Below are 55206 nucleotides of genomic sequence, written 5' to 3'. Positions count from 1 at the left end.
CAGCGCCTCGCGATCGGCGCGATCCTTCACGCGCATCTCACGGAAGCTGCCGCCACGCGCCTCGGCCGCCGACCGCAGCGCCTCGCGTTCATCATGTGACAAGGCCGCGCTCAGCGCCCCGATATTCACATCCCCGATCCGGGGTTGCGGGTGGCGTTCATGGCCGACGATGCCCCCGATCACCACACCCGCAATCAGCAGGTTCAGCGTGACCGAGCCGATCAGCAGCGCCTTGGTCCAGCCCCCGAGCTTCGCCTTGCCGTTTTGCGTCTCAGCCATCTCAGTAACCCTCCCCAAGCGCCAGTGTCACAAGGTCTTCACCCGGCATCAGCTCCAGCGTGCCGATATCCGCCGTCGTCCCCGGCCAGTAGCTGGCCAGATTATCCGCCCCGGCGAACCCGATCCAGAGCCCGGCCAGCGCGGCCGTCGCCATGCCGCCCAGACCGATCGAGCCTCCGAACAGGCCCGAGATCGTCGCCCAAAGGCCATCCCGGCCCGCAGGCGCCCGTACCGGCGGCGCCGTCAAGCCCGCCTGCGTGGCTTCGGCCTCGGCCAGAACCCGCGCCATGAAATCGCCCGAGGGCATCGGCGCCTCGGCCTTCGCTGCCGCGAAGAAACGCTCCAACTCGTTCTCGTGCTCAGTCATCGCCAAACCCCAATTCCTCGCGCTGTCCCGCCAGGAGCTTCGCCAGCCCCCGCTTTCCACGCGCCGTCAAACTTTCTACGGCCTCGACCCCGATTTCCATCGCTTCGGCGATCTCCGGGTTCGACATTCCTTCGATATGCCGCAAAATCACCGCCTGCCGTTGCCGTTCCGGCAGGGCCTGAAGCGCCGCCTGCAGCGCCGCCGCGCGGCCGGTCTCGATCATCTCATCGAGCACCGAGGCGCGCCCGTCCTCGATCTCGGGCGCCTCGTCCAGCCCCACGCCGCGCCGCTTGCGCAGCCGGTCGGTGGCGAGGTTGCTGACCACCCGATAAAGCCAGGTCGAGACCTTGGCCTCGCCGTTGCGCCAGTCGGGGGCGATCTTCCAGAGCCGGAGCATCGCCTCCTGCGCCAGATCCTCGGCCTCGGCGCGATCACCCAGCATCCGCAGCGCCACGCGAAACGCCAAGGGGGCGAAGCGCAGCGTCAGCGAACGCGCCGCCGCCCGGTCCCCATTGCCATAGAGAACCAGCAGCGCCTCATCCGAGACATCCGATAACGCGTCGAAAGCCATGCTCATAATGCCCCTTGGCTAGCGCGATCGCGGGCCCTTGGCAATTTGCCGCGAAGGGCAGGCCCGCAGCCCGGCCCGGGTGGTCCCGGGCCGGAGCGGTTTCAGATCAGTTCTGCGCCGGCGCGTTGCGCTGGAAGAACGGACGCCAGCCGTCCTGATCGCCCATCATGCGCTGGCCACCCATCTGGCCATGGTCATGCATCATCCGGCCGCCTTTCATGCCCTGACGGTCGTGGTCGCAATCGCGCCCGCCACGCTGATGGTCGCCCTTGCCACCTTTGCCGCGCATGTCATGATCGCCCATGCGGCCCTGCATGCGCTCGCCCAGCATCTTGCGGGCGGCCTGCGCTTCGGCGGCGCTCACCGCGCCATCGCCGTCACGGTCAAGGCGTTTGAACATGTCCGCAGGCATCCGCTCGCGGCTGGCCAGTTCCTCGGCCGAGAGCATCCCGTCACCATCGACATCCTGCGCGGCGATGCGAGCCTTCACGCGCTCCTCGATCCGGGTCTGCGCCTGTTTCATCTCTTGCGCGACGAATTCCTCAGCCGAAATCTTGCCATCGCCATTCGCGTCGAGCCCGGTCACGCGCGCCTTGCGGGCGGCGTCGAATTCCTCGGCGGTGATCTTGCCATCCTTGTCGGTGTCGAACTGCTCGAAGATCGGCATCGCGCCGTCATCCATGCCCGTCGGCATGCGCGGCATCTGACCGCCCATCATCGGGCCATTGCCCGCACCCGAGCCGTCGCGCGCCTGCATCTGTTGCTGCTGTTGCTGCTGCGCGAAGACAGGGGCGGTCGCGACCAAGCCGGTGCTTGCCACCAGAGCCGCCAGAACAAAAGCTTTACCCATCGGTTTCATCTCGATCTCCTGAAAAACCAGGCGGCGTCTTGGTGCCGCAGATACCCCCAATACGCCCCCCGCCCCGCTTTCCGTCGCCTTCGGGCGCCGGCACACGCATCCGTGACATGGCGTGAAGGCGGGCGCGGGCTTCCCCCCGGCGCGAAAACCTGTCTTAGTGGCGCCAGGGAGAGACCAGATGACCGAATATACCGAGATGCCCGAGGACGACCGCCCCGTCGGCCAAGCGATCTGGCGGGGGCTGACCTGCCGCTGCCCGGCCTGTGGCGAGGGCACGCTGCTCGAAGGCTACGCCCGCGTGCGCGCCGCCTGCCCGGCCTGTGGCGAGGCTCTGCACCACCAGCGCGCCGATGACGGCCCGGCCTATCTGACCATCCTCGTGGTGGGGCACCTGCTCGCACCGGCGATCATGGCTGTCTATTTCGCCTTCCGCCCCGAACCTTGGATGATGATCGCGCTGTTCGTGCCGAGCTGCGTCGCGCTCAGCGTCTATCTGCTGCCGCGCTTCAAGGGGATGCTGGTTGGCATCCAGTGGTCGCGCCGGATGCATGGCTTCGGCGCCGGAGAGATCGTGCATGACTGAAGCCCCCACCGCCCCGCCGATCGACAAGACCCAGTTGCGCGACGCCGCAAGCCTGATCATTCTGCGCCATGACGCGCCGCAGGGCCCTGCCGTGCTGATGGGCCAGCGCGGCGCGGGCGCGGCCTTCATGCCGTCGAAATACGTGTTCCCGGGCGGCGCGCTCGATGCCGCCGACTGGCATGTGCCGCTGGCCGAGCCGCTGTCGCAGACCTGCGCACGCAGGCTTGCGGTCGAGGCCCCCGACGGCATCGGCCCGGCGCTGGCCGTGGCGGCGATCCGCGAGCTTTGGGAGGAAACCGGGCTGATCCTCGGCGCGCCCGGCGATTGGCCCGAACCGCCCGCCGAAGACTGGGCGGCGATGGCGGCACTGGGGTATCGCCCCTCGGCCACGCCGCTGCGCTTTGTGTTCCGCGCGATCACGCCAAAGGGCCGCCCGCGCCGCTTCGACGCGCGCTTCTTCCTCGCCGATGTCAACGAGATCGCCGGCGACCCCGATGATTTCTCGCGCGCCTGCGACGAGCTTTCGCATCTGCATTGGGTGCCGCTGACCGAGGCGCGTCAGCTCAACCTGCCCTTCATCACCGAAGTGGTGCTGGCCGAGGTGCAGGCGATGCTGGCGGGTGGCCGTTTGTGCGACCCCGAGAGCCTGCCCTTCTTCGACAACCGCACCGAGCGCGCGACCTTCCGCCGGATCGCCTGAGCTAGCCGCGCCCGGCCAGGACCAGCGCGACCAGCGAGGCGACGACCAGCGCGATGCCCGCGCCCTCGCGCCGGTGCAAGCGCTCGCCAAAGAACCAGACCGAAGCGAGCAGCGTGAACACCATCTCGATCTGCCCGAAAGCGCGGACATAGGCCGCGTTCTGCAGCGCGAAAGCGGCGAACCAGCCCGCCGACCCGCCAACCCCGGTCACGCCGACCCAGATCGTGCGCCGCCAGGCGGCGACCACGCGGCTTAGCTCGCCGGGTTCGAACACCCGCAGGTAAAGCGCCATGCCCAGCGTCTGCGAGCTCGTCGCCGCCGCCAGCGCCACCATCGCGCGGATCAGGAAAGGCAAGGGTTCAAGCTCGACCGTGGCGCCGCGATAGCCGATCGCAGCCACGGCAAATCCCGCCCCCGCCAAAAGGCCATAGACCATCGGGCGGCCCAGCATCCGGCCACCCTCAGGCGGGCGCGACATCAACATCACGCCGCCAAAGCCGATCACGATCGCCAGCCAGCCCAGGGGCGCCACCGGCTCGGACAGGATCAGCGCCGAAAACAGCGCGACCTGAAACGTTTCGGTCTTGGTGAAGGCGACGCCGACCGCGAAATTGCGTAGCTTGAACAGCGCGACCGTCAGGAACGTGGCAAAGATCTGCGCCGCCCCGCCCGCCAGCACGAATGCCCAGAAGCGTGGCGTCAGGTTCGGCAATGCCTCGCCCGTGCCGAGCAACAGCGCCGTGGCCGCCACCAGCGCGATCGGCGCTCCGAAGAGGAACCGCGAAAAGGTCGCGCCCCCCACCGAGAGGCCCGAGCCCGAGAGCACCTTTTGCAGAACGAACCGCGCGGTCTGCAGCGCCGAGGCCACAATCACCAGCGCCGCCCAGAGCACCCCGCTCATGGCCCGATCTGCGCCAGATCGTAGCCGTTGAAGGCCAGCACCTCGCGCGCCGCCGCGATCAGGTCGCCACGCGCCGCCATGCCGGGTCGTGCGAGGATCATCCCAAAGCCGCCCTCGGGCGTGCCCAGCACCGCGACGCGGTAATCCTGATCGGCCCACAAGAGCCAGACCGGCGCGCCGCCAAAGGCCCGCCCGCTGGCCGCCATCCGCGCGCCCGGCCCGGTGACGGACATCCGCGCGTCAAGTGCCATGGGCGCCGCCCCCGCGCAATCAATCCCCGAAATCCGATAGCCGCCGCCCTCCGCGGCCCAGTCCTGCCGCGCGCCCGCGCAGCCCGGCGTTCCCGAGGCGACAACCTGCCACCCCCCGGCCATCCGCACGGGCTCAAAGAGCGCCAGCGACGACATCCGCCCCGGCTCGGAGAGCAAAGGGCCGCCGGGCTCCGGCGCGCCGAGGCATCCGGCAAGCGCCCCGGCAAGCGCCATCGCCCCGGCCAGACGGATCAATCCACGCATAGCGTCGCCCTCGTGCCGGCATCTGTCAGCACCTCGTTACAACCAAGCAAGGGCCGGACCGGCGCACAGGTCATCGACCGCGCAAGGCACACGCCCTCGCAATCGCTTTCCTTGCGGCAGGATTGATTGGCATCCTTGGTCCGACGCGCACAAATTGAGCCAAAAGCCCCGCTCGACCAGATCCCGCCGTCAGCCTCGCAGGCCTTGCGCTCGGCCTCGACGCGGGCGGCGCCGACGGGCTCAAGGCGCGGGGGCCCCGGCTCGGGTTTGCAGGCCACGAGGGCCAGAGCCATCAGGGCCGACAGGGCAAGCGCGCGCATGGTCCCCTCCTCAGAACGGCATCGGCAGATCGCGGTGGATCTGCTTGATCGCGTCATGGACCTCTTTCGGCAGGGTGATCCGCGCCGCGTCGATCGCCGCTGCAATCTGCGCAACCGAGGTGCCGCCGATGATCGGGATGATCGAGCCGGGGCGTTCCATCACCCAGCGAATGGCCATCGTCACCGGGTCAAGCCCCGCCTCGCGCGCGACGCCGACATAGACATCGGCAATGTCAAAGGCGCGCGGGCTGGAGCGCCCGCCCAGATCCGCCACGATCGCACGGCGCGAACCCTCGGGCGTGGTATCGCCCGAATACTTGCCGCTCAGGATCCCCGCCGCGAGCGGCGAATAGGCCAGCAGCGTCACGTCTTCGTGGTGACACAGCTCCGCCAGATCGGTATCGAAATAGCGGCACATCAGCGAGTATTCGTTCTGGATCGTGGCCATGCGCGGCCCTTTGCTCGCCTCGGCCAGCCGCAGCCATTCCGAGGTGCCCCAGGTCGTCTCGTTCGACAGCCCCAGATGCCGGATCTTGCCCGCCTTGACCATCTCGTCGAGGGTCTCAAGACAGGCCGCCATGTCGTCTTGCACCCGCGCGGTGTTCTGCGTCGTCGGGTCATAGCGCCAAAGCGCCCGGAAATGGTACGAGCCACGGTTGGGCCAGTGCAGCTGATAGAGGTCGATGTAATCGGTCTGCAGCCGACGCAGCGAATTCTCGACCGCCTCGCGGATCCGCTCCGGGCTGATCGGCGGCCCGCCCTTGATCGCGACCGAGCCAGTGCCGACGATCTTGGTGGCGATCACCACATCGTCGCGCCGCCCCCGCGCCTTGAGCCAGGTGCCTATAATCTCTTCGGTGCGCCCGGTGGTTTCGAGCCGCACCGGGTTGACCGGGTAAAGCTCGGCCGTGTCGATGAAATCAACGCCCTGATCGAGCGCATAATCGAGCTGCGCATGGCCCTCGGCCTCGGTATTCTGCGTCCCCCAGGTCATTGACCCCAGACAGATTTCGGACACTTCCAGCCCGGTGCGACCCAGTTCGATCCGGCGCATTCCTCTTCTCCTGTTGGTGGTTTCGGCGCGACCTTGGCACAGGGCCCGCGCGATGGAAAGGGGGGCTCAGCCGACCAGCGGGATCAGCGCGCCGTAGCCCTCGGCCTCCATCTCCTCAAGCGGCACGAAACGCAGCGCCGCCGAGTTGATGCAATAGCGCAGCCCGCCGGTCTCGCGCGGCCCGTCGGGAAAGACATGGCCCAGATGGCTGTCGCCATGGGCCGATCGCACCTCGGTGCGGAGCATCCCATGCGATGTGTCGCGCAGCTCCTGCACGTGCTCGTCAAGGATCGGGCGCGTGAACGAGGGCCAGCCGCAACCCGATTCATACTTGTCCGACGAAGCAAACAGAGGCTCGCCCGAGACCACGTCGACAAAGATCCCGCGGCGCTTTTCTTCCAGGTATTCGCCCGTAAAGGGCCGCTCGGTGCCGCTTTCCTGCGTCACGCGGTATTGCTCGGGGGTCAGGCGGGCCAGCGCCTCGGCGGTCTTGGCATAGCGGGTCATCGGTATCTCCCTGTTCTGCCCGAGAGATAGCGGGGCAATCGGAAAAGGAAAGGGCCGCGCGCGGTCAGGCGGCAAGGCGCGGCACCAGCGCGGCCATGACCGCACGCAACAGGGCCTCGGCAGCCTCGGGCGTGGCGGCCTCTGTATAGACGCGAAACTCGGGCGCGTTGCCCGAGGCGCGCAGATGCACGATGCGCCCGTCCGCAAGCGTGACGCGCAGCCCGTCGGTCTGGTCAAGGCACTGCTCCGGGCCGAAGGGGGCGAAAAATGCCGCACGCGCCTCGGGCGATGTGGCAAAGCTGTCGAGCAGGCCGTGCGCAATCTCCGGCGGGACATCCCGCAGGCGGTCGGCGGAGGTCGCGCGAGCAGGCAGCGTCGCAAGCAGCGCCGCCATGCCGCCCGCGCGGCGCGCCTCGGCCAAAACCGTCGCAAGCGGCAGCACCGCATCGCGCGTCATCAGCGGCGCGATCGGCCCGGCGGGGGCTGCGGCCTCGAAGCCCAGCAGGAAGCCTCCATTCGGCTCGAACCCGGCCACGCGTGCCTGCGGGTCAGCGGCCTGTTCGGCCAGCATCTCGGCAATCACGTAGGGCGAGCCGATGCGGCGGCGACGGGTCGCGCGAAAGGCGCCCATGCCTTCGATCATGGAATTGGCCGAGACCGGCGTGCAGACTACCTCGGCCCCAAGCGCGCGCGCCGTGAGGACGCCTAGGATGTCGCCCGCAACCAAATGCCCCGCCCCGCCCATCAGCAAGGGCCGGTCGCCATCGGCATCGGTCGAAACCAGCGCATCCAGCCGATACTCCGCGCACCAGCGCGCCAGATCGGCGCGGGTCTCGGGCGACACCGCCTCGGTATCGACCGGATAGAAATGCCCGGCGCGGGCCAGTTCGATCACCTCTGCACCGAGCGCGCGCAACAGCGCGGGCAACAGATCGCGCGCGACCGAGGATTGCGCCCAGACGCCGATGCGCATCCCTGCCAAAGCCTCGGCCCCGAAGGCCCCGGCATAGCGCGCCAGATAGGCCTGCGCGGCATCCGTCCGGCGCTCCAGAACGCCCGGCCCGTCCAGCAGCGCCCGCGCGCCCACGTCATGGGCCGCGCGCATCGCCGCCTCGCTGGCCTTGTCGATCTCGCCATCGGGGCGGTAGAACTTGAGCCCGTTGCGGTCCGCCGGGATATGGCTGCCTGTCACCATGATCGCCCCCGCGCCCTCGGCCATCGCCAGAAGCGCCAGCGCGGGCGTCGGCAAGGCACCCAGATCAACCACCTTCCGCCCCGCCGCGATCAGCGCCGCGCGCACCGCCCCCGCGATCATCGGCGAGCTTGCCCGCAGATCCCGCGCCAGAAACACCTGCGCGCCGATCCGGCAGGCCGCAAGATAGGCATCGACCCAGCGCGCCACCCGCTCGGGCGTGAAATCCCGCGCCAGCCCGCGAAGCCCACTCGTGCCGAACTGCAATGGCATGATCTCTCTCAAAGGTTGTTCGTCGCAGCCTTAGCACCCGAAAAAACCCGCCGCAATCACAGCAGGCTTGCCCTGTGGATAAAGCCGTGCTCTACATGGCAAATACAACCTTGAGATGTATTTGTTTTCCTAGCGGAGACCCGGATGCAGACGATCACGCCTATCCTGCTCTGCGGCGGCTCGGGCACGCGGCTCTGGCCCTTGTCACGGCAGGGCTACCCCAAGCAGTTCGTCCCGCTCGCCGGAACCGGGTCGCTGTTCCAGCAAAGCGCCGAGCGGCTGAGCGGGCGGGGCCGCGGGGTTTGCTTTGCGCCGCCGGTGGTGGTGACCGGGGCCGATTTCCGCTTTGTCGCGACCGAGCAGCTGGCCGAGATCGGGATCGAACCCGGCGCCGTACTGCTGGAACCCGAGGGCCGCAATACCGCCCCCGCCGTGCTGGCCGCCGCGCTGCATCTGGCGGCGCGCGACCCCGAGGCGCTGATGCTGATCGCGCCGGCCGATCACCTCCTGCCCGACCGTAACGCCTTTCGTGCCACCGTCGCGCGCGCCCTGCCCGCCGCGCTCGCGGGCCAGATCCTGCTGTTCGGGATCAAACCCGACCGTCCCGAAACCGGCTATGGCTATCTTGAGCTTTCCTCCCCCACCTCGCCCGCTGGCAGCGCCACGCCGCTGTCGCGCTTTGTCGAGAAACCCGATGTGGCCGAGGCCGCGCGGATGCTCGCCAGCGGGCGGTTCCTTTGGAACTCGGGGCTGTTTCTGTTTCGCGCCTGCGACATCCTCGCGGCCTTCCTGACCTGCGCCCCCGAGCTGCTGGCGCCGGTGCGCGCGGCGCTGGCAGGCGCCCGTGCCGACCTGGGGTTTTTGCGGCTCGATCCCGAGCCCTGGGCCTGCCTGCCCGATATCTCGATCGACTATGCGGTGATGGAAAAGGCCGACAATCTGGCCGTGGTTCGCTATTGCGGGAAATGGTCGGATCTGGGCGGCTGGGACGCGGTCTGGCGCGCGGCGCTGCACGATCCCGAGGGCAATGCGACCTCGGGCCCGGCGATCGGCATCGACTGCACCGGATCGCTGCTGCGCTCGGAAAGCGAGGGGCTGGAGCTGGTCGGCATCGGGCTGCGCGACATGATCGCCATCGCCATGCCCGACGCCGTTCTGGTCGCGCCCAAGGACCGCGCGCAAGAGGTGAAACAGGCGGTGCTGAACCTGCGCCAGCGGCAGGCACCACAGGCCGACCGTTTCGCGAAAGAGCACCGCCCCTGGGGCTCGTTCGAATGCCTGTCGCGCGGCGAGAGGTTTCAGGTCAAGCGCATCCATGTCAGGCCGGGCGGCGCGCTGTCGCTGCAAAGCCATGCACATCGGGCCGAGCATTGGGTCGTGGTCGAAGGCCGCGCTCAGGTCACGCTGGGCGGCGACACCCGCATCCTTGAACCCAACGAGTCGATCTATGTGCCGCAGGGCGCGCGGCATCGGCTGGAAAACCCCGGCGCGGACCCGGTGATCCTGATCGAGGTGCAGACCGGCGATTACCTCGGCGAGGATGACATCATCCGCTATGACGATGTCTATGCGCGCTAGGCCTTAACCGACGATCAACCCCGGCGCCTGCGCCCCGGTCTCGACACGGCCGATCACGCAGGCCTCGGCGAAGCCATGCGCAGCAAAGATTGCCAGCACCTCATCGGCCGCCTCGGGCGCGCAGGCCACCATCAGCCCGCCGCTGGTCTGCGGATCGCTCAGCAAAGCGCGCTCCGCCTCGGGGAAGCCTTCGGGCAGGGTGACCTCGGCGCCGTAGCTCGCCCAGTTGCGCCCCGACGCGCCGGTGATGAACCCCGCCGCCGCCAGCTCACGCACGCCCGGCAAGACCGGCACCGCGCCCCAATCAAGGCGCAGCGCGTGGCCCGAACCGCGCGCCATCTCCATCGCGTGGCCCCCAAGGCCGAAGCCCGTGACATCGGTCATCGCATGCACACCCGGCAGGCGCGCAAGCTCCGGCCCCGGCGTGTTCAGACGCGTCGTCGCCGCGATCATCGCGGCATACCCCTCGGGCGAAAGTTCCTCTTTCTTCAGCGCCGCCGACATCACGCCCACCCCGATCGGCTTGCCCAAAATCAGCACGTCTCCGGGCTGCGCCGCGCAATTCGCCTTGACGTTGGCGGGGTCCACCAGCCCCAGCGCGACCAGCCCGTAGATCGGCTCGACCGAGTCGATCGTGTGCCCGCCCGCGATCGGAATCCCTGCGTCCCGGCAGGCTGCCGCGCCGCCTTCGAGGATCTTGCCGATGTTCTCGACCGAGAGCTTGCCGATCGGCATCCCCACAAGCGCCAGCGCAAAGATCGGCTGACCACCCATCGCGTAGACATCGCTGATCGCATTGGTCGCGGCGATGCGGCCGAAATCCTCGGGATCGTCGACGATCGGCATGAAGAAATCGGTGGTGGCAACCAACGCCTGCCGATCGTTGATCTGGTAGACGGCGGCGTCATCCGAGGTCTCGATACCGACCAGAAGCGCCTCGGGGATCGTCATCTGCGCAGTGCCGCGCAAAATCCCCGACAGCACGCCGGGCGCGATCTTGCAGCCGCAGCCCCCGCCATGCGCCAGCGAGGTCAGGCGCGGTTCGGTCGGGGTCGCGGGATCAGCTTGCGTCATCGGGGCCTCCTTGGGGCGGGGTATCGGACAGGGCAGCAGGCAGCGCCTGCGCCAGGCTCTCGGCCAATGCGGGCAGGTCCGCCGCGGCAAGGCTCGGCGCGGCGATCTCGGCCACCGGCACCTGCATCCGCGCGCGATGCTTGGCGTAGCGCGGGTCGTAATGATCGGCCATCAGCCCCTCGGCCAGCGCGGCGAACTCGCCCGCGCGCGCCTCGGCCTGCCACGCGGCGATGCGCTTGGCGGGATGCATCGCCGCGAGCCGGGCAATGATCGAAACGATCCGCTCGGGGTCGTCGAGCAGGTCGGCATAGGCGCGGGTCAGATAGGCCGCGCGCTCGGACAGAGGCGCCATGATTTCCAGCCGCGGCGCATCGCAGATCGCGCGCCAGACCGCAGGTGGCACGCGGCACTCGCCGACCTTGGCGCTTTCGGCCTCGATCACCACCGGACGCGCCGGGTCCAGCGCCGCCATGGCCAGCGCAAGCCGCCCCTCAAACGCGCGCTGGCTCGGTTGCGGGCCGACCGCGCCGAACAGCGAGCCGCGATGATTAGCGAGGCCCTCGAGGTCCAGCACCTGCACGCCCTGCCCCGCCATCAGCTGCAAAAGCTCGGTCTTGGCCGAGCCGGTATTGCCATCAAGCACCACCGCGCGCGCCGGGAAAGGCCGGTCATAAAGCGCCTCGACGACCAGCTTGCGCCAGGCCTTGTAGCCGCCCTCGATGGTTTCGGCGCGCCAGCCGATCTGGCGCAGGATCGTGGTGAACGACCCCGATCTCTGCCCGCCGCGCCAGCAATAGACCAGGGGCCGCCAGCCGCCCGGACGGTCGGCCAAAGGCCCCTCAAGATGGGCGGCGGCATTGCGCGACACCAGCGCCGCGCCGATCTTGCGCGCGTCAAAGGGCGAGACCTGTTTGTAAATCGTGCCGACGCGGGCGCGTTCCTCATCGCTCAGCACCGGCAGGCTGATCGCGCCGGGGATGTGATCCTCGGCATATTCCGAGGACGCGCGCACGTCGATGATCTCATCGAAGCCGAGCGCGGCGAGATCCGACAGGGAGGAAAGCGTCACAGGCATGGGGCAGAGATAGCCCAAGGCGCGCGCCACCGGAAGAGGCCTCGCAGGGCGCAATTTCCCGCGATTGCGGCCGGGGCGAGCCCGCCCCTGTCGTGCAAAGCCTTGAAACTCGCGCCAGAAAGGCCCTATCTCAGGGAACCAGCGGCCGCGGCGCCGCATAGCGAAAGGAAAGACCCATGCGCAACGCAGCCCTGATGCTGGGAATCATCGGCGGCCTGATCGCCATGGTCGTGGGCTTTTTCGGCTATGGCTACACCGAGGTCGTGCGCAATCACGCCGAGGTCGGCGAGATCTTTGGCCAGGTCAACAACGAGCAACTGATCCGGATTTCGAGCTTCCTCTCGCCGCTGCTGGCGATTGCGGGCGGCGCGATGGCCAAGATCCGCGCGCTCTGGGGCGGGGTCCTGATGCTGCTGGGCGGTGCGCTGATGTATCACGCCTTCGGCTTCGGCGTCTTTACCATGTTCCCGATCGGCTTCTGCCTCGTCGGCGGCATCCTCGCGCTGGCCGCAGGCAAGCCCGACGAACCCAAGGCGCATTTCTGATCCTGATAGCGGCGCGCGGCGGTTTTGTGGGGGCCTCTGACTACCCCGCCTTGCCGATCGAACGCAGATAGCCGTCGGCCATGCGCTGCGCGGTATAGGCGAAGCTTGGATCGCGCGTATGCTGTGCAGCGACAATGGCCCCGTCGATCAGCACGGCAAAGCTGCGCGCGGTGTCGATGATATCGGGCGCCTTCATCTCGATCGCCTGCGCCTTGAGCCAGGTCACGAGATGTTCCTTATGGGCCTCCGCCGCACGGCGCACGGCATCATTACCGGTATCGAACTCCGCGACCGCGTTGATGAAGGGGCACCCATAGAAGCCCGGGTCCGAGAACCATTCATGCAGCACATCGAACACCGCCAGAAGGCGCGTGCGCGCGGGGCCTTGAACCTCCGCGAGACGGCCAAAGAACCAGGCGCGCCAGGTTTCACCTTCGGCCTGTAGAACGGCCGCGATCAGCTCTTCCTTGGACGAGAAGTGGTGGTAGAGCGTCGCTTTCGCCGTCTCTGCGCGCGCGATGATCGTGTCGACCCCGGTCGCGGCAAAACCGTGATTGCAGAAAAGGTAGGACGCCGCGCTCATGATCCGGTCGCGTGCATTCTTGGGGGGCTTGGCGGCAAAGCTCCAACCATGCGGCCCGTTCGGGCAGAAATCATGCACCGTATCTTCCATCACCCTCACTCCGCCTCGTCACGACTGCGACACTTTGTCATGACCTTTCACATATCCCGCCAAAAATCAAGACAACTCTGTCTGGTCCCGTGACTCCGCCGGAATTCTCCGCAAAGTAGTATCCGACACAGACCGGAAGGCTTCTGGCGCCACCTGAAAGCCGCCAAAATGCGGCCTTTAGCGCCAAAAAAAAGCCCAAATACGGTCAGTCTACCTCATTTTTCGCTCATATTTTCCGCATCTTTGCAACCGCAGCATTTTTTCGATCATCCCAGTCCAGGGCAGATTGACGATTCGAGGACCCTCCCACCTCATTAGACAGACCTGTTCGTCTATTTCCGGAGAAACCCATGGCCGTGACCCAACTGATGCCCGGAGCCAGCACCCCCGCCACGGCGGTTTCGGGCACTGACCTCCCCGCGTCCAGCCCCGCCACTCGCAGCCCGGCAGCCCCGCGCCGCGCCGCGACGAAGGGCGCCCATGTCGCGGTCAAGAGCCTCAGCCATGCCTATCGCCGCAATGACGGCAAGGTGCTCGATGGCATCGACTTCGAGATCGGCCAGGGCGAGATCGTTGCGCTGCTCGGTCGCTCGGGCTGCGGGAAGTCGACGCTGCTGCATATGCTCGCCGGTCTCACCCAGCCGTCGGAAGGGGAGGTCGTGATTAACGGCAATGGCGTGCGCGAGCCCTCCCACAAGTGGGTCATGATGTTTCAGGCCCCCTCGCTGTTCCCCTGGCTCAGCGTCGCGCAGAATGCCGCGCTCGGGCTGAAATTCACCCGCCGGGGCCATGAGATCGACGCGCGCATCCCGGAAATTCTCGATCTGGTCGATCTCGGCGCCTTCGCTGATCGCAACGCGCAGGAGCTTTCGGGCGGGCAGCAACAGCGCGTGGCCCTTGCCCGCTCGCTCGCCCCCCAGCCCGAGATGCTTCTGCTGGACGAACCGTTTTCCGCGCTCGACGCCTTTACCCGCCGCAACCTGCAACGGGACGTGCGCGCCATCGCGCGCAATCTCGGCCTGACGCTGGTGATCGTGACCCATGACGTGGGCGAGGCGGTGCGCATGGCCGACCGGGTCATCGTGCTGCAGGCCAACCCCGGCCGCGTCGCAGAGGACACGGCGATCGACCTCTCGGAAGAGGAGCGCGCCGGAGGCGCCGAAGGGTTCCAGCGCGAACACAGCCGACTGATGGGCGTCTATTCCCGCATCGCCGAAGCGGCGGATGCGCAGGACGACATCGCCAATGACTTCACCCAGCTCTGACGGAAAGGCCACCATGACCAAGTTCTCCAAGACCTGCTCCCATCCCCATCACCTCCACGGCGCGTGCTGCGGCGGCGAGGGCGACTTCGATCCGGGCCGTCGTCAGACGCTCGACATGCTCGCCAAGGGCGGCCTGGCCGCGATGCTTGGGTCGCTTGGCGCGAGCCTGCCGCAGATGGCGCGCGCCGCGGGCGACGACGTGCTCCGCATCGGCTACCTGCCGATCACCGACGCGACGCCGCTGCTGGTCGCCCATGCCAAGGGCTTCTTTGAGGAAGAAGGGATCAAGGCCGAGAAGCCGACGCTGATCCGCAGCTGGCCGGCGCTGATCGAAGGCTTCGTCGCCGGCAAGTTCAACCTCGTCCACTTCCTCAAGCCGATCCCGGTCTGGATGCGCTACAACAACAAGGTCCCGGTCAAGATCATGAGCTGGGCGCATACCAACGGCTCGGCGCTGGTGGTCGGCAAGCACACCGACGTCACCGATTTCGCGGGCCTCGGGGGCAAACAGGTCGCGGTACCGTTCTGGTATTCGATGCACAACATCGTGCTTCAATACGCGCTGCGTGCCGCCGGGATCACCCCGGTCATCAAGGAGCAGGGCGCCGAGATCGCCCCCGATGAATGCAACCTCCAGGTCCTGCCGCCGCCCGACATGCCGCCCGCGCTGGCCGCCAAGAAGATCGACGCCTACATCGTCGCCGAGCCCTTCAACGCCCTTGGCGAGCTGATGGCGGGTGCGCGGATGCTGCGCTTCACCGGCGATATCTGGAAGAACCACCCGTGCTGCGTCGTCTGCATGCATGAACAAGATACCACCGAGCGCGCAGAATGGACGCAGAAGGTGATGAACGCGGTGGTGCGCGCGGCGATCTACGCCAGCCAGAACAAGGCCGAGGTCGCCGAACTCTTGTCCAAGGATGGCGCGGGCTACCTGCCCGCTCCGGCCCCGGTCGTGACCCGTGCGATGACGCTTTATGCCGATAACCCCGACTATATCGCCTCGGGTGCGATCAAGAACGAGGGCGAGTATCACAACGGCCGGATCGATTTTCAGCCCTGGCCCTACCCCTCGGCGACCAAGCTGATCATCGAAGCTATGAACTCGACGGTCGTTGCGGGCGAAACCACCTTCCTCGAAGGGCTCGACCCGGAATTCGTTGCGCAGGACCTGGTGAACTACGACTTCGTGAAATCCGCGCTCGAGAAATACCCTGAGTGGAAGAACGATCCCTCAGTCGCGACCGGCGCCGATCCCTACACCCGTGAAGAGATCATGAAGCTATGAGCGACGCCGCCCAAATCCCCCAATTCGCGTTTCGGCTGTGGTCTCTTGGCCGGGCGCGAGGCCTGGTGAACGGCCTGATCGGCATCGCCTTGCTGCTGGGCCTTTGGTGGCTGGGCGGGCTGATCGTCGCGAACGACCCCGACCTCTATGCCTTCGCCAATTTCGCCCCCGAACCGACGCTGAAGCGGCTGTGGTCGATGGTGCTCTCGGGCGAGGTGATCTCGATGTCGGGGCCGTCGCTTGAACGGGTGGGGCTGGGCCTGATCTATGCCGCGGCTTTCGGGGTGCCGGTGGGCATCCTGATCGGGCGCGCGCCGCGGATCCACGAACTGACCAACGTGCCGTTCCAGTTCATGCGGATGATCTCGCCGCTCAGCTGGATGCCGATCGCGGTGATGGCCTTCGACACCTGGGATGGCGCAATCGTCTTCCTGATCGCCATGGCCGCTGTCTGGCCGATCCTGTTCTCCACCGCCGCAGGCGTGCGCCGGATTGATCCGGCCTGGCTCAAGGTGGCTCGCAACCTGGGCGCCGGCCCGCTGCACATGCTCGGTTCGGTCATCCTGCCCGCCATCGCGGTCGACATCCTGCAAGGCGTTCGCCTCGCACTGGGTGTGGCCTGGGTGGTGCTGGTGCCCGCCGAATACCTCGGCGTCACCTCTGGTCTCGGCTTCGCGATCAACGATGCCCGCGACACCCTCGATTACGACCGCCTCGCCGCAACTGTCGTGGTGATCGGGATCATCGGCTTTGCCCTGGATGCGGCCGTCGGCCGGATCGTCAAGAAACTCAACTGGGTGCGCGCCGCGCACTGACCTTAAAACTACAGACTTATCAGGAGGTTATCCAATGTCTGAACCCGCCACTGCCCTCACCGGCTGCCTCGCCCCGACCGCGCCGACCGCGTGCCTCGCACCGATCTCGAAAGACGGGCTCAACGCCCTGATCGAGAAGGGCAAGGAGAATCCGCAGGCGATCAAGACGCTCAGCTGCAAGACCGTCGCCGAGGGCCGCTTCCGTCACGCGAACTACATCCGCGACCTGCCGGCCTATATCGTCGACGAACCGCCGGGGCTGCTGGGCGACGACACCGCGCCGAACCCGTCGGAAGCCTCGCTGGCCGCGCTCGGCTCGTGCATCGCGGTCGGCCTGCATGCCAACGCCATCGCCCGCGGCATCACCATCCAGAAGCTCGAACTGCAGCTGGAAGGCGACCTGAACATCACCGCCGTCTGGGGCACCGGCGACGTGTCGGAGAAGCCCGTCGGCTTCACCGATGTGCGCATCAAGGTCGATATGGAGGCCGACTGCCCGCAAGAAGAGATCGACGCCCTGATCGAGCATGTCAGCAAGTGGTCGCCGGTGTTCAACACCTTCTCGCGCCCGGTGAACATGATCGCCGAATCCGTCTGATCGAAAGGGCCGCGCCAGCGCCTCGCCCGGCGCGGCCCCAATCGCCACTTCCATGCAAGGACCCTCCCCGATGACTGTCGTCGCCCCCATCACCGCTTTTGACCCGACCGAAATCGAGCGCATCAGCGCCGACATGCTCTCGCCCCTCGTGCGCAAGATCGACGAGGACCGGGTCTATGCCGAAGACGTCATGCGCGCCTATGGCGCCGCCGGAGCCTATGGCACCCATGTCGGCGGCATTGACGGAAATACCGATCTGAGCAGCGCCATCCTCTCGATGGCCCGCACCTCCGAGGAATGCCTCTCGACCGGCTTCTGCGTCTGGTGCCAGGACACGCTGGCCTGGTACATCGCCTCCTCGGACAACGACTTCCTGAAAGCCGAAATCCTGCCCAAGGTCGTGCGCGGCGAAGCGCTTGGCGGCACCGGCATGTCGAACCCAATGAAGGCGATCGGCGAGATCGAACCGATGCGCCTCAAGGGCGAACGCGTCGAGGGCGGCTACAAGGTCAAGGGCCTGCTGCCCTGGGTCTCGAACCTCGTCGAAGACGGCTATTTCGGCACCATGTTCCACGTCGATGTCGAAGGATCGGACACGCCGAAACGGGTGATGGCGATTATTCATGCCGACTGGGACGGCGTGCGGCTCAAGCTCGACCACGAATTCGTGGCGATGGGCGGCACCGCCACCTGCAACGTGCAGTTCCGCGATGTCTTCGTCCCCGACAATTTCCTTCTCGGGGATCCGGCGGGCAGCTTCGTGCAACGCATCCGTCCGGGCTTTACGCTGCTGCAATGCGGGATGGCTGCGGGCATCATCAAGAACTGCATCGAGCTCATGAAACAGGTCGAGGCACCGCTCGGCCATGTGAACCAGTATCTCGAAAAGCAGCCCGCCGATCTCGAGGCCGAATACGAGGCGCTGGTCGCCGAGGTTCTCGAGATGGCCAAGACGCCTTACGACCTGTCGGACGAATTCTATCTGCGCGTCCTCAAGGCGCGGTTGAAGGGCGGCGAACTGGCCGTCGAGGCCGCGCATTGGGCGATGCTCCATTGCGGCGCGCGCGGCTACGTCACCCATGGCGTGGCGCAACGGCGTCTGCGCGAAGCCTATTTCGTCGCCATCGTTACCCCGGCGACGAAGCACCTGCGCAAGCTCATCGCCGAGCTCGAAGGTTAAGCCAAGCTCCTGACCCGGGGGCCACGGCCCCCGGGCCTCCCCCGCCCCAACCAACATAACGACGTCGTTCAGGGACGACGCGAACAGGGAGACTTACCTTGGAATCCGCTCTCATCACCCCCGAAGAACTCAGGATCCTCTCCGATGCCGATCTGGCCGTCCTGATCGACACCCGCGACCCCGAAAGCTTCGCCGCCGGCCATATCGCGGGTGCGGTCAACATGCATGACATCTTCACCTTCCTCGCGACATCGGACAGCGCCGGCATCGCCGCGCTGAAAGAGAAATTCGCCGCCGAGTTCGGTGCCGCGGGCCTGGATGGCAGCAAGACCGCGGTGATCTACGAAGCCTCGATGAATTCGGGTTTCGGCCAATCCTGCCGCGGCTTTTTCCTGCTGTCTTTCCTGGGCTATCCCAAGGTCAAGGTGCTCCATGGCGGGTTTGCCGCCTGGACCGCCGAGGGCTTCCCGGTCTCGACCGCAACCTCGGCGCCGGCACCGGCGGGCTTCGCCATCGACGCGTTCGCCAGCGCCATCATGATGAATGCCGACGACATGCTGGCCGCGATCGCCGACCCCGAAGCAGTGATCCTCGACGTGCGCGACATCGACGAGTGGATCGCGACCTCCTCCTCGCCCTATGGCAAGGATTTCTGCCCGCGCAAGGGCCGCATTCCCGGCGCTGTCTGGATCGAATGGTACCGGATGATGAAGCCCTCGGCGCTGGGGCCGGTGTTCAAGTCGAAAGAAGAAGTCCTCGCGGAATGCGCGACCGTGGGCATCACGCCCGATACGCCGGTCAAGCTCTATTGCTTCAAAGGTGCGCGCGCCTCGAACACCTTCCTCGCGCTGAAAGAGGCGGGGGTGAAGGATGTCGCGATCTATTTCGGCTCCTGGAACGAATGGTCGCGCAACCCCGACCTGCCGATCGAAACCGGCCTGCCCTTCGGCGCCTGATCACTTTTCCCTCATCTAACTGGAGACCCCAAGATGACTACCCGTGCTGAACTCACCGAGAAGATCGTTGCCCACAAGACCTTCCACGACATCAAATGGGCCGACGTGGCTGCGGCCGTCGGCCAGTCCAAGGAATGGACCACCGCCGCGCTGATGGGTCAGATCTCGCTGACCAAGGATCAGATCGCCAAGGCTGGCAACGCCATGGGCCTGAACTTCTCGGACGAAGAGACCGCGCTCCTGATGACCGTGCCTTATCGCGGCTCGCTGCCGACGGCGGTCCCAACCGACCCGCTGATCTATCGCCTCTACGAGGTGGTGAACGTCTATGGCACCACGATGAAGGCGCTGATCGAGGAGGAATTCGGCGACGGCATCATGTCGGCGATCGATTTCACCATGGACATCACCCGCAAGGCCGACCCCAAGGGCGACCGCGTGCAGATCGTGCTCGACGGCAAGTTCCTCGGCTACCGCACCTACTAAGGCTGCAACCGGGGGCGGCGCGCCTGCCCCCGGCCCCTTCCGACCGAAAGGCTTCCCCCATGCGTCCCATCGCCATCGTCGGCGCGGGCCAGGCCGGCTCTGCGCTTGCCGCGAAATTGCGTGCGCTCGGGCATGACGGCCCGATCAAGCTGATCGGCGCCGAGCCCGTGCCCCCCTATCAGCGCCCGCCCCTCTCCAAGAAATACCTTCTGGGCGAACTGGAGCGCGACCGCCTCTATCTGCGCCCCGAGACCTTTTATGCCGAAAACGGGATCGAGCTGATCACCGGCACCCGCGTCGCGGCGCTCGAAGCTGCCGAAAAGGTCCTGCTCCTCAAGGATGGAACGCGCCTTGCCTGCGCAGCGATCGCGCTGTGCACCGGCGCCGACCCGATCCGCCTGCCGCCCGCTCTCGGCGGCGCGCTTGGCGGCGTCTACACCATGCGCAACCTCGCCGATGCGGAAGCGATGGCCCCCGAGTTCCGCGAAGGCGCCCGTGTCCTGATCGTGGGCGGCGGCTATATCGGGCTTGAGGCCGCAGCCGTCGCCGCCTCGAAAGGCCTGCGCGTGACGCTCGTCGAGATGGCCCCGCGCATCCTCGCCCGCGTCGCCTGCACCGAAACCGCGAGTTGGTTCCGCGCGCTGCACGAGAGCCACGACGTCAAGATCCGCGAAGGCACCGGTCTGTCGGAGCTGCGGGGCTCACAAGGCCGGGTCAGCCATGCGCGGTTGAGCGACGGCACCGAGATCGCGGTCGATTTCGTAATCGTCGGGATCGGCGTGCGCCCCGGCACCGAGCTGGCAGAAGCCGCTGGGCTCACGATCGACAACGGCATCCGCACCGATGCCTTCGGGGCCACCTCGGCTCCGGGGATCTTTGCGGCGGGTGATTGTGCCTCGTTCCCGCATCAGGGGTGCCGGATCCGGCTGGAAAGCGTACCCAACGCAATCGATCAGGCCGAGGCGGTAGCCGCCGCCATGCTCGGGCAAGGCGTGCCCTATGTCGCGCGCCCGTGGTTCTGGTCAGACCAATACGACGTCAAGCTTCAGATCGCCGGGCTCAACAGCGGGCACGACACGGTCGTGGTTCGTCCGGGGGACCGCCCGGGCAGCCAGAGCCACTGGTATTTTGCCGGGCCGAAACTGCTGGCGCTTGATGCGATGAACGACCCGCGCGCCTACATGACCGGCAAACGCCTGATCGAGGCGGGCCTGTCACCCGAGCGCAATGCGCTGGCCGATCCGGCGATCCCGCTCAAGTCCCTTCCGCTTTCCGAACCTGTAGAGGCCCTATGATCTCGCTGACTTTCCTGACCGCTGACGGCACCCGCATCGATACCGAGGCACGCCCCGGCGTGTCTCTGATGGAGGCGGCGCGCAATGCCTCGGTGCCGGGCATCCTGGCCGAATGCGGCGGTGCCTGCTCTTGCTCGACCTGCCATGTCTATGTCGAACCGGGCTTCGCAGGGCTGTTGCCGCCCGCCTCCGAGGGCGAACTGGACCTGCTTGATTTCGTCTGTGAGCCCGACCCCGAACGCTCTCGCCTGTCGTGCCAGATCACCCTGACCGAGGCACTGTCGGGCCTGACGGTGACAGTGCCCGAGCGACAGGGCTAACCCGCGAGGCGGCAGGGCCCGGAGGACCACGACAAACCAAGACGGCCCACTTTGGCAAAGCCGCCGGGGGCCCTTCGCGGCAAGTTTCTTGGCGCCGGACAAGGCTCCGCGCCCGTCACTGCGCGGTCCAGCCGCCGTCGACCGGGATCGAGGCGCCGGTCAGGTTATGGGCGATCGGGTTGGAGAGCCACAAGGCCAGCGCGCCGATTTCCGCCGCGACCGATGTCCGGCGCGAGGGCTGTTTCTCGGACAGGAGATCGGCAACCCCGGCCGCGCGGTCGCCGCCATGCAGGGCCGCGCGCGCAGCGATCTGGGGCTCGATGATCGCGGTTTCGGTCCAGCCCGGACAGATGCAGTTCACCGTGACACCGCCGCTCTCGCGACTGCCAGCGGCGGCATATTCCAGCGCCGCCACCCGCGACATGCCGACAAGACCGAATTTCGAGGCCACATAGGGTGCCTTGTTGACCGAGGCCACCAGCCCATGCACCGAGGCGATATTGATCACCCGGCCATAGCCGCGCGCGGCCATCCCCGGCAACGCGGCCTGCATCGTCGCGAAGGCCGCCGTCAGGTTGATCGAGAGGATGCGCTCGAACACCTCAAGCGGCATCTCGGCCAACGGCGCGGTGTGCTGGATACCCGCGTTATTGACGAGGATGTCGATCGGACGCCAGGCGAGCACCTCGCGCACCAGCGCGCCGGCGGCTTCGGGATCGGAGAGGTCATGGCCGAAGAACCGCGCCTCGGGGGCGCCCGCCGCGACCAATTCGGCGCAGGCCGCCTCGGCCGTGGCGCCATCCGCCAGCCCGTGCACCGCGATTGCCGCCCCGGCCTCGGCCAGCGCGCGGGCGATCTCGAGGCCGATCCCCTGAACCGAGCCCGTCACAAGGGCACATTTTCCGGCCAGATCTGTCATGCCGTCTCCTCCTTGAGTTTGTCGCGCAACGCGCCCTTGAGCACCTTGCCGTAGTTGTTCTTGGGCAGGTCAGGCACGAAGAAATAGGCCTTGGGGCGCTTGAACCGCGCGATATTGGCCAGGCAAAGCGCATCGAGTTCCTCCGGCGTCACCGCGCTGCCGGGGCGGCAGACGACGAAGGCCACCACGTCCTCGCCCCACTCCGGGTCCGGCCGCCCGATCACCGAAACCTCGTGCACGCCGGGATGGGTCAGCAGCACCTCTTCGACCTCGCGCGGATAGATGTTGGTGCCACCCGAGATGATCACATCCTTTGAGCGATCATGCAGCGTGAGGTAGCCATCGGCATCAAGCGCCCCCATGTCGCCGGTCCAGAGCCAACCGTCCCGGATCGCTTTCGCGGTGCTCTCGGCGCCGTTCGTCTGGCCCGCCCAATAGCCCGCCATCACCAGCGCCCCCTGCACCACGACCTCGCCGATCTCGCCGACGGGCGCGGGGGAGCCATCGGGGCGCAGGATGCCCAGCCTGACCCCGGATTGCGCGCGCCCGACCGACGCCAGCCGCGCCCGCCAGTTCGGCGCGCTGCGATCGGCCACCTCGGCGCGCGACAGCGCGGTGATCGCCATCGGACACTCGCCCTGCCCATAGATCTGCACCAGCCGGGGACCCATCACCTCGACCGCTTCGACGATATCGGCCAGATACATCGGCCCGCCGCCGTAGATCACCGTCTTCAGCCCCTCGGCCCCGCCCCGCACACGCGCGGCATCGACAAGCCGGCGCACCATCGTCGGCGCGGCGAACATCGAGACATTCCCGAGCCGGGCGGCCAGATCGAGGACTTCCGCGGCCTCGAACCCGCCCGAGGGCGGCACCACATGGCGCGCGCCCCGCATCACGTGGATGAAGTTGTAAAGGCCCGCCCCATGCGACATCGGCGCGGCATAAAGGATCGCGTCCTGCTCCGAGACCTCATCCACATCCGCCAGATAGCTCAGCGTCATCAGCATCAGGTTCAGCGCGGTCAGCATCACCCCCTTGGGCCGCCCCGTCGTCCCCGAGGTGTAGAACAACCAGATCACGTCTTGCGGCAGGGTCGGGTGGGGCGCGGACAGCGCCCCTTCGGAGACCGCAGGCAGATTGCCGAGCGACCAGAGCGCGCAGCCCTCGGCGCCGGGCTCCACCGCCAGATCGCGCGCGGCCTCTTCGGTGACAAAACAGACCTGCGCCCCGGCATCGCCGATGATCCAGGCCGCTTCGCGCGGGTGCAGCTTGGCGTTGATCGGAACAGCGATCGCCCCGGCATGCCAGATCCCGTAAAGCGCGATCAGATACTCGGGGCAGTTCTTTGCGAAAATCGCCACCCGGTCGCCCGGCGCAACACCGCGCCCGGAGAGTTCGGCGGCCAGATGCGCAGCGCGGGCCGCAAAGCTGCCGTAGCTCGCGACAACGGTGTCTCCCAGCAAAAGCGCGGCGCGCCCCGGGGCGTTTCCGGCTGACCGCTGGAGCCATTCTGCGGGATTCATCGGCCTACCTCCTGGCTTCGAGGATCGAACAATAGCTGGCCACACCGGAGCCGCCCATGTTGAACACGCAACCAAGCCCGGCATCGGGGTGCTGCATGTCCCCGGCTTCCCCGACCAGCTGCCGCGCCGCGATCACATGCATCGAAACGCCCGTTGCACCGACCGGATGCCCCTTGGCTTTCAACCCGCCCGACAGGTTGACGGGCAGCGACCCGCCCTTGAACACGGTGCCCTCGTCAATGGCGCGGGCGCCCTGTCCCTTGGGAGCAAGCCCCATCGCCTCGTAGATCATCAGCTCCGCGATGGTGAAGCAATCATGCACCTCGGCGAAATCGAGGTCGCTCACCCCCACCCCGGCCGCCCGATAGGCGCGCGCGAACGCCTGTTCGGGCCCCTCAAAGGCGCTCAGGTCGCGCCGCGACATGGGGAGGAAATCATTGAGCTGCACAGCGGCGCGAAACCCGACCGCGCGGCGGAAATCCCCCAGCAAATCCTCCGCGACCAGCACCAGCGCCGCAGCGCCATCCGAGACCAGCGAGCAATCGGTCAGCCGCAGCGGCGCCGCGATCAGCGGGTTGCGTTCGGAGACCGTGTTGCAGAACTCAAAGCCCACATCCTTGCGCATCTGCGCCAGCGGGTTCGACAGCGCGTGCTTGTGGTTCTTGGCCGCGATCCGGGCCAGAGCCTCGGATTGGTCGCCCCATTTGTGGAAGTATTCCTGCGCGAACTGCCCGAAGATCTGCGGAAAGCTCAGCCCCGCCTCCTCGGCCGCGTAACCGGCATGCCCCAGCGCCTCGGCCACGGCCCCGGTCGACAGATGGGTCATCTTTTCAGCGCCGATCACCAGCGCGACGCGCGCTTCGCCGGCGCGGATCGCGTTGCGCGCGGCATAGATCGCGGCCGATCCGCTGGCGCAGGCATTTTCGCAGCGCGTGGCGGGCCGGAAACGCAGATCATCATCGGCCTGCAAGGCAAGAGATGCCGCGAACCCGTCCGGCACCAAGCCCGCGTTGAAATTCCCCAGCCAGATCCCGTCAACCGCTGCCGCCGGGATGCCCGCATCGGCCAGAGCCTCTTGCGCAACGCCAACGATCAGGCTTTCCAGCGTTTCCTCTTCCAGCCGCCCGAAGCGGCTATGTCCCCAGCCAACAATCGCTGCATCCATCTTCTTTCCTCCCGTTTGCGGCCATATTAGGGTCATCGGGAACGCCGCTCTATTCGTGGAACTACGCTATGCACCGGGATGACGAGGCCAGCACCGCCTTCGAATTTGCCCCGATCGGGCTGGTGCTGTCGCATCGGCGCGTCGTGGTCCGCTGCAACGCGCAGATGTGCCAGATGTTCGGCTACACGCGCGCCGAGCTGGAGGGGCAGTCGCTCTCGCGGCTCTATCCCACCCATGAGGAGTTCGACCGGATCGGCGCGATCGGGCTGGAGCGGATGCGCCGCGAGAATTTCTATGTAGATGAGCGGATCATGAAACGGCACGACGAAACCCAGTTCTGGTGCCGGGTGCGTGGCCAGTCCCTGACCCCCGAGAACCCGTTTGAACAGGCGATCTGGAGCTTTGCCGATATCTCGGCCGCGCGACCGATCGTAAACCTCACCCGCCGCGAACGGCAGATCGCGATGCACATGGCCGAGGGGCTGACCAGCAAGGAAATCGCGCGCCTTCTGGGCATCTCGCACCGCACGGTCGAAGCCCATCGCGCGCGCCTGCACGCGAAGCTCGATGCCCGCAACACCGCCGAATGCATCGCCCGGATTACCGGGCTGCCGCAATAAGCCCCCGCGTCGGCCCCTGCGGCTATCGTTCCGGAAAACCCAGCGAGAGCAGCGCGTCGCGCAGTTCCTTGTGCTTGCGCGCGTTCTTGACCGGGAACGCGTTGAAAAAGGCCTGGATCGAGGCATCGCTCCGGCGCGCCCTTGTTTCCTGCGCCCAGTAGCGCGCCTGATCGTGGTTGCCTGCAACCTCGTGGATCGCGGCGGCAAAGGCGCAGATCAGGTAATGCGCGCCGGGGGTTCGGGCGCCCTGATCGGCCCAATGCGCCCCGTCTTCCATGTTGTCTTGATGGAAATGCGCGATGCCCTTCGCGCTGAGCATGGCGTAGCGGAACGGATCGAGCGGGCTGAGTGTGATGGACCGCTCAAGATTGCCAAGCGCCTGGCTGCCATCGCCCACCATGATGTCTGCCCAGGCATGGGCGTAGAACCCCTGCGCGAAGCTCGGACTTAGCTGCACCGAACGTTCGAGCCAGGATTGCCCCGCCGCCGGATCGCCCCGCAGCCAGTTGGCGCGGCCATAGTTGAAACTTGCGAACGGGTCCAACGGATCAAGTTCGATTGCGCGTTCGGCGTGGCGCCGGGCGTCCTCGACGGCTTTGTCGTGATCCGTCGAATAGCGCAGGAACGCCTCCTGGAAGCTGACGAAGGAGCGCGCCGCATGCGCGCGGGCGAAATGGGGATCGAGCTCGATCGCGCGGGCGAAATACTCAGCCGCGCGCGCGTTATCCGCCTTGGTAAAGCGATAGCCGTGCTGCAGGCCCAGATGAAACAGCGACCATGCATCCAGATCCGACGGTGAGCGGAGCTTAGCCAGCTGCGCCTCGTGCTGCGGAACATGCAGCTCCAGCGCCGACACCACGAGAAACACGATCCGTTCCCGCAACTCGTGGACCTCGTCGATCTTGCCCGACAGCCGGTCCGCCCAGACCACCTGCGCAGTCTCGGCGTCGACAAGCTCGACCGAAATCACCAGCGCGGAGCCCAGCAGTTCCACCTCGCCGGAAAGCACGTAGGTGACGCCGAGCGCCGAACGGATGGTGTCGATATTCTGATTGGGCGGGCGGAACCGGAAGCTCGATCCGCGCGCGGTCACCGAAAGCCAGCGCAGGCGCGAGAGCGTCGAGATGATCTCGCCCGGGATCGCATCGGCAATCGCGGAAAAGGTTTCGGAGGACCCGATCATGGTAAAAGGCAGGACGGCGATCGCGGGTCTGCGGTCGATCGGGCCGCCTGTGTCCTGCGGCGGCGCGGCCTCAGGCGTGGTCTGGGCGGCGGCGGGCAGGACGGGGGAGCTGACCTGCACCTCAAGCGCAAACCGGAAGCCCCGGCCATGCACGGTGCGGATCACGCGTTGCTGCTTGCCGTCATCGCCCAGCACACGGCGCAGCGATTTGATCACGGTCGAGACGGCCGCATCGGAAATGAAGCGGCCATCCCAGACCTTCTCGATGAGTTCGTCCCTGGCGACCAGCCGGTCGGCATTCCGGATCAGATGCACCAGCACCGCATAGGCCATCGGCTCGACCGGCACCCGGCACTGTCTCATCGCCCTGGCGCAGCTCGCCACGACCGAGATCGAGCACAAAGTCGTCAAAAGCGTAGTGCACGCGGCCTCCGCCATCGAAACTCAAGACATCCCCACAAATTACCCAAGCCCTCCTCAAGACGACAAGCGAAATCTGGCGGTATTGCTTGGCTATCGACGCCCCGGACGGGGCACCTCGCAAGGAAGACCAAGAGGAACAGCTCGCAATTCAGGCCTCGGAAGCCAGGAGAAGGCCCAGACCTGAAGAGATGTTCTTCCCCACCCGAAACCGCCCCTCGCATCGCTGATGCGCGGCGCAAACCCCGCCTTTGGCGCGCCTCCGGGCACGCCGCCCCACAACCAGACCCACTCTGAAAGGAAATCCAATGCAGCAGAACGTCATCACCAAACCCGTCTCGAACGGCGTCAACACCGAAGCCCTGATCGGCGCGCGCGGCGCGTTCGAGCAGATGCCCGAGGCCGCCGCTTTCACCTTCCGCAGCACCTGCGACTGGAACGAAGGCACCAACAACACCAACACGATCAACGGCTTCTTCGGCCTCGGCGAGAACCAGGAGCGCAAACAGACCTTCCGCATCGACAGCGATCACCCCGAGGTCTTTGCCGCTGCCGACCGCGCGCCGACCCCGCCCGAGATCGTGCTGGCCGCGCTGGCGAGCTGCCTGACCGGTGGCGTCGCCGCCGTCGCCCAGCACCGCGGCATCCAGCTCCACAAGATGCGCGCCGTGGTCGAAGGCGATCTGGACGTGCGCGGCATCCTCGGCATGGACCAGGAGGTTCGCAACGGCTTCTCGGGGATCCGCGTGGCTTTCGAGATCGACGCGGACGCGACGCCCGATGAAATCCGCGCCCTCGTCGCCCAGTCGCAAAAGCGCTCGGCCGTGTTCGACATCCTCACCAACCCGACCAACGTCAACGTGACGGTCGCCTGACCCGCCCGGTCCGACAGGAGAAAGACCATGACCTACATTGGCACCATCATCATCGGCGCCGGCCAGGCCGGGCTCGCGATGAGCCGATGCCTGTCGGACCGAGGCATTCGCCATGTGCTGCTGGAACGCGGGGAAATCGCGAATTCCTGGAGCCACGAACGGTGGGACAGCCTGCGGCTGCTCACCCCCAACTGGCAAAGCCGCCTGCCCGGCTTTGGCTATGACGGACCCGACCCGGACGGGTTCATGTCGATGCCCGAGATCGTCGGTTACCTGCGCGACTATGCCCGGGCCAGCGACGCCCCGGTCGAGGAACGCACCCGGGTTTTGTCGGTCACCGCCTCGGCGGGCGGCTATGAGATTCAAACCAACCGCGGCGCGTGGCGGTGTGATACGCTGGTGCTGGCCAGCGGCGCGTGCAACCTCGCTTCGGTTCCCGCGCTTTCGGCCCAGGTGCCGCCGGGGATCGAGCAGATCAATGCCCTCGGCTACCGCAATCCCGGGCAGCTGGCTCCGGGCGGGGTTCTGGTCGTCGGCGCCTCGGCCACCGGCGTCCAGCTTGCCGCCGAAATTCGAGCGGCTGGCCACGAGGTCACGCTGGCGGCGGGCGAGCACATCCGCGTGCCGCGCCAGTATCGCGGCCGGGACATCCAGTGGTGGCTGGAGGTGACGGGCGTTCACGCCACGCGGACCGATGAGGTCGACGACCTGCGGCGCGCGCGCGGAGTGCCTTCGCTGCAGCTGGCCGGATCGCATGAGCAGCCGTTCTGCGATCTGGGATGGCTGATCGCCATGGGCGTGGAGGTCACCGGGCGGCTCGGGGCCATCCGTGACGGCGTGGCGTTGTTTTCCGGCGGGCTCGCCAATCATTGCGCGCTGTCCGACCTCAAGATGAACCGGCTCCTCGATACGATCGATGCCTGGGCCGAAACCTGCAACCTGCCCGGGATCGGCCCTGCGGAACGTTTCGCGCCGACGCCCTGCCCGAGCGCTCCGCGGCTGACGATGCCGCTCGGCGACGGGCGGATCAGGACGATCCTCTGGGCGACCGGGTTCCGGCCCGACCACAGCTGGCTGCAGCTTCCGGTCTTCGACCGCAAGGGGGCGCTGCAACACCACGAGGGCCGTGTCGCACCGGGGCTCTATGTTCTGGGCCTTCCGTTCCAGCGGCGCCGCAATTCCGCGCTTCTGGATGGGGTCGGCCACGATGCCGCGGCGATCGCGGACGATATTTTGTTTCAACGCGGCCGCTCGGCGGCCTGAAAGGAGAAGACCATGTCCAAGATGATCTCCACCACCGCCGCGCCGCTTCCGGAGCGGGACGAGGCGATCCGCAAGGCGCAGACCGCCGTGATCGAACGCATGAGCGCCGACCTTGATGCGGCCTGCAACACCCTTGTCACCACCGGCCGGATCGAGGCGGGCCTGGCCTGCCATGTCACGCAGGGCAAGTTCTCGGCCACGCTCGACATGGGGCCCGGGATGGGCGGGGACGGACTTGGCCCGAGCCCGGGGTTCTTTGCCCGCGCCGGCGTCGTCGGCTGCGTCGCGATCGGCGTCAAGATGATGGCCGCCCGCGAAGGGCTGGTGTTCCGCACGCTCGATGTCACCATCGAATGCGACTTCGACGACGCCGCGCTGATGGGGCTGAGCCCGCGCAGCGCCGCGCCGCTGGCAAGCCGGATCAAGATCGCGATCGACACAGACGCCGATCCGGCCACCGTCGAGGATCTGGTCAGCCGCGCCCTCGCGGTCGACCCCTGGTTCCTCGCGCTGCGCGACGCGCAGGTGGTCGAGCATGAAGTCATCATTCCCGCGGCCACGCACCGCTCGCCGGCTGCGTGACGCCGAACCAGGCAACAAGGACCCGGACCCATGACCCACAACGCCCCTTTCCCCACGATCGCGCCCCCGAAGACGTCGATCCTCGACACGATCGGCAACACGCCGCTTGTACGCATCAACCGGCTCGCCCCCGACCACGTCGAACTCTTCGTCAAGCTCGAGGCCTTCAACCCGGGCGGCTCGATCAAGGACCGCTTCGCCCTTGCCGCAATCGAGGCGGCCGAAGCCAGCGGCGCCCTCAAGCCCGGCCAGACCGTGGTCGAGGCGACCTCGGGCAATACCGGGATCGGCCTCGCGCTGGTCTGTGCCGCCAAGGGCTACCCGCTCGTCGTGACCATGGCCGAAAGCTTCAGCGTCGAGCGGCGCAAGCTGATGCGCTTTCTCGGGGCGAGAGTGGTGCTGACCCCCGCTGCCCAGAAAGGCACGGGGATGCTCGCCAAGGCCGAAGAACTGGCGCGCGAACACGGCTGGTTCCTGGCTCGCCAGTTCGAGAACGAGGCCAATGCCGATATGCATTCGCGCACCACGGCGCGCGAGATCATCGACGCTTTCGGCGGCACGGGGCCTGACATCTGGGTCACCGGATTTGGCACCGGCGGCACGCTGAAGGGCGTCAGCCGCGTGCTGCGCGCGGAATGCCCCGCGACCCGGATCGTCGTGGCCGAGCCCGACAACGTGCCGATGCTGCAAAGCGGCATCCCGCAAGAGCGCGACGCCGAGGGGCGCCCGGCAAGCCACCCCTCGTTCCGCCCGCATCTGATGCAGGGCTGGTCGCCCGATTTCATCGCAAAACTGGCCGAGGATGCGGTCGCGGCCGGGTCGATCGACGCCTATCAGCCGGTCTCGGGCAATGCCGCGCTGCAAGCCGCCCGCGACCTTGCCGCGCAAGAGGGGATCTTTTGCGGTATCAGCGGCGGTGCGACCTTTGCCGCCGCGCTGGAAGCGGCCAAATCCGCGCCAGCGGGCACGAAGATCGTCGCGATGCTGCCCGATACCGGCGAACGCTACATGTCCACCGTGCTTTTTGACGAGGTCGCCGAGGAGATGAGCCCGGAAGAGGAAGAGATCGCGCGCTCGACCCCCGGCTACCGCTTCGATGTTGCCACGCCCGCTCCGGCTGCGGCGCCTTTGGCGCCCCCGAGCTGCACGCCCGAGGCGGCGCGGATGGTCGATGAGATCGTCGCGCAGAATCCGGTGGTGATGTTCGTCCTCGAATGGTGCGAATTCAGCTGGTCGGTGCGCAAGCTCTTTGCCTCGGCGGGCATTCCCTATCACGCGGTCGAACTCGACGCGGCCGCGATGCAGACGGACAATCTCGGAGGCGAGCTGCGCGCCGCGCTCGGGGTCCGCGCCGGGGTGCCGACGATCCCGCAGATCTTCGTTGGCGGAGAGCATGTGGGCGGGGCGACGGACACGTTCGACGGCTTCAGGGACGGTTCGATGAACGCGCGCCTCGCCGCGCTGGGGATCGCGTTCGACGCCAGCAAAACCGCCAATCCCTATGGCTTCCTCCCCGCCTGGATGCATCCGAGGTAACCCGAGATGGAGATGTCACGCCCCCCCTTCGATCGCGCCTCGGACGAGGTTCTCGCCAGGACCGCGCGCTATTGCCAATCCTATCGCGCCGGGCAGCGTCCGCTTGATCCGACGGCAAGCCCGCGTGAGATCCGGGACCGGTTCTGCACGCCGCTTGGCGCGCAGGGCCAGCCCGCCTCCGAGGTGATCGACGCGCTGATCGCGGCGGCGGAGCCAGGGCTTGTGGGCAGCACCGACCCGGGGTTCTTCGCATGGGTAATCGGCGGGTCGGACCTCGTGGGCGTTGCCGCCGACTGGCTGTGCAGCACCTGGGGCCAGAACGCGGCAATCTACCAATCCTCGCCCGCGGCGGCGATCGCCGAAGAGGCCGTCTCGGCCTGGCTGCTGGAGCTGCTCGAGCTACCGCGCGACAGCTCGGTCGGCCTGGTCAGCGGCGCCACCATGGCGACCTTTGTCGGGCTGGCCGCCGCGCGTGGTGAGGTGCTCGCGCGTCATGGGCATGACTATGACGCGCTAGGGCTTCAGGGCGCGCCGCTGGTGCGCATCTACCTGAGCGATGACGCGCATGTGGCCAACTATTCCGCGCTGCGCCAGCTCGGCTTTGGCGAGGCGAACCTGCATCGCCTGCCTTCTGATGCGGCGGGCCTGATGCATCCGCGCGACCTTGCCGAGGCGATGGAGGCGCATTCCGGGCCGAAGATCGTGATCGCGCAGGCGGGGCATATCAACTCGGGCGGCTTCGAGGCGCTGGCCGAGATCGCGGAACTGGCGCGCGCGCAGGATGCATGGATGCATGTCGATGGCGCCTTCGGTCTCTGGGCGCGGGCTTCGATCACGCGACGCCATCTGGCGGCGGGGGCCGAGCTTGCCGACAGCTGGTCGATTGACGGCCACAAATGGCTGCAGCTTCCCTATTCCTCGGGCTTCGCCATCGTCCGTCACCCCGACGCCCATCGCCGCGCGATGCGGATGGAGGCGGGGTATCTGAATGCCGCCGAGGAAGACGGGCGCAGCCCCTCGGCCTATGTGCCCGAACTGTCGCGCCGCGCGCAGGGCTTCGCGGCCTGGGCCGTGCTGCGTCATCTCGGGCGCAACGGCGTGGCCGAGATGGTCGAGCGCCACTGTCAGGCCGCGCGCACCCTCGCGCAAGGCATCGAGCGGCTGGACGGGCTTTGCGTGTTGAACCGGGTCGAGCTGAATCAGGTCATCGTGGGCTGCGCGCATCCCGAGGATGAGGGCCGTCAGCTGCTGCCCGCGCTCTGTGCACGGCTGAACGCCGGGCAACGCAATTTCGTGCGTACCGCGCAATGGAAGGGGCGCACCGTTCTCAGGGTCTCGGTGATTTCGAAGGGCACCGGCCCCGAACAGATCGAGGCCCTGCTGGCGGCAATCTCCGACGCCTGGCAGGACGTCGCCAGACAGGCCGAGGAACCGGCGCCGTAGCCCGCCAGTTTGCGAACCTGCGCAACCACCGTCGCGCAGGCCCATTTCAAGCGAGGCCCCGCTCAGGCGTTGAGGATGACCTTCATGGCTTTTTCGCGCGCGGCGTTTCCGAAGACCTCGTAGGCCTCCAGGATCTCGTCGAGTTTGAAGCGGTGGGTCACCAGTTTGCCGGGATTGACCTTGCCCGCGTTCAGCGTCTTGAGCAGCATCGGCGTCGTGTTTGTGCTCACGAGGCCCATCGAGATGTTGATGTTCTTGATCCAGAGCTCCTCGATATGAAGCTGAACCGGCGCACCGTGAACGCCCACGTTGGCGATATTGCCGCCGGCCGAGACGATCTTCTGGCAGATATCGAAAGTCGCGGGCACGCCCACCGCCTCGATGGCGACATCAACGCCAAGCCCGCCGGTCATCTCGAGGATCTTCGCCACCGGATCATCGGCGCCGACCTGGATCGTGTCGGTCGCGCCGAACTGCTTGGCCAGTTCAAGCCGCGCAGGGTCCATGTCGATCATCACGATGCGCCCGGGCGAATAGAACTGCGCGGTCAGGAGCACCGACATCCCCACCGGCCCCGCGCCGATGATCGCGATCGTGTCGCCCGGTTTGACATTGCCGTATTGCACGCCGATCTCGAGCCCCGTCGGCATGATGTCCGACAGCATCACCAGCGCCTCTTCGTCGGCCCCGTCCGGGATCGGGTAGAGCGAGTTGTCGCCATGCGGAATGCGCACATATTCGGCCTGCGTGCCGTCGATCAGGTGGCCCAGGATCCAGCCGCCATCCGAGCAATGCGCATAGAGCTGACGCTTGCAGTTGGCGCATTTCCCGCAGGAGGTCACGCAGGAGATCAGCACCGCATCGCCCGGCTTGAAGTTCTCCACCGCGGCGCCCACCGCCTCGACCACGCCCACGCCTTCATGGCCCAGCGTCCGGCCTGCATCGACCGTCGGCACATCGCCCTTCAGGATATGCAGGTCGGTGCCGCAGATCGTGGTCTTGGTGATCTTCACGATCACATCCGTCGGCTTCTGGATTTCGGGCTTGTCCTTGTCGGCCCAGGCCTTCTGCCCGGGGCCCTGATACACGAGTGCTTTCATGGGTCTCCTCCTCTTTGCATTCGGCGTCCGATGCGCGAGCGAACCCCTGCCCGCCGCACACCTGCCTGCGCCAGAGCCTAGCCCGGGCGCCTCAAAGAGATAGACCGTGGTATACCAAAACCCGATCGAAACCGGAAAACACCGATCCGTTTCAGAAGCAAACCCACGCCGCATCGCGGAAAGACGCCGCGACATCAACGGGGGGGGGTGACGACGGGGCTGGCGCGCGGTCAGGAACGAGCAGCCGCCAGCGTCTGCCCCGGGCTTTCCCCAAACCGCTTGCGATAGGCGGCGGTCATCGCGCCGAAATTGACATAGCCACGCGCCGAGGCAATCGAGCGGACCGTCTCGCCCCGCTCGGCCTGCAGCAAGGCACGGCGCAATCCGTCCAGCCGCTGCGCGGTCATGAAGTCATGCGGAGAGATCCCGCGAAACCGCCGGAACCCTTCGGAAAGGCTGCGCGCACTGATCTCAAGCTCGGCCGCGATCTCGGTGATGCTGAGTGCCTCGGCGGCGCGTTCGACCATGATCCGCTCAGCCTCGCGCACGTAACGCGGGGCGGCAGACCGGGCACCGGTTTCAAGGTTCAGCCCCGAATTGGCGGCCCAGTTCTGCAGCAGTTCAAGGCAGATCATCTCTTCGATCCGCCGCTCGATCAGCGGATCGCCGATGCCGTCATGGCGCGCATCGAGCGAGCGGGTCGTGTAATCGAGCAAGGACAGCCAGGCCGATTGCCCGGCGCTGAAGATCAGGCGTTTCTTCCACAGATCGTCGCCCGGAACGAAGCCGTACCAGCGCGCGGCGGTTTCCTCCATCAGCTTGTGCGGGATCGTCAGGTTGAGCTGCAGATCGCTCCCGTCCGCGACATTCCAGTAATCCGTGCGCGAGCAATCCACCACATAGCTGTCGCCGGGCCGGCTATCGACCGCGTCATTCCCCAGCAACGGGTGACGCACGCTGCCGCGCAGGGTGTTGACGACGATGATATTGCCCGAATCCGGATCGAAATCATCCGCACGCGTCGGCGTGCCAAAGCAGAACCGGCTGAACCTGATCCCGCCAACCTTCAGCATCCGGATCGTGGCATCAGGGTCGGCGCCCCGCGTCAGCGGTCGCGTCGAGAGCGGCATGTAGGTCTTGGTGCAGAAGTCGTTGACCACCTGCCAGTCGCGCGTGTCGTTGAGCTTGCCTTGCAGCAGCGTCTCGCCACGCCCATCCTCAAGGAGCGCCCTCTCAAGCATCGCCAGTTCCTCCCAGCACCGCGACCCCGCCTGCATGAACGGTCAATGCAGCCCCGCCGCTCCGCCCGAACCATGCGCGCAACATTGTGTCGCCCTGACGGAGGTCGGGCAAGCTTATTTGGCGCAGGCCCAATGTGCGCGACCGCAGGGCCCGGTTCGCGCGAATGAAAACGGCCCGGCGCAGTCTGGCCGGGCCGTTCCCAATCCTGTCTGTGCCCGCGTCAGGCGCGCGACAGCAGCGCGCCGGGACGATAGCGGGCGATCGTCTGCGTGAGCCACCCCGCCAGCGCCGCCTTGATCAGGTCGCCCGGGATGAAGGGCAGCGAGAGCATCAGCGCCTCGAACGGCCCCTTGTCGAGCACCACCATCAGCCCGACCGTGCCGCACAGATAAAGCACCACGATGCCGCCGATCACCGCCCCGATCCCGGCCGCGATCCCGACACGCAGGCTGCGCATCCGCTCGACGACAAGGCCGGTCACGAAGGCGGCCGGCAGCCAGCCGATCAGGAAGCCCACGGTCGGCGATGTGAAGACACCGAGCCCGCCGCGCCCGCCCGCGAGAACCGGCAGGCCAAGCGCCACGACACCGTGCACCACAAGCACCGCCGCCGCGCCGCGCCAGCTGCCCAGCACCGCCCCCGCCAGCATCACGCCCAGCGACTGCGCCGAGATCGGCACGCCAAAGGTCAGCGGGATCGGGGGCACAAGGCCCAGCACCGCGATCAAGGCCGCGAAAAGGATCACAAGCGTGAAGTTCCGTTCCAAGTCAGTCTTTCCCCTGTTTCCGCGGCGCCAAGCCACCGCGCGCGCGTAACGCCTCGGCCAAATGCTCCGCATCGTCAAGTAGCGAAAAGGACAATGGCGCAAGCAGGCGCGACCCCGGACGCCGCCGCGAGCGCGCCCGCCAGGCAAGGCCAAGCTGGCCGAAACGGCCCTGCAGGATCGGGATGAACCGGACCATCAGCGCGACCGACAGCGCGGGCAGCCTCGGCGAAAGGCCAAGCCGGGAAAGCGGTTGGGCCAACCACTCGATCAGCGCAATCAGCTCGGGAAGCGGCGTCGTGAGGGTCACGAAATTCGCCAGCCCCACCATCAGGAACACCCGCAGGCCAAGTGTCAGCCCAAGACGTGCCTGATCGGTCACAAGATGCCAAAGCAGGATTACCGCCACGATCCAGAACAGCGAGCGCGCGGCCCGCAGCCCCGCCGCAAGCCCCGCGCGCCCGAGGCTCGCGTAAAGCCCCACCAGCCCCACGAGCGCGAGCGCGATCACCCACGGGTCGCGCAACTGCATCGCGCCCACCATCACCACGGCCAGCCCCGCAAGCTTCACCCCGACCGGCAGCCTGTGCGCCCAGCTCGCTCCCGGCAGGGCGAGGCTCAGCATGGCGCCGCGCGCGCAAGGCGCTCCATCTCGGCGACATAGGCGGGCAGCACCTCGCCGGGCGCCCCATCCGCCACGATCCGCCCCTCGTCGAGCCAGATCACCCGGTCGAACCCGCCCAGCCGCGCCGGATCATGCGTGACCAGCACGACATTCTGCGCAAGCTCCGCGATCCGCGCCTCGATCCGCAAGGCCGCGGGGATATCGAGGCTGTTGAACGGCTCGTCAAAGAACACCCAGTCCGGGCCCATCGCCAGCACCGCCATCAGACAGACAAGCTGCCGCTGCCCCTGGCTCAGCATGTGGCAGAGCCGCTCTTCCCAGTCGGCATGGCCAAAGCGCGCAAGCATTTCCCGCGCGATCTCGCGCGCCTCGGCCTGAGGGCGCCCCTGCTGTTCGAGACCAAAGGCCAGCTCGTCGATGACGGTCGGAAAGATGATCTGATGATCGGGGTTCTGGAACAGGATCCCGACGGTCGCGAGCGCCCCCTCCCGGTCACGCACGACATCCACACCGTTCACCGAAACCCGCCCCGCCTGCGGCGCGATCAGCCCCGCCGCCAGCCGGATCAGCGAGGATTTCCCCGACCCGTTGCGCCCGACAATGCCCACCCGGCGTTCAGTCAGCCGCAGATCCAGCCCGGCAAACACCCCCTGCCCCTCGCGCGCGAGGGTGACATTCTCGATGGCGATCACCCGAAGGGGCGGCTGGGTCATGGGGGCCTCGTAGCGTTCTCCCCCTCCCTGCCCGTTTCACGCCCCCCCGTCAACGCAGGAGGCTTCTGTCCAGACCCCTCAAGAGGCCGAACCCGAGCCGCTGATCCTGCGCCTGCTGCGGCACACGGAGACCATGCCCAAGCTTACGGCGATCTTCTGCGTTGAGAGGTGAACAGATTTTCATCAGGCCGCCTCAGGCCAAATACCCACATGAGGCGCGCGACACCAAGCATCGCAACTCGCCGGATCACCCGAATATATTGATTGGTTTCTGGCGGTGCTGTCAGACGGATTCGAACTCGTCTCCACTAGGACAGTAGCGCGGCCCCTTATCCCGCGCAGAGGCCGCGCCACTCAGCTAGAGCAGCGGCGCGGTTCTTCTTGAAATTCGCTCTAGAATAGAAGCTGCGCTCCGAGTTGAAATGGTTGAAGACCGAGGCGTGGACGGCGACGAATTTCTGCAGACTTCGCATCCGCCAAAACCGCTGCATCGCGCGTTCCCGTCTTCGGAATGGCAAGTGGGAATTCTCGGCCCGGTTGTTCAGCCAACGGCCGGTTTCTTGTAGACTTACCGCGCCGATCGCCTTCAGCGCCGCGCCATAAGACCGCAGAAGATCCGTGACGATGGCCACGGGCCGACCATATCTCCGCATCGTTTTCTTCGAGAATTTCAAGGCGCTTTCTTGTCTCGCGTCTTCGTCACGAAGCTCTCGAGAACCTCACCTTCGTGATCGACCGCCCGCCAGAGGTAGTGGCGTTCGCCATTTATCTTCACAAAAACCTCGTCGAGATGCCAGCGCCACTGAGGACCGGAGCGCAGCCGTTCGACGCGTCGCGCACGGATCTCCGAGGCGAACATCGGGCCAAAACGGTTCCACCAGAAACGGACGGATTCATGGCTGATCTCGATACCGCGTTCGTGCAGCAGGTCTTCGACGTAGCGCAGCGATAGGGGAAACCGGACGTACATCATGACGGCCAGGCGAATGACTTCCGGGCTGGTCCGAAAATACTTGAATGGGGCATCTTTCGTCATCCCCAAACGCTACGAGACCACCCTGCCCCGCTCAACGGGATTCCCCCTGACAAGACCTTTCTGAGTTAATTGAAAGGTTTGGGTTTGGTCATGGGCAAACGCTAGCGCCTCCCTGTCCCCGCCTCAAGCTAGGTTTGTATGACAAGAACCGGCGGCCCGATTCACTGGGGGAGATCAGCACCATCTAGGCGCTTTCGTCCGCAAGGTGGTTGAGACCAGTCACGATCAAACCCAGCCAATGCCGCTCACGGGCGGCAAGGCAACTCTATTTAGTTGCGTCACTTTGAGCATGCACCCGCCTCATCATGAGCGTGCATTGGAACAAGGGCCACATTTTTCACGTCACTTTTTCCTGCCCCGACAGGCCATCGACAGGTTAGCGGCGTACACACTCCCCCACGCAGACGAATGGGAGGATATTCGATGCAAGTGACCGGCATGCTGACGGGTGCGCGCCTGCTAACCCATGTAGGCTTTCCGACTTCCGAAGTTTTGGGTCCAGATGCGACCGAGGATCAAATTCAGGCCCTGATCGACAAGCACAAGCTGATCTTTGTGAAGCCGTTGTTCCGTGGAGGGGTCGGCAAGAAGGGCAAGGCCGGCCTGATCGGTCGCGCACGTGACCTCAAGACTGCTCTAGCCGAGAAAGAGCGGCTCTATTTCGCCGAACACCGCCACGGCAATGCGGTCGCTAAGGCAAACGGAGTGACATTCGAAGCTGGCGTCCCAGCCGATCATGAAGTCTATTTCGCCATTACCGACGACACTCGTTTTCGCGCACCGACGATGACGATCACGCATCGCGGCGGAGTGGATATCGAAGAACTGGACAAGTCTGAAATCGCCAGCGTTCCATTCGATGCTTTGACGGGATTGAAGGCCTTTGTCGTCGCCAACGCCCTCACCAGGATCGGGGCCCCGAAGGAGATTATCTCTCCGCTCGTTCAGCATCTGCCGAAGTTGTGGGAGCTGATGCACCATTATGGCATGACCACGTTGGAGTTGAACCCGATCCGGATGCTCGCCGGAAAGGATGGCCGACTGACACCGGTGGCATGCGATTTCAAATGCGGGTTCGACCGGGATGACCCAAGGGTCGGTCGCCTCGGACTGCCGGATTACCTGTTCGCCGCAGATATCTCGGATTTCGAGCAAGAGGTGAACCAGCTTCGAACGCATCAGGGGCAGTCCGATGTCTTCGTCATCAATGACAAGGGAACGATCCTGGCCCCCACCTTTGGCGGCGGGGCGAACTCGCTCGTGACGGAGGTTCTGGGTGATTCAGCTATCATCTCATCGGATTTCGGCGGGAACCCTCCCTATGAGAAGATGAAGGCCGTTGCCTCGATCTGCTACCGCCATTTCCTGAAGCAAACCAACGTCCTTTTCATTATCGGGGGCAAGTCTAACAACACCGATATCCTGGAGACTTTCCGGGGCATGGGCGACGCGTTGCGAGAGCATTTTGCCAAGCACGGGCCAGTGCCGCTGTATGTCGTCGTAGGCCGGGGCGGGCCGAACTTGGTGCGCGGCATGGGCAATCTGGCCGACACGCTGGACAGCCTTGGTGTGCCGTATCGGTTCTTCGGCTTCGACAGCGCCATCTCTGAAGTTGTCGCCTATGCGAAACAGGTGGACCAGTGGATGCGCAGCGGCGGACGCGACGAGATCGCCCGCGCCATGAATATCAGCGCCTGAGGAGGAACGCGCCATGTATCGTCAGGGAATCGCCAGTTTGCCGTATTATCTGGGCATTGACCGTCTCGACCAAATCGCCACGCCGGAAGATCGCGTCTGCGTATTGAATATCCTCGGCGGCGAAAGCCGAACGGTAACACCCGTCAGCCATGCCTTTTCCGGGGGCAATGTCGTATTCGGCACATCGCCCGGTCGCTCTGGGCAGGTGCTGAAAACACCAGCGGGAGACATCCCGGTGTTCAATAGCGTACTCGAGGGGCTCAAGGCGGGGCACCGGTTCAACACGGGGGTCGTGTATCTGCCGCCCTCGGGCGTGCGCGACGGCGTTGCAGAACTGATCCGGGTCAATCCAGATTTGCGCAAGATCGTGATCATCACCGAAAAGATCGCCGTTCACGACGCGCGTGAGATCAGGGCGATGGCACAGGCCAATGGCGTCGACATCGTGGGCGGCAACTGTCTTGGCGTGGCGGATTCTTGGTCTCGCGTCCGTATCGGCGGCGCTCTTGGCGGCGACCATCCCGAGGAGTCGCTTCTCAAGGGGTCGGTTGCTGTCTTTTCCAACTCAGGCGGCTTTACCACCACGATCGCGCAATACATGGCCACGGCGGGCTGGGGCACGACTACGCTCATCTCATCCGGGAAGGATGTGTACATTCAATATGGCGCGCGCGACTTTGCGCATGGCTTTGCGAATGACCCCCGGTCGCGCGCCGCAGTGCTTTATGTGGAACCGGGTGGATATTACGAAAAGGATATCGACTGGTCCAAACCCGTGGTTGCCTGCGTCGTCGGGCGATGGAAGTCCAAACTCACCCGTGCGGTAGGCCATGCCGGCGCAATGGCCGGCTCCGGCGATAGTGCCGAGGACAAGGAGCGCTGGTTCATCGAGGCATTCGGGACAGACGGCGTCTTCACTGCGGAAACGCCGCACGCCTCGGCCAAGGGGGCGTTGGTAACCAACATCGCTGACATTCCTGCCGCACTGACGGCCGTCATGGCGCTGAATGACATGCAGCCCGATTTCCCGCCGCGTGGCTCGCTTGCGCTGAAACCGTGGATCGCAAACGATCAGGGTCTGCATTTACCGCCCGAAGTCGCCCTGCCCCTTGTGACAGCGCCAGACCCCTATGCGGGACAGATCACCGCTCTCTCGGACCAGATCGGCGCCGTGATTGCGCGGCAGGGAATGAAGGACAAATCCGGCGCCAGTGTCATGGATCCAAAAACTCAGGTGACCAGCGTCCATGGGCACACGGTTCTCGACCTGGCTTTGCAACCGCTGAACGCGATGTTCGCCTTGCCGCTCGTCCACGAGCTGGCCGATGCCCATGACCGTGCATTGCTCGACATCGCGGTGTCGGCTGAGGTCAACCTCGTAGGCGACCCGATCCTTGTGGCGACGGATGCTGCGCGCGATGCAGGCAATGCACCAAACGCGATCATGGCGGTCGCCGCGGCGATCACCGGCCCGCGCCGGGTCGAACGGGCCCTGGCCTGTGCACAAGCGTTGGTGGAGCTATTCGCGAAGTCCGACCTGCGTGACGGGCGCGACGAAGCTTTCGATATCTCAACCATCGCGGTGGACGACGAAACACGTAAGCTGTTTCTCGCCACTCAGGACGAGGCCGAAGACCCAAGGCCGGAGGCCATGCTGGAAGCTATGGCAGCGCGCGGCGGCCGCTCCGTCTTCCTGCGACTGCTTCAAAGCTTCGGTGAAAGACTGTCGCGAGACGCAATTCTGGCTGCGTTCACCACAACGATCGCCTGGGGACCGATGGTGCGCAAGCGGATCAGCCGCCTCACGACCGAGACGCTTCCTTGGTACCTGCGTCTTTATGGCGTCATGGTCGGGGCGACTATCCCGAAAGAGCACCATCAGTCAGGTAGCCTGTGGGGTATACCGCGCTCCGAACGCTTCCAGAACTGGACGATGGCTGACCTCTGCTGCCTTGCCATGACCGGCAAGAAACCGGGGCCGACCGAAGCGCTTTATATCCAGATCCTGATCGGGCTGTTGATATCCAACGGTCCGGGCGCGATTTCTGCCCAAGGAGCCAAGGGCGCAGTCGCGGCGGACGGGCCACAGACACCGGAACGCGTGCAGATCAACAAGGCGATGATCGGTTTCCTGACACACTCGGGCTATAGCCACGGCGGTAACGGTTTCGAGGGCATGGCCTTCCTGCTCGACCAGTTCCAAGGCTGCTCGCTGACCGACCCGACCGACCCGGCCCATGGGCTGGACCTCAAAGCGATGGCCCACAAGTTCGCCCTTAGCTACAAGGCGGAAAAACGCTACGCCAAGGAGCTAGGGCAAGAAGTTCGGGCGCTGCCGGGGGTGCATCACCCAGTCTTCAAGGGCAAACCCGAGAACTTTGACCCCCGCGAACGCTTCATCGCGCGCTTCATGGAGGAACGTGGCGAATACAACATCTTCCACGACTTCTACCGCCACCTGGTGCGCGAGTTGTTCGAGGTGGGCGCCTCACCCTATGTATTCTGCGTCAACATCGATGCGATCATCGCTGCTTTGCTTCTGTCCGTTCTCTGGAAGGACTATCAGTCGGGTGCGCTGAGTCCCCGCGATCTTGAGACCGCCGCCTTTACGGTGTTTCTGTTCGGTCGCATGATTGGCGCAGCCGCCGAGATCGACGACCATCTCAACCGGGGGCGCAACATGGACACACGAACACCAGCCGCCGCTTGTGGTCATGTGCTCTGAACTTGTCGTTTGACCAGCCTTCGGGCGAACCCGTCATTCGGACCATTGCCATGCCCGCCGACACGAACCCTTCCGGGGATATCTTCGGCGGCTGGCTTATGGCGCAGATGGACCTTGCAGCAGGAAATCTTGCTGCAAGGATAGCGCGGGGACGTTCAGCCACCATCGCGGTGGACGGCATGACCTTTCATAAACCCGTGAAAGTGGGCGATGAGGTTTCGCTTTACGCCGATCTTCTCAGTTCGGGGCGCACGTCGATGCGCATCCACGTCGTAGCCTGGAGACGCAATCGCTATGCCGAAGAAAGCGTAAAGGTGACTGACGCCACCTTCACCTTTGTCGCTCTGGATGGCGAGGGCCGACCCCGCCCAATCTCCGACCGCTGACCGGCCAGGCAGGCCCGTAACGTCAGCGGTCGAGAGACCGTTTACGCACGTTCTCCGGCTGGGGCGGGCTTGCCCGCCTCGGCGATCAGTGCCGCGAGGCGATAGAAGCCATGCACCATTTTTGAGAACGGCATCAGCAGGAACAGCACCATCACCGTCGACAGATGGATTGCCAGCAGCGGTTTGACCAAGGTCGAGCCGGTCGCGGCATAAAGTGCGAGCCCGGTGAGCGCGACCGCGCCCAGAAGCAGCACGAAAGCCATCTCTCCGCCCCAGACACGCGCAGCGCCCAGCGAGCGGTCGGCGCGCAGTTTAAGCCAGCCGAGCCCCGCGCTGCCCACCACCATCATTAGCCCGCCCGGCACACCCAGAAGCTTGGGTACAGAGATCAGCGAATAGGGGGCCTCGAGGGCGAGAACATAGTGCAGCAACGTCGCGCTGGCGGTCGAGGCGAAGCACAGCAGGAAGCCATACATCATCAGCTGGTGGTACACCCGGCGGCGGTCGCTGAAGCGGTCGCCCTTCTCGAAGTTGCAGCCTTCGCCGTGGCCGCCCGAAAGGTTCTTCATCCTTGCAGCGCTGTCAAAGGCGCTCAGCACATGGGTTAGCCGCACCCGGCCGCCGCCAACTTCGCGCCAATAATCGCGCACCGACAGCGCGATCAGCGCCAGCGGCAGCAGGAAGGCGGGGGCGAAGATCGCCACGAGAGTATTATGCGCCAGATAGGCATAGAAGCCTGCACCAGCTTCGGGGCGCAGGGCGCTCAGCGCCCAGAAGAACAGCGCCAACACAACTACCAGAAGCCCGGCCATCGCCACGCCATGCGTCTGGAACAGACTCGCGATGACCCGCGGGCGCGCAAGACGCTCCCAGCTTTCGACACGCACCTCAGCCAATGCTGCGGGGATATTCAGCGCGAACTCATGGGGCGCGGTATATTGGCAGGCGTAGTAGCAGCCGCGGCAGTTATGACACAGGTTGGCCAGTTGAGTCAGGTCGCCATCGGCAAAGGCCTTCTGCCGAGTCATCGCCGGAAAGACAGAGCAGAAGCCCTCGCAATAGCGGCAGGCGTTGCAGATCTCGATCTGGCGACGGGCCTCCTCGGTTGCAGGGAGGGTCGGGGGAGAAAGGTCAAGCGACATGGGCGGCGGCCTCCTTGCCTGCGATACGTCCAAATACAGTTCCGATGGTCATGCCGAAGCCAGCCAGATAGCCCTGACCAAGGATCGAGCCCGCCATGATCTCGCCCGCGGCCCAAAGATTGCGGATCGGGCCCTCGGCACCGTGCACCTGCGCTTGGGCATCGACCTTCAGCCCTAGATAAGTGAAGGTCACGCCGGGACGCAGCTGATAGCCGTAGAAGGGCGGCGTATCGAGTGGGCGCGCCCAGTTGGTCTTGGGCACATCCAGGCCCTCGGTCGCCAGGCCGTCCAGCTCGGTCGGGTGGAACTTGCCCGGGCGGCAGGCGGCGTTGAACCCATCGACCGTCTGGCGCACCGTCTGCGGGTCCAGGCCCATCTTCTCGGCAAGTTCCTCGATCGTGTCGGCCTTCACCGGCGGAAAGACCGAGGGCATGAACAGGTCGATCGACTTCGCGTCTATAAGAGCGAAACCCACCTGATCGGGCTGCGCCGCGACAAGACGGCCCCAAATCGCATAACGTTTGGGCCAGACATCCTCGCCCTCGTTGTAGAAGCGCTCGCCCTTCGTGTTGAGCACAATCGAGAACGGTACGCAGTCGAGCCGGGTAACGATGCCGCCGTCGTATTTCGGCGCGCGCCCGTCGATTGCGACGGCGTGGCATTGGGTCGGGTCTCCGACCTGCTCGGCACCTTGGTCGATCATGTCGCGCAACACGACGCCGCGGTTGTAGGGGGTCCCGCGGATCAGGAAGTTTCGCGCCGATGGCCCCCAAGCGCGGGCAAGCCAATCGATATCTGCCTGAAACCCGCCCGACGCCAACACGAAGGCCCGCGCCTTGACGGTTACAGGGCGACCGGCGATCTCAACTTCGAGGTGCGTGATACAGTCGCCCTCACGATGGACGTGGCTCACCAGTGCCTCGTATGCGACCTTCACGCCAAGGTCCTCGGCTGTGTTGTAATAGGCATTCACCAACGCCTTGCCGCCGCCTAGGAAAAAGGCGTTGGTGCGCGACAGGCTGAGCGTGCCCGAGAGCGACGGCTGGAACCGCACGCCATGCGCCTGCATCCAGGGCAGACACTCCTCGGATGAACGGATCGCCAGCCGGGCCAGCCCCTCATCGGTTTTGCCCTTGGTCACCAGCATCAGGTCGTGCAGGTATTCTTCTTCCTCATAGGCGTCGGTCAGCGGAAACATCGGCCCCTTGTGCATGCAACGAAAGTTGCGCGTGTGGCGGCTATTGCCGCCGCGATAGCTCTTCGGCGCGCCTTCTAGGATCAGCACACTCGCACCTGCCTCGGCTGCTGTGATCGCTGCGCACAGCGCTGCATTCCCACCGCCAACGACGGCTATATCAAATGTTTCGGGCCAATCTTTCATGCCTCGTCCTCCATCGGTAATTCGCGCCCGCGCATCCCGCGGATGCGAGCTGAGAGTGCCGCCTCGACATGCCCGCGCATCGCTGCTTCTGCGGCCGCCCCATCACGCGCAAGAAGCGCGTCAAGAACGGCACGGTGCTCTGAAACCGCCGCGATCGCGCGCTCCGGTTCTGCCAGGGTCGTGGGCCCAAGGATCAGCAGCGTCTTTTGCAACGCACTCATCGCCTTGATCAGAAAGCGGTTGCGCGCGGCCTCGATCAGCGTGCGGTGAAACACGCGGTTGACCTCGCGGGCTAGCGCGCCAGCTGGCATCTGCGCGAGCTCGTCGTTGAGCGCGACCAGCTCTGCCAGTTCGATATCCGAGGCAGCCCGCGCCGCGAGCCGCGCAGCCGTGCCTTCCAGCACCGCGCGCATCTCATAAAGCTCGACCACCTCGGCGTGATCGAGACTGCGGATCGTCGCGCCCTGCCGTGGCAGATGCGTCACCAGCCCGTCCGCCTCAAGCTGGCGGATCGCCTCGCGAACGGGGGTGCGGCTAATGCCCATCCGCTCGGCCAATTCGATTTCACGCAGCCGCGCGCCGGGACTCAGCGTGCCGTTGCGGATCTCGTCGAGCAAGCGGCGATAGGCGCTTTGGCCTTGCGGGATTTCGGTGTCGTCGGCCATGTTTTGACCCTCTTGCGATTCCTGTATCCAAATGTATACATTTGTATTCAAATATACGCAAGGAGGTTTGAGATGCCTTTGATCCCAATGCGCGGAACGTCTACCCGACGGCTTGCCACACTTGCGCTTGCGCTGACCGGGGTGGGGTTCTTTCACCTACTGAGCCTGCCGCTGCCGTTTCTTTTCGGGCCGATGACCGCCTGCCTGCTTGCGGCGCTCGCGGGAATGCCGCTGAAAGGCATGGGTGCAATCTCGGTGTTGGCCCGCACGATTCTGGGAGTCGCTGTTGGGGCCTCGATCACGCCCGAGGTGGTTGGACGCATTCCGCAGATGATGGGCAGCGTGGCGTTGGTGCCGGTCTACGTCGTGCTGATCGGGCTGGTGGGCGTGCCATTCTTCCGCCGCCTCGGCTACGATCCGGTAACCTCTTGGTATGCGGCCATGCCGGGCGGGTTGCAGGATATGGTGATCTTCGGCACCGAAGCTGGGGGCGATGGTCGCGCGCTGGCGTTGATTCATGCCACGCGGGTTCTGGTGATCGTGACGCTTGCGCCGATGATCCTGACCGGTCTTTACGGCGCGGGGCTGACCGGAGCCGTAGGCGCCCCGGCGCGCGATCTACCCCTGCAAGAACTGGCGCTGATGGCTCTCGCGGCGGTCGCGGGCTGGAAGGGGGCGGAGCGCATCGGAATGTTCGGCGCCTCGATTCTGGGGCCGATGATCGTGACGGCCGCACTTTCGCTGACGGGGTTGATCCACACGCGCCCGCCCGCCGAGGCGATCTGGGCCGCGCAGCTTTTCATCGGACTTGGGATCGGTGTGCAGTACGTTGGCGTCACCCTGCGCGAGATGCGCAGCTTCATCTTGTCGGGGCTGGCCTTCGTGACACTGCTTGCGGTTATGGCAGCGGCCTTCACCGAGATCGTCACACTGAGCGGCCTTGCCCATCCGATCGAGGGGTTTCTGGCCTTCGCCCCGGGAGGGCAGGCGGAAATGACCGTGCTGGCCCTGGTGGCGGGGGCGGACCTGGGCTTCGTGATCCTGCATCACCTGACGCGGATCGTGGTGGTAATCATGGGTGCGCCGGTTGCGGCCCGATTGCTTGGCGTCAAGCGCCCGCAGAAGTGACCAGATTGATCGGTCGCCCGACCGCGAAGGCATTAACCTGATCAAAGACATCGGCGAATTGCAGATCGAATTCTTGCTCGGTCACGAAGCCTATGTGGGGCGTCGCGATAACGCGCGGATGCGATAACAGCGGATCGGCCGGATCCGTCAAAGGCTCACGATCAAACACATCGAGCGCCGCGATTTCAGGCCGCCCCGCGTTGAGCGCCGCCAAAAGAGCGCCGGGCGCGATGAGCCCCGCGCGCGCGGTGTTCACCAAAATCGAGCGCGGCGGCATCTGCGCCAGATCGTCGGCGGTCACGATACCCTGCGTTTCGGGGCAAAGCCGCAGATGCAGCGTCAGGATCTCGGATCGGGCAAAGAATTCCGCGCGACTGGCGGGCACCTCGCCTCCCGCGGCAGCGGCCCGGGCGCGCCCGGTCTCCGACCCCCACCAGATCACCCTTGCGCCAAAGGCCCGGGCATAGTCCGCAACCAGCTGCCCGATCCGGCCGTGGCCGTAGATGCCGATCGTCTTGCCGTGCAGGCTGCGGCCCACGCCGGTTTGCCAAAGCCCGGCTTTCGCATTGGCCATCTGCCGCGGCAGGTCGCGCAGCGCCACGAGGATCAGCGCCCATGTCAATTCCGCGGCCGCGTGGTTGGGGGCCTCGGCGGGTTTGCGGCTGGCGAAGGCCACACCGCGCGCCGCGCAGGCCCCAACATCGACATGCGGCCACGCCCCCCGCCCCGAGATCAGCCGCAGCTTCGGCAGCTCCGCCAAGAGATCGGTGGTGATCCGGGTGCGTTCGCGAAACAGGCAGATCGCCTCGGCCTCGCGCAAGCGCTCGGCAAGCGCGGGGCCCTCGGCATGATCGGTCCAGACCGTGACGTCATGCGCGGCCAGACGTGCGAAACACGGGAGGTTCCGTAAGGTATCGGACCAGTCGTCGAGGATATGAACCTTCACTTGCCGCTCCAGACTGCCTCGGGCACCATCAGCTCGCCGCGGGCCAAAAGGCGCGCGGTGCGTAGGAGGCCCGCCGATTTCAGCGTGAAGCCCGCGGGGCCGGTCTCGTAATCCACAGTCACGTCGATCGCGCCGCCGGGATGCTCGATCAGCACCAACGCAGGAGTGCCCTCGGGCGGGCAGAACAGCCCCTCGGCGACAGTCCCGGGCGTCAGAACGCAGGACGCCAGGCACTGCGCCCCGGTCACCGCCATCGTCGGATGGCAGTTCCACGGCATGAAATAGCGCGCGCAGATCGTGCCCCCGTTGCGCGGCGGCGCCAGCAGCGCGAATTTTGGTGTGACCGATTGCGACACATCGCCCAGCCCCATCCGCCGCCCGGCCTCGCGCCGAATGGGCTCCATCCGGGCATAGAAGTCGCGGTTCGCGTCCAGTTCTTCGACGGACTCATAGCCGCTCAGGCCGAAATCGGCGGCGCGCGCGATGGCAATCGGCATCGCTACATCCATGCAGGTTACCTCGATCCCGTCGATCATATCGCGCAATGCGCCGGTGGGCAGCAGCGCCCCGGTGGCCGAGCCCACCACATCCATGAAGTTCAGATAGATCGGCGCTGCGGTGCCCGGCACGCCGTCGATCGCGGCCTCACCTGCGTAATCGACCTGTCCGCCCGGCGTGCGCACCACGGCCTCGACCTTGGCACCGGTATTGACCGAGCGGATACGAACTCGCGTCACCTCACCTTGCGGTGCGATCAGGCCCATTTCGAGCGCAGCGGGACCCACGCCCGACAGGATGTTTCCGCAGGTCGGTTTGAAATCGACCAGTCGGTCCTCGACGCTCACCTGTGCAAAGAAATAGTCGATGTCGCAATCGTTGGTGTCCGAGCGCGACAACATCGCCACCTTGGTGGTCACCGCGGCGCCGCCACCGATACCGTCGATGTTGAGCTTGTGCCCCGATCCCACTGCCGCGACCAGCACGCGGGCAAGCGTCTCGCTGTCCTCGGGCAGGTCCTCGCGCCGGAAATAGGGGCCGCGCGAGGTGCCGCCGCGAAAGAAATGAAAGGGAATTGCGGTCTGCGACATGCTCGCCTCCTGCAGATGAATGGAGAGGGCCCGCGCGATCCGCGCGGGCCCATGAAGCTCAGCGGAAGGGCCAGGGAAGCTCGATGGAGTCCTGCAGAAGCCCCGTCGGGAAGTTGAGCGAGAGCGCCCATGCCAGCGTCAGGATGAAGCCCGCGCAACCGATGGTCATGAGGGCAACGGCGAGCAGGCCTGCCTTAGCGCGCACCCACAGGAACACCGGGAAGAAAACCAGCAACGCGGCATAGAAGCCGATCAGCGCGGTCAAGCCGACCAGACCTGCGATCCAGGCAAGGCCACCCCAGAGGTTTCCTATGCCCTCTTGCCCGACATGATCCCCGGTCAGCTCTGCGTCAAAATGAGCGTGATGACCGATTTTTCCGCGTACCAGCTGGGGCATTAGGATCGCGAGCATCACAAGCCCGACGACTGAGACAGACAACGGGAAGATCTGCCCCAGGAAATCGTGCCGGAGCGAGTCATTCAGAGCCACCAGCAGCAGCCCCGCCATCGCGGCCGCAAAGACGATTTGCGGCAAGTGCGCCTTGAACGACGGAACGTCCGGAGCGTCGTCTTCATTGGGCACGACATGGCCATGCTCATCGACACGGTTGCGCAGTCCAAAGAACACCGAGGCGAGCGTCATCAGCCCGATGATGATGACGCCGGGGCGGCCAAGGAAGGACCAGCTATTGAATTGTAGCGCCTGATAAAAGTAGGTCTCGGCCTGCGGGGCAAGCACATAGCCGATCAGCAGCGCCGGGCGCGGCCAGCCGAAGCGCTTCATCAGAACGCCGAGCACACCGAGCGACAGCAGCGCGACCAGATCCGCAAGCGAGCGCGTCGCCTGGAAGGCAGCGAAGCAGATAAGCACGATCATGAACGGCGCAAGACGCTGGAACGGGATCTGCGTGAGCCGCGAGATCGGGATAGCGAGTGCAAGGCAGATCCCGGCCCCCATCACGTTGGCCAGCGCCAGCGACCAGACCACCGAATAAGTGATGTTCAGATCCGCGCCGACCATCGACGGCCCGGGCTGAATGCCCAGCAGCACCATACCGCCCAGGAACACCGCCATCGCGCCCGAACCGGGGATGCCAAACAGCATGGTTGGCAGCAGCGCCCCGCCCTGCATAGCGTTGTTGGCGCTTTCCGGCGCAATCACGCCGCGGATATCGCCCTTGCCGAATTTCGGATCCTTCTTGACGGTTTGCACCGCGTGGCCGTAGGCGATCCAATCCACCACCGATCCACCAAGACCAGGAATTGCGCCGATGATGCAGCCAATTCCAGCGCAACGCATAGATAGCCAGATATTTTTCCACCAATCGCGGAAGCCCTGAAACCAACCCGAACCAAGTGCGTTACCCGAGGCAATTGCCGAATTCTTGCGCAGGAGGTCAGCGATCTCGGGAATGGCAAAGAAACCAAGGCCGACGATTACCAGCGGGATACCGTCATACAGATACTCGAGCCCGAAGATCATGCGGAACTCGCCCGTCGCGGGCGCGCCCCCGATCGAGCCGATAACCAACCCGATGCAACAGGCGGCCAGACCCTTGGCAAGGCTGCGCCCGGCCAGAACCGCCACCATCGACAGGCCGAAAAGCGAAAGCATGAACAGCTCGGCCGACGCGAAGGACAGAATTATCGGTCGCGCGATGACCACGAAACCGGTCAGCACCACCGCGCCGAATATCCCCCCCGCCATCGATGAGATGAACGCTGCAGAGAGCGCGCGGGCGGCTTGCCCCTCGCGCGCCAGCGGGAAGCCGTCGAGCACCGTCGCCTGACTCGCCGAGGATCCGGGAATCCCCATCAGCACCGATGAGAAGGTATCGGAGGTGGGGATAACCGCCACCAGACCAATCAGCATTGCAAGCGCCGCAGTCTCCTCCATTCCGTAGAGGAATGGCATCAGAAGCGATAGGCCAGCAATCCCGCCCAGGCCGGGAATGACACCGATCATCAGTCCGACCCCGACACCGACAAACATATAGGCGAGGTGTTGAAACGTTAGGAGCGCTGAGAGCGCAGACAAAAGGGTATCGACCACGGTAGGAACCTCCCGTGTTGGTCGCTGATGCGACAGGTCTTGGTGGTGTGAAGGAAGATGCGGCGGGCGCCGGATCAGACGCCCGCCGAAATAGGGGCTAGAGGATCATTACTCGCCCAGCTTGACGCCGTACTCGGCGGCGAGCATGCCGGTGACCTGCGCACGGATCTCCGGGGTGATGGTCGTACCCTTTTCGAAGAGCGCTTGCGCCAGCACGCCGGTCACCTGACCATAGGCGCCCAGAACCGTGTCCGCGTTCGCCTGATAGTCGGGATCGGCCTTCATGTCCTCGAACGCCTTCTGGTAGGCATCCACGATTTCGTCCGGCGTCTCGCCCGGCAGGAACACCATTTTCTGCGCTGGGAAGCCCGCCGTGAAGAAGGCGAAATACGCATCGTACTCAGGACCCGAGGGCGCGGCGCCGGTCAGCGTCTCATAGGCTTCAACGAACGAAGGCAGGTCGGGGAAGGTGGGATCTCGCACCACCTCGCCCGCCTCATTCAGGACGCCCCAGCTGAAAAGGGGAACTGCCTGTCCGGCATCGACCAACGGCTGGACGCTCTTGAGATAAGCCGACGAGGTCTGGTAGTCGATATTCACCTCGCCACGCTCAAAGGCCAGACGGCCGTCACCGCGTCCCTTGAAGCCGAACACGTGCTGCACGTCGAAATCCATCAGGCGGAAACCCAGCAGCGGCACGAGGTCGAGCGAGGTCGCGCCTTGGCTAGCGTATACGAGGTTCTTGTCCTTCAACATCGCGATGTCTTCGGGACCGTTCAAGCCCAGCGAGGGCGAAGTGTAGACAACACCACCGGTGGGGCTGGCCATGGCGATCTTCCAGTCCTTGTATTCGTAACGCACCCGCGGATCGCCCAATAGATAGGGAAACTGCGTCGAACCCGAGGTTCCGAGGATCGTAAGCCCGTCGGGCTTAGCGCGCGCCGCAAACAGGTTCGTACCCTTGGTCGACCCGCCGCCCGGTTCGTTCACCACGACAACGACAGGGTTGCCTGGGAGGTATTTCGACAAAAGCGGCGCATTGAACCGCGCCCAAGTGTCCGAGCCGCCACCCGCCGAGAAGGGAATGATCCACTCGACCGTCTTCCCCGAAAAGTTCGCTTCAGCCGCGGCAGGGCCAGCGACCCCAAGCGCCATCGCGCCCACAGCGAGCCCGAGCGCCACACGGCGCGTGATGTTGAAGTTAGTGTTCATCAAATCCTCCCAAATTTCCTAGGCACGCCATTTCGCTCTTCTCGGGTGATATGGCGTGTTGCCGTTCTTGATTTCTCCTCCCAAGATCGGCTTGATGAAGACATTAACCTGCGTTCCTGTCCAAAACCTGTCCGGAGACTAAAAAGGCGTCTGATGCACATCATCTTGGTGGAGGATAATCTGAACCTTGCTAAAGGCATCGAGAATGCCTTGAAAGATCAGGGACATGCGGTGGACCATCTGGATGACGGCCTGGCGGCGGACAGCTTCTTGACAAAAAACACTGCGGACGTCGCCGTGATCGACGTAAATCTGCCTGGACTGTCGGGGATCGAGATCATCCGACGGCTGCGCGGGCGAAGCGACACGATCCCGGTGTTGATTCTGACCGCGCGGGGCAAGACTTCGGAGCGGGTCGAAGGTCTGGATGCCGGGGCCGACGATTACCTGGTCAAGCCTTTCGACATGCAGGAACTCGTAGCCCGCCTCCGCGCGCTGGCCCGGCGACGTCCGCAGATAGCGCCCGAGCACGAAACGGTTGGACAGCTAGTTTATGACCGCGTGCAACGCACACTCCAGCATCATGGTAGCCTCATCGACCTGCCAAGGCGGGAACTTGCGCTATTTGAGTTTCTGCTCAAACATCGCGGAAGGCTGATGGAAAAGGATCAGATCGCAGATGCCCTTTACGGAACCGGCGCACCAGTCGAAGCCAATGCAGTAGAGCTCCTAATCTCACGTTTGCGCCGAAAGATCGAAGGATGCGGCGCAACAATCCGCACAGCACGCGGCCTCGGCTATATGCTGGACGCAGATTGATGCTACGCCAGTTGTCGTTACGGGGAAGGTTGTTTCTACTATTGATCTTGCCGCTGATGGCCGTCGCAGCAGCAGCATCCCTCGCGCGGTATCAGGCGGCCATCCAACTTTCCCGCGAGCTCTATGACAACACTCTGCTTGCGGTAGCGCTGACGATTTCGCGCGATGTTGTGATCTCCGAAGGCGATGTACTGACTGAAAAGCTCCTTGAAGAACTGACCTCGGCCCTCGGCGATCCAGTTTACTACCGGATCACCGGCCCGAGTAACAGCTTCGTCACAGGTTATTCTGATCCGCCAGAGATGCCCGAAGGCTCACGCCCTTCAGCCGGTGAGCCCTTCTTCTTCGACAGCGTATCCTTGGGCAAACCAGTTCGGGCAGTGGTTTTGCAGGAGTTCATAAGCGAACCGCAGTTTGGCGGATGGGTGACGGTCGAAGTCTGGCAAACAGTGACTCAGCGATACGCGCTGTCTCGCGAACTCGTTATCCAGTCATCCTTGCTACTCGGGTCTGTGATCATGACAGCCGCTTTGATTTTGTGGTTCGGGATCCAGCTGGGACTAAAACCGCTCTTGGACCTACGCGATGCGATCGGTCAGCGCTCGCCCGACGACCTGCGTCCGATCCGCCGCTGGGTTCCGCCAGAACTGCGCCCGCTTGTTAAGACGACGAATTCGCTATTCGAGCGATTGGCGCGCGCCTTCGCCCTGCGCGATGGGTTCATCTCGGATGCAGCACATCAGATGCGTAACCCTGTTGCCGCGATGCAAAGTCAGGCTGAGGCCGCAATGAGCGCCCCAGACGAGACGGAGCTGCGCGCACGCATCGCTGGCCTCGCGCAAAGTGCGCGCGATACCGGCCGGCTGACCTCACAACTGCTATCGCTCGAACGCGTAAGGGGTCGCAGCCTGAAGGAGTTTCATCGGCCGGTCGACATGCTCACGGTGGTCCGCGAGCGCGTCCGCGCCTTCGCTGAGGCGCAATTGCCACGCGATGTCGAGGTAACCTTCTCGGTTAGAGGCACGCCCCGGCCAGTCGATTGCGACACGATCCTGATTGAGGAAATGGTGGAGAACTTGCTAGACAATGCAGCCAAGTATGCCCTGCACCCCGGGGGCACCTTGAATGTCTTAGTCGCATTCGAACCGAGCTCTGTCAGTCTGCAGTTCGAGGACGACGGTCCGGGTGTCCCGTTCGCGCAACGCGAGCGAATATTCGACCGGTTCCTCAGGCTCGGCTCGGACCATTCGGGGGGATGTGGCCTCGGGCTCGCAATTGTCAGAGATGCGGCCCTTGCCCACGACGGCGAAGCGCGCTGCGTGGGGGATGGACCGGGCGCCGTCTTTGAAGTCATATTGCGACGCTAGCGGACGACTCTCTATTACCTATGCTAGGATAAATCGAAGCAATTTCAAATTGTTCACACATTTATCGACTTCCCTCCAACTCAGGCGACGCAACCTTAACAGGGTTCGGCAAAAGGACTCTGTCGTGGCAATACTTGGATTAGGAAGCAACGAAAGACTGCTTGAGGTGCCCCTAGATTTGTAGACGCTTTTCCGAGAACCGGGTCGCCCGGCTGGCTGGCATTGCCGGCATCATGGCACAGGTCGGCTACAAGCGCCGCCCCGGTCGCTATGGCGGGAAGCCCGCTGTCGTCGCGTCCAACACCCTGGATCGGCA

54 protein-coding genes and 3 pseudogenes (1 of these 57 only partly in view) are annotated in these 55206 nt (G+C 65.4%); 27 read left to right on the top strand and 30 right to left on the bottom strand.

Annotation, left to right across the window (positions count from 1 at the left end; all coding sequences use genetic code 11):
• The 4 genes from CLN94_RS02560 to CLN94_RS02545 form a co-directional block, all read right to left on the bottom strand.
• On the bottom strand, positions 1–279 hold the 5' portion of the coding sequence (locus tag CLN94_RS02560) for a periplasmic heavy metal sensor (protein ID WP_096430838.1). It extends 207 nt beyond the left edge of the window; only the first 279 of its 486 coding nucleotides appear in the window; the start codon lies at positions 277–279; its stop codon lies off the left edge, out of view.
• A gap of 1 nt (position 280) precedes the next feature.
• Positions 281–646: a dihydroorotate dehydrogenase gene (locus tag CLN94_RS02555; RefSeq protein ID WP_096430836.1), complete on the bottom strand. Its 366-nt coding sequence runs from the start codon at positions 644–646 to the stop codon at positions 281–283.
• Entirely contained in the window at positions 639–1223 is a 585-nt protein-coding gene (locus tag CLN94_RS02550; RefSeq protein ID WP_096430834.1) for an RNA polymerase sigma factor, read from the bottom strand. The genes CLN94_RS02555 and CLN94_RS02550 overlap by 8 nt, the downstream gene beginning before the upstream one ends.
• Positions 1224–1323: 100 nt before the next feature.
• Positions 1324–2076: an EF-hand domain-containing protein gene (locus tag CLN94_RS02545; RefSeq protein WP_096430832.1), complete on the bottom strand. Its 753-nt coding sequence runs from the start codon at positions 2074–2076 to the stop codon at positions 1324–1326.
• A 178-nt stretch (positions 2077–2254) separates the two neighbouring features.
• On the opposite strand from CLN94_RS02545, the gene CLN94_RS02540 reads away from it, so the two are divergent.
• Both CLN94_RS02540 and CLN94_RS02535 read left to right on the top strand, forming a co-directional pair.
• Complete coding sequence (locus CLN94_RS02540; protein WP_096430830.1) at positions 2255–2659, top strand: DUF983 domain-containing protein; 405 nt, start codon at positions 2255–2257, stop codon at positions 2657–2659.
• The gene (locus CLN94_RS02535) at positions 2652–3359 is read left to right on the top strand and encodes an NUDIX hydrolase (RefSeq protein ID WP_096430828.1); all 708 of its coding nucleotides are present in this window, start codon (positions 2652–2654) and stop codon (positions 3357–3359) included. The genes CLN94_RS02540 and CLN94_RS02535 overlap by 8 nt, the downstream gene beginning before the upstream one ends.
• Position 3360: 1 nt before the next feature.
• Here the strand turns inward: CLN94_RS02535 and CLN94_RS02530 are convergent, their stop codons facing one another.
• The 6 genes from CLN94_RS02530 to CLN94_RS02505 all read right to left on the bottom strand — a co-directional run bounded on the left by CLN94_RS02530 (position 3361) and on the right by CLN94_RS02505 (position 8121).
• The gene (locus tag CLN94_RS02530; protein ID WP_096430826.1) at positions 3361–4260 is read right to left on the bottom strand and encodes a DMT family transporter; all 900 of its coding nucleotides are present in this window, start codon (positions 4258–4260) and stop codon (positions 3361–3363) included.
• Positions 4257–4775: a lipocalin/fatty acid-binding family protein gene (locus CLN94_RS02525; protein WP_143598867.1), complete on the bottom strand. Its 519-nt coding sequence runs from the start codon at positions 4773–4775 to the stop codon at positions 4257–4259. The genes CLN94_RS02530 and CLN94_RS02525 overlap by 4 nt, the downstream gene beginning before the upstream one ends.
• A complete protein-coding gene (locus CLN94_RS02520; protein ID WP_096430822.1) occupies positions 4763–5095 on the bottom strand; it encodes a hypothetical protein in 333 nt (110 codons plus the stop codon). The genes CLN94_RS02525 and CLN94_RS02520 overlap by 13 nt, the downstream gene beginning before the upstream one ends.
• A gap of 10 nt (positions 5096–5105) precedes the next feature.
• Positions 5106–6149, bottom strand: a complete 1044-nt coding sequence (locus CLN94_RS02515; RefSeq protein ID WP_096430820.1) for an aldo/keto reductase — start codon at positions 6147–6149, stop codon at positions 5106–5108.
• Positions 6150–6215: 66 nt separating this feature from the next.
• Positions 6216–6656: a peptide-methionine (R)-S-oxide reductase MsrB gene (gene msrB / locus CLN94_RS02510; protein WP_096430818.1), complete on the bottom strand. Its 441-nt coding sequence runs from the start codon at positions 6654–6656 to the stop codon at positions 6216–6218.
• Positions 6657–6720: 64 nt separating this feature from the next.
• Positions 6721–8121 (bottom strand): phosphohexomutase domain-containing protein, encoded by a 1401-nt coding sequence (locus CLN94_RS02505; protein ID WP_096430816.1) that lies wholly within the window; start codon positions 8119–8121, stop codon positions 6721–6723.
• A 144-nt stretch (positions 8122–8265) separates the two neighbouring features.
• Here CLN94_RS02505 and CLN94_RS02500 point away from each other — a divergent pair, with 144 nt between their 5' ends.
• Positions 8266–9699, top strand: coding sequence for a mannose-1-phosphate guanylyltransferase/mannose-6-phosphate isomerase (locus CLN94_RS02500; RefSeq protein WP_096430814.1), 1434 nt, complete (start codon positions 8266–8268; stop codon positions 9697–9699).
• A gap of 3 nt (positions 9700–9702) precedes the next feature.
• Here the strand turns inward: CLN94_RS02500 and selD are convergent, their stop codons facing one another.
• Positions 9703–10773 carry a selenide, water dikinase SelD gene (gene selD, locus CLN94_RS02495; RefSeq protein ID WP_096430812.1) on the bottom strand — a complete coding sequence of 357 codons (1071 nt, stop codon included), beginning with the start codon at positions 10771–10773 and terminating at the stop codon, positions 9703–9705.
• Positions 10760–11848, bottom strand: coding sequence for a tRNA 2-selenouridine(34) synthase MnmH (gene mnmH, locus CLN94_RS02490; RefSeq protein WP_096431433.1), 1089 nt, complete (start codon positions 11846–11848; stop codon positions 10760–10762). The genes selD and mnmH overlap by 14 nt, the downstream gene beginning before the upstream one ends.
• 176 nt (positions 11849–12024) lie before the next feature.
• On the opposite strand from mnmH, the gene CLN94_RS02485 reads away from it, so the two are divergent.
• On the top strand, positions 12025–12393 hold the full coding sequence (locus CLN94_RS02485; RefSeq protein WP_096430810.1) for a hypothetical protein: 369 nt from the start codon (positions 12025–12027) through the stop codon (positions 12391–12393).
• 40 nt (positions 12394–12433) lie between these two features.
• Here the strand turns inward: CLN94_RS02485 and CLN94_RS02480 are convergent, their stop codons facing one another.
• On the bottom strand, positions 12434–13066 hold the full coding sequence (locus tag CLN94_RS02480) for a TetR/AcrR family transcriptional regulator (RefSeq protein WP_096430808.1): 633 nt from the start codon (positions 13064–13066) through the stop codon (positions 12434–12436).
• Between the two features lie 350 nt (positions 13067–13416).
• Here CLN94_RS02480 and CLN94_RS02475 point away from each other — a divergent pair, with 350 nt between their 5' ends.
• From CLN94_RS02475 to CLN94_RS02435, 9 genes are all read left to right on the top strand, one after another.
• Positions 13417–14331 (top strand): ABC transporter ATP-binding protein, encoded by a 915-nt coding sequence (locus tag CLN94_RS02475; RefSeq protein ID WP_245845043.1) that lies wholly within the window; start codon positions 13417–13419, stop codon positions 14329–14331.
• A 13-nt stretch (positions 14332–14344) separates the two neighbouring features.
• Complete coding sequence (locus CLN94_RS02470; protein ID WP_143598866.1) at positions 14345–15619, top strand: ABC transporter substrate-binding protein; 1275 nt, start codon at positions 14345–14347, stop codon at positions 15617–15619.
• 65 nt (positions 15620–15684) lie between these two features.
• Positions 15685–16434 carry an ABC transporter permease gene (locus tag CLN94_RS02465; RefSeq protein WP_245845041.1) on the top strand — a complete coding sequence of 250 codons (750 nt, stop codon included), beginning with the start codon at positions 15685–15687 and terminating at the stop codon, positions 16432–16434.
• Positions 16435–16468: 34 nt separating this feature from the next.
• On the top strand, positions 16469–17032 hold the full coding sequence (locus CLN94_RS02460; RefSeq protein WP_096430804.1) for an OsmC family protein: 564 nt from the start codon (positions 16469–16471) through the stop codon (positions 17030–17032).
• A 70-nt stretch (positions 17033–17102) separates the two neighbouring features.
• On the top strand, positions 17103–18212 hold the full coding sequence (locus CLN94_RS02455) for an acyl-CoA dehydrogenase family protein (RefSeq protein ID WP_096430802.1): 1110 nt from the start codon (positions 17103–17105) through the stop codon (positions 18210–18212).
• A gap of 98 nt (positions 18213–18310) precedes the next feature.
• On the top strand, positions 18311–19168 hold the full coding sequence (locus tag CLN94_RS02450) for a sulfurtransferase (protein ID WP_096430800.1): 858 nt from the start codon (positions 18311–18313) through the stop codon (positions 19166–19168).
• Between the two features lie 33 nt (positions 19169–19201).
• Positions 19202–19654: a cyanase gene (gene cynS / locus CLN94_RS02445; RefSeq protein ID WP_096430798.1), complete on the top strand. Its 453-nt coding sequence runs from the start codon at positions 19202–19204 to the stop codon at positions 19652–19654.
• Positions 19655–19713: 59 nt separating this feature from the next.
• Positions 19714–20949 (top strand): NAD(P)/FAD-dependent oxidoreductase, encoded by a 1236-nt coding sequence (locus CLN94_RS02440; protein ID WP_096430796.1) that lies wholly within the window; start codon positions 19714–19716, stop codon positions 20947–20949.
• A complete protein-coding gene (locus tag CLN94_RS02435; protein WP_096430794.1) occupies positions 20946–21269 on the top strand; it encodes a 2Fe-2S iron-sulfur cluster-binding protein in 324 nt (107 codons plus the stop codon). The genes CLN94_RS02440 and CLN94_RS02435 overlap by 4 nt, the downstream gene beginning before the upstream one ends.
• A 115-nt stretch (positions 21270–21384) precedes the next feature.
• Here CLN94_RS02435 and CLN94_RS02430 read toward each other — a convergent pair whose 3' ends face one another.
• Genes CLN94_RS02430 through CLN94_RS02420 form a run of 3 tightly spaced genes read right to left on the bottom strand, consistent with a single transcriptional unit; the run spans position 21385 to position 24879 of the window.
• Positions 21385–22188 (bottom strand): SDR family NAD(P)-dependent oxidoreductase, encoded by an 804-nt coding sequence (locus tag CLN94_RS02430; protein WP_096430792.1) that lies wholly within the window; start codon positions 22186–22188, stop codon positions 21385–21387.
• On the bottom strand, positions 22185–23714 hold the full coding sequence (locus CLN94_RS02425; protein WP_096430790.1) for an AMP-binding protein: 1530 nt from the start codon (positions 23712–23714) through the stop codon (positions 22185–22187). Before CLN94_RS02425 ends, CLN94_RS02430 begins: the two co-directional genes overlap by 4 nt.
• Before the next feature lie 4 nt (positions 23715–23718).
• Entirely contained in the window at positions 23719–24879 is a 1161-nt protein-coding gene (locus CLN94_RS02420) for an acetyl-CoA acetyltransferase (protein WP_096430788.1), read from the bottom strand.
• Positions 24880–24947: 68 nt separating this feature from the next.
• Between CLN94_RS02420 and CLN94_RS02415 the strand changes: the two genes are divergently transcribed.
• On the top strand, positions 24948–25499 hold the full coding sequence (locus tag CLN94_RS02415) for a PAS and helix-turn-helix domain-containing protein (RefSeq protein WP_096430786.1): 552 nt from the start codon (positions 24948–24950) through the stop codon (positions 25497–25499).
• Positions 25500–25521: 22 nt separating this feature from the next.
• On the opposite strand, the gene CLN94_RS02410 is transcribed toward CLN94_RS02415, so the two are convergent.
• The gene (locus CLN94_RS02410; RefSeq protein ID WP_218837236.1) at positions 25522–27045 is read right to left on the bottom strand and encodes a winged helix-turn-helix domain-containing protein; all 1524 of its coding nucleotides are present in this window, start codon (positions 27043–27045) and stop codon (positions 25522–25524) included.
• A 365-nt stretch (positions 27046–27410) separates the two neighbouring features.
• On the opposite strand from CLN94_RS02410, the gene CLN94_RS02405 reads away from it, so the two are divergent.
• The 6 genes and pseudogenes from CLN94_RS02405 (at position 27411) to CLN94_RS02385 (ending at position 32801) form a co-directional block, all read left to right on the top strand.
• Positions 27411–27977, top strand: coding sequence for an OsmC family protein (locus CLN94_RS02405; protein ID WP_096430784.1), 567 nt, complete (start codon positions 27411–27413; stop codon positions 27975–27977).
• A 27-nt stretch (positions 27978–28004) separates the two neighbouring features.
• Entirely contained in the window at positions 28005–29240 is a 1236-nt protein-coding gene (locus CLN94_RS02400) for an NAD(P)-binding domain-containing protein (protein ID WP_096430782.1), read from the top strand.
• A gap of 12 nt (positions 29241–29252) precedes the next feature.
• Positions 29253–29822, top strand: a complete 570-nt coding sequence (locus tag CLN94_RS02395) for an OsmC family protein (RefSeq protein WP_096430780.1) — start codon at positions 29253–29255, stop codon at positions 29820–29822.
• A gap of 30 nt (positions 29823–29852) precedes the next feature.
• A pseudogene (locus tag CLN94_RS02390) lies at positions 29853–30914 on the top strand (PLP-dependent cysteine synthase family protein); the annotation flags it as partial.
• A gap of 72 nt (positions 30915–30986) precedes the next feature.
• Entirely contained in the window at positions 30987–31358 is a 372-nt protein-coding gene (locus CLN94_RS14080) for a glutaredoxin domain-containing protein (protein WP_342744524.1), read from the top strand.
• Positions 31359–31370: 12 nt separating this feature from the next.
• Positions 31371–32801 carry a pyridoxal phosphate-dependent decarboxylase family protein gene (locus CLN94_RS02385; RefSeq protein ID WP_179300208.1) on the top strand — a complete coding sequence of 477 codons (1431 nt, stop codon included), beginning with the start codon at positions 31371–31373 and terminating at the stop codon, positions 32799–32801.
• 62 nt (positions 32802–32863) lie between these two features.
• On the opposite strand, the gene CLN94_RS02380 is transcribed toward CLN94_RS02385, so the two are convergent.
• From CLN94_RS02380 to CLN94_RS02355, 6 genes and pseudogenes are all read right to left on the bottom strand, one after another.
• The gene (locus CLN94_RS02380; RefSeq protein ID WP_096430774.1) at positions 32864–33901 is read right to left on the bottom strand and encodes a zinc-dependent alcohol dehydrogenase family protein; all 1038 of its coding nucleotides are present in this window, start codon (positions 33899–33901) and stop codon (positions 32864–32866) included.
• A gap of 230 nt (positions 33902–34131) precedes the next feature.
• Positions 34132–35142 carry an AraC family transcriptional regulator gene (locus CLN94_RS02375; RefSeq protein WP_096431427.1) on the bottom strand — a complete coding sequence of 337 codons (1011 nt, stop codon included), beginning with the start codon at positions 35140–35142 and terminating at the stop codon, positions 34132–34134.
• 221 nt (positions 35143–35363) lie between these two features.
• Entirely contained in the window at positions 35364–35909 is a 546-nt protein-coding gene (locus tag CLN94_RS02370; RefSeq protein WP_096430772.1) for a biotin transporter BioY, read from the bottom strand.
• A 1-nt stretch (position 35910) separates the two neighbouring features.
• On the bottom strand, positions 35911–36531 hold the full coding sequence (locus CLN94_RS02365; protein WP_096430770.1) for an energy-coupling factor transporter transmembrane component T family protein: 621 nt from the start codon (positions 36529–36531) through the stop codon (positions 35911–35913).
• Entirely contained in the window at positions 36525–37244 is a 720-nt protein-coding gene (locus CLN94_RS02360; RefSeq protein ID WP_096430768.1) for an energy-coupling factor ABC transporter ATP-binding protein, read from the bottom strand. Before CLN94_RS02360 ends, CLN94_RS02365 begins: the two co-directional genes overlap by 7 nt.
• A 329-nt stretch (positions 37245–37573) precedes the next feature.
• Positions 37574–38280: pseudogene (locus CLN94_RS02355) on the bottom strand (IS6 family transposase).
• A 423-nt stretch (positions 38281–38703) separates the two neighbouring features.
• Here CLN94_RS02355 and CLN94_RS02350 point away from each other — a divergent pair.
• The 3 genes from CLN94_RS02350 to CLN94_RS02340 are packed head-to-tail and all read left to right on the top strand — an operon-like array spanning position 38704 to position 43089.
• A complete protein-coding gene (locus tag CLN94_RS02350) occupies positions 38704–39978 on the top strand; it encodes an ATP citrate lyase citrate-binding domain-containing protein (RefSeq protein WP_096430766.1) in 1275 nt (424 codons plus the stop codon).
• Positions 39979–39991: 13 nt separating this feature from the next.
• Positions 39992–42703 carry a CoA-binding protein gene (locus CLN94_RS02345; protein ID WP_096430764.1) on the top strand — a complete coding sequence of 904 codons (2712 nt, stop codon included), beginning with the start codon at positions 39992–39994 and terminating at the stop codon, positions 42701–42703.
• 50 nt (positions 42704–42753) lie between these two features.
• Entirely contained in the window at positions 42754–43089 is a 336-nt protein-coding gene (locus CLN94_RS02340) for an acyl-CoA thioesterase (RefSeq protein WP_096431425.1), read from the top strand.
• 41 nt (positions 43090–43130) lie between these two features.
• Here CLN94_RS02340 and tcuB read toward each other — a convergent pair whose 3' ends face one another.
• Genes tcuB through CLN94_RS02325 form a run of 3 tightly spaced genes read right to left on the bottom strand, consistent with a single transcriptional unit; the run spans position 43131 to position 46277 of the window.
• Positions 43131–44231, bottom strand: coding sequence for a tricarballylate utilization 4Fe-4S protein TcuB (gene tcuB / locus CLN94_RS02335; protein WP_096430761.1), 1101 nt, complete (start codon positions 44229–44231; stop codon positions 43131–43133).
• A complete protein-coding gene (gene tcuA / locus CLN94_RS02330) occupies positions 44221–45612 on the bottom strand; it encodes an FAD-dependent tricarballylate dehydrogenase TcuA (protein ID WP_096430759.1) in 1392 nt (463 codons plus the stop codon). Before tcuA ends, tcuB begins: the two co-directional genes overlap by 11 nt.
• Positions 45609–46277, bottom strand: a complete 669-nt coding sequence (locus CLN94_RS02325; RefSeq protein ID WP_096430757.1) for a GntR family transcriptional regulator — start codon at positions 46275–46277, stop codon at positions 45609–45611. The genes tcuA and CLN94_RS02325 overlap by 4 nt, the downstream gene beginning before the upstream one ends.
• A 72-nt stretch (positions 46278–46349) precedes the next feature.
• On the opposite strand from CLN94_RS02325, the gene CLN94_RS02320 reads away from it, so the two are divergent.
• The gene (locus tag CLN94_RS02320; RefSeq protein ID WP_245845039.1) at positions 46350–47405 is read left to right on the top strand and encodes an AbrB family transcriptional regulator; all 1056 of its coding nucleotides are present in this window, start codon (positions 46350–46352) and stop codon (positions 47403–47405) included.
• Here CLN94_RS02320 and CLN94_RS02315 read toward each other — a convergent pair.
• The 4 genes from CLN94_RS02315 to CLN94_RS02300 all read right to left on the bottom strand — a co-directional run bounded on the left by CLN94_RS02315 (position 47386) and on the right by CLN94_RS02300 (position 52704).
• Positions 47386–48351, bottom strand: a complete 966-nt coding sequence (locus CLN94_RS02315; protein ID WP_096430753.1) for a D-2-hydroxyacid dehydrogenase family protein — start codon at positions 48349–48351, stop codon at positions 47386–47388. The two genes, CLN94_RS02320 and CLN94_RS02315, sit on opposite strands and share 20 nt — an antisense overlap.
• Positions 48348–49439: a 4-oxalomesaconate tautomerase gene (locus tag CLN94_RS02310; RefSeq protein WP_096430751.1), complete on the bottom strand. Its 1092-nt coding sequence runs from the start codon at positions 49437–49439 to the stop codon at positions 48348–48350. Before CLN94_RS02310 ends, CLN94_RS02315 begins: the two co-directional genes overlap by 4 nt.
• Before the next feature lie 58 nt (positions 49440–49497).
• Positions 49498–51432, bottom strand: coding sequence for a tripartite tricarboxylate transporter permease (locus CLN94_RS02305; protein ID WP_425439438.1), 1935 nt, complete (start codon positions 51430–51432; stop codon positions 49498–49500).
• Positions 51433–51600: 168 nt separating this feature from the next.
• Positions 51601–52704: a Bug family tripartite tricarboxylate transporter substrate binding protein gene (locus tag CLN94_RS02300; protein ID WP_096430747.1), complete on the bottom strand. Its 1104-nt coding sequence runs from the start codon at positions 52702–52704 to the stop codon at positions 51601–51603.
• Positions 52705–52857: 153 nt separating this feature from the next.
• Between CLN94_RS02300 and CLN94_RS02295 the strand changes: the two genes are divergently transcribed.
• The 3 genes and pseudogenes from CLN94_RS02295 to CLN94_RS02285 all read left to right on the top strand — a co-directional run.
• Positions 52858–53523: a response regulator transcription factor gene (locus tag CLN94_RS02295; RefSeq protein ID WP_096430745.1), complete on the top strand. Its 666-nt coding sequence runs from the start codon at positions 52858–52860 to the stop codon at positions 53521–53523.
• Positions 53523–54890 carry a sensor histidine kinase gene (locus tag CLN94_RS02290; protein ID WP_096430743.1) on the top strand — a complete coding sequence of 456 codons (1368 nt, stop codon included), beginning with the start codon at positions 53523–53525 and terminating at the stop codon, positions 54888–54890. The genes CLN94_RS02295 and CLN94_RS02290 overlap by 1 nt, the downstream gene beginning before the upstream one ends.
• Positions 54891–55087: 197 nt before the next feature.
• Positions 55088–55206, top strand: a pseudogene (locus CLN94_RS02285) (IS3 family transposase); the annotation flags it as partial.

It is taken from the genome of Pseudothioclava arenosa (genome assembly GCF_002358085.1).
In the GTDB taxonomy this organism is placed as follows: Bacteria; Pseudomonadota; Alphaproteobacteria; order Rhodobacterales; family Rhodobacteraceae; genus Pseudothioclava; species Pseudothioclava arenosa.
This window is presented reverse-complemented; position numbering and strand designations above follow the sequence as displayed.

Bases quoted from the DNA above. Each gene is read 5' to 3' on its own strand.
- CLN94_RS02555 (WP_096430836.1), bottom strand. From the start codon at position 646: ATGACTGAGCACGAGAACGAGTTGGAGCGTTTCTTCGCGGCAGCGAAG.
- CLN94_RS02550 (WP_096430834.1), bottom strand. From the start codon at position 1,223: ATGAGCATGGCTTTCGACGCGTTATCGGATGTCTCGGATGAGGCGCTG.
- CLN94_RS02545 (WP_096430832.1), bottom strand. From the start codon at position 2,076: ATGAAACCGATGGGTAAAGCTTTTGTTCTGGCGGCTCTGGTGGCAAGC.
- CLN94_RS02540 (WP_096430830.1), top strand. From the start codon at position 2,255: ATGACCGAATATACCGAGATGCCCGAGGACGACCGCCCCGTCGGCCAA.
- CLN94_RS02535 (WP_096430828.1), top strand. From the start codon at position 2,652: ATGACTGAAGCCCCCACCGCCCCGCCGATCGACAAGACCCAGTTGCGC.
- CLN94_RS02530 (WP_096430826.1), bottom strand. From the start codon at position 4,260: ATGAGCGGGGTGCTCTGGGCGGCGCTGGTGATTGTGGCCTCGGCGCTG.
- CLN94_RS02525 (WP_143598867.1), bottom strand. From the start codon at position 4,775: ATGCGTGGATTGATCCGTCTGGCCGGGGCGATGGCGCTTGCCGGGGCG.
- CLN94_RS02520 (WP_096430822.1), bottom strand. From the start codon at position 5,095: ATGCGCGCGCTTGCCCTGTCGGCCCTGATGGCTCTGGCCCTCGTGGCC.
- CLN94_RS02515 (WP_096430820.1), bottom strand. From the start codon at position 6,149: ATGCGCCGGATCGAACTGGGTCGCACCGGGCTGGAAGTGTCCGAAATC.
- msrB (WP_096430818.1), bottom strand. From the start codon at position 6,656: ATGACCCGCTATGCCAAGACCGCCGAGGCGCTGGCCCGCCTGACCCCC.
- CLN94_RS02505 (WP_096430816.1), bottom strand. From the start codon at position 8,121: ATGCCATTGCAGTTCGGCACGAGTGGGCTTCGCGGGCTGGCGCGGGAT.
- CLN94_RS02500 (WP_096430814.1), top strand. From the start codon at position 8,266: ATGCAGACGATCACGCCTATCCTGCTCTGCGGCGGCTCGGGCACGCGG.
- selD (WP_096430812.1), bottom strand. From the start codon at position 10,773: ATGACGCAAGCTGATCCCGCGACCCCGACCGAACCGCGCCTGACCTCG.
- mnmH (WP_096431433.1), bottom strand. From the start codon at position 11,848: ATGCCTGTGACGCTTTCCTCCCTGTCGGATCTCGCCGCGCTCGGCTTC.
- CLN94_RS02485 (WP_096430810.1), top strand. From the start codon at position 12,025: ATGCGCAACGCAGCCCTGATGCTGGGAATCATCGGCGGCCTGATCGCC.
- CLN94_RS02480 (WP_096430808.1), bottom strand. From the start codon at position 13,066: ATGGAAGATACGGTGCATGATTTCTGCCCGAACGGGCCGCATGGTTGG.
- CLN94_RS02475 (WP_245845043.1), top strand. From the start codon at position 13,417: ATGGCCGTGACCCAACTGATGCCCGGAGCCAGCACCCCCGCCACGGCG.
- CLN94_RS02470 (WP_143598866.1), top strand. From the start codon at position 14,345: ATGACCAAGTTCTCCAAGACCTGCTCCCATCCCCATCACCTCCACGGC.
- CLN94_RS02460 (WP_096430804.1), top strand. From the start codon at position 16,469: ATGTCTGAACCCGCCACTGCCCTCACCGGCTGCCTCGCCCCGACCGCG.
- CLN94_RS02455 (WP_096430802.1), top strand. From the start codon at position 17,103: ATGACTGTCGTCGCCCCCATCACCGCTTTTGACCCGACCGAAATCGAG.
- cynS (WP_096430798.1), top strand. From the start codon at position 19,202: ATGACTACCCGTGCTGAACTCACCGAGAAGATCGTTGCCCACAAGACC.
- CLN94_RS02440 (WP_096430796.1), top strand. From the start codon at position 19,714: ATGCGTCCCATCGCCATCGTCGGCGCGGGCCAGGCCGGCTCTGCGCTT.
- CLN94_RS02435 (WP_096430794.1), top strand. From the start codon at position 20,946: ATGATCTCGCTGACTTTCCTGACCGCTGACGGCACCCGCATCGATACC.
- CLN94_RS02430 (WP_096430792.1), bottom strand. From the start codon at position 22,188: ATGACAGATCTGGCCGGAAAATGTGCCCTTGTGACGGGCTCGGTTCAG.
- CLN94_RS02425 (WP_096430790.1), bottom strand. From the start codon at position 23,714: ATGAATCCCGCAGAATGGCTCCAGCGGTCAGCCGGAAACGCCCCGGGG.
- CLN94_RS02420 (WP_096430788.1), bottom strand. From the start codon at position 24,879: ATGGATGCAGCGATTGTTGGCTGGGGACATAGCCGCTTCGGGCGGCTG.
- CLN94_RS02415 (WP_096430786.1), top strand. From the start codon at position 24,948: ATGCACCGGGATGACGAGGCCAGCACCGCCTTCGAATTTGCCCCGATC.
- CLN94_RS02410 (WP_218837236.1), bottom strand. From the start codon at position 27,045: ATGAGACAGTGCCGGGTGCCGGTCGAGCCGATGGCCTATGCGGTGCTG.
- CLN94_RS02405 (WP_096430784.1), top strand. From the start codon at position 27,411: ATGCAGCAGAACGTCATCACCAAACCCGTCTCGAACGGCGTCAACACC.
- CLN94_RS02400 (WP_096430782.1), top strand. From the start codon at position 28,005: ATGACCTACATTGGCACCATCATCATCGGCGCCGGCCAGGCCGGGCTC.
- CLN94_RS02395 (WP_096430780.1), top strand. From the start codon at position 29,253: ATGTCCAAGATGATCTCCACCACCGCCGCGCCGCTTCCGGAGCGGGAC.
- CLN94_RS14080 (WP_342744524.1), top strand. From the start codon at position 30,987: ATGGTCGATGAGATCGTCGCGCAGAATCCGGTGGTGATGTTCGTCCTC.
- CLN94_RS02385 (WP_179300208.1), top strand. From the start codon at position 31,371: ATGTCACGCCCCCCCTTCGATCGCGCCTCGGACGAGGTTCTCGCCAGG.
- CLN94_RS02380 (WP_096430774.1), bottom strand. From the start codon at position 33,901: ATGAAAGCACTCGTGTATCAGGGCCCCGGGCAGAAGGCCTGGGCCGAC.
- CLN94_RS02375 (WP_096431427.1), bottom strand. From the start codon at position 35,142: ATGCTTGAGAGGGCGCTCCTTGAGGATGGGCGTGGCGAGACGCTGCTG.
- CLN94_RS02365 (WP_096430770.1), bottom strand. From the start codon at position 36,531: ATGCTGAGCCTCGCCCTGCCGGGAGCGAGCTGGGCGCACAGGCTGCCG.
- CLN94_RS02360 (WP_096430768.1), bottom strand. From the start codon at position 37,244: ATGACCCAGCCGCCCCTTCGGGTGATCGCCATCGAGAATGTCACCCTC.
- CLN94_RS02350 (WP_096430766.1), top strand. From the start codon at position 38,704: ATGCAAGTGACCGGCATGCTGACGGGTGCGCGCCTGCTAACCCATGTA.
- CLN94_RS02345 (WP_096430764.1), top strand. From the start codon at position 39,992: ATGTATCGTCAGGGAATCGCCAGTTTGCCGTATTATCTGGGCATTGAC.
- CLN94_RS02340 (WP_096431425.1), top strand. From the start codon at position 42,754: ATGCCCGCCGACACGAACCCTTCCGGGGATATCTTCGGCGGCTGGCTT.
- tcuB (WP_096430761.1), bottom strand. From the start codon at position 44,231: ATGTCGCTTGACCTTTCTCCCCCGACCCTCCCTGCAACCGAGGAGGCC.
- tcuA (WP_096430759.1), bottom strand. From the start codon at position 45,612: ATGAAAGATTGGCCCGAAACATTTGATATAGCCGTCGTTGGCGGTGGG.
- CLN94_RS02325 (WP_096430757.1), bottom strand. From the start codon at position 46,277: ATGGCCGACGACACCGAAATCCCGCAAGGCCAAAGCGCCTATCGCCGC.
- CLN94_RS02320 (WP_245845039.1), top strand. From the start codon at position 46,350: ATGCCTTTGATCCCAATGCGCGGAACGTCTACCCGACGGCTTGCCACA.
- CLN94_RS02310 (WP_096430751.1), bottom strand. From the start codon at position 49,439: ATGTCGCAGACCGCAATTCCCTTTCATTTCTTTCGCGGCGGCACCTCG.
- CLN94_RS02305 (WP_425439438.1), bottom strand. From the start codon at position 51,432: ATGTTTGTCGGTGTCGGGGTCGGACTGATGATCGGTGTCATTCCCGGC.
- CLN94_RS02300 (WP_096430747.1), bottom strand. From the start codon at position 52,704: ATGAACACTAACTTCAACATCACGCGCCGTGTGGCGCTCGGGCTCGCT.
- CLN94_RS02295 (WP_096430745.1), top strand. From the start codon at position 52,858: ATGCACATCATCTTGGTGGAGGATAATCTGAACCTTGCTAAAGGCATC.
- CLN94_RS02290 (WP_096430743.1), top strand. From the start codon at position 53,523: ATGCTACGCCAGTTGTCGTTACGGGGAAGGTTGTTTCTACTATTGATC.